At 70.0% G+C, this 47,147-nt stretch carries 37 protein-coding genes; 33 read left to right on the top strand and 4 right to left on the bottom strand.

Annotated elements, in window-relative coordinates; all coding sequences use genetic code 11:
- Positions 1-135: 135 nt before the first annotated feature.
- Entirely contained in the window at positions 136-1,128 is a 993-nt protein-coding gene (locus ACZ7LS_RS03200) for a flagellar basal body-associated FliL family protein (protein WP_385136447.1), read from the bottom strand.
- A gap of 136 nt (positions 1,129-1,264) precedes the next feature.
- Here ACZ7LS_RS03200 and ACZ7LS_RS03195 point away from each other — a divergent pair, with 136 nt between their 5' ends.
- The 24 genes from ACZ7LS_RS03195 (at position 1,265) to ACZ7LS_RS03080 (ending at position 34,560) form a co-directional block, all read left to right on the top strand.
- A complete protein-coding gene (locus ACZ7LS_RS03195; RefSeq protein ID WP_385136444.1) occupies positions 1,265-3,886 on the top strand; it encodes a valine--tRNA ligase in 2,622 nt (873 codons plus the stop codon).
- A 115-nt stretch (positions 3,887-4,001) separates the two neighbouring features.
- A complete protein-coding gene (gene folC, locus ACZ7LS_RS03190) occupies positions 4,002-5,516 on the top strand; it encodes a bifunctional tetrahydrofolate synthase/dihydrofolate synthase (protein ID WP_382881149.1) in 1,515 nt (504 codons plus the stop codon).
- Positions 5,517-5,521: 5 nt separating this feature from the next.
- The gene (locus tag ACZ7LS_RS03185) at positions 5,522-5,875 is read left to right on the top strand and encodes a DUF4233 domain-containing protein (protein ID WP_382529799.1); all 354 of its coding nucleotides are present in this window, start codon (positions 5,522-5,524) and stop codon (positions 5,873-5,875) included.
- Positions 5,876-5,940: 65 nt separating this feature from the next.
- Positions 5,941-6,354 carry a nucleoside-diphosphate kinase gene (gene ndk / locus ACZ7LS_RS03180; protein WP_030352376.1) on the top strand — a complete coding sequence of 138 codons (414 nt, stop codon included), beginning with the start codon at positions 5,941-5,943 and terminating at the stop codon, positions 6,352-6,354.
- A 248-nt stretch (positions 6,355-6,602) separates the two neighbouring features.
- Positions 6,603-7,622 carry a rod shape-determining protein gene (locus ACZ7LS_RS03175; protein WP_030352375.1) on the top strand — a complete coding sequence of 340 codons (1,020 nt, stop codon included), beginning with the start codon at positions 6,603-6,605 and terminating at the stop codon, positions 7,620-7,622.
- Between the two features lie 128 nt (positions 7,623-7,750).
- Positions 7,751-8,773 carry a rod shape-determining protein MreC gene (gene mreC / locus ACZ7LS_RS03170; RefSeq protein WP_382529802.1) on the top strand — a complete coding sequence of 341 codons (1,023 nt, stop codon included), beginning with the start codon at positions 7,751-7,753 and terminating at the stop codon, positions 8,771-8,773.
- Between the two features lie 11 nt (positions 8,774-8,784).
- On the top strand, positions 8,785-9,453 hold the full coding sequence (mreD, locus tag ACZ7LS_RS03165) for a rod shape-determining protein MreD (RefSeq protein ID WP_382529805.1): 669 nt from the start codon (positions 8,785-8,787) through the stop codon (positions 9,451-9,453).
- 97 nt (positions 9,454-9,550) lie between these two features.
- Positions 9,551-11,737 carry a penicillin-binding protein 2 gene (mrdA, locus tag ACZ7LS_RS03160; protein WP_385136439.1) on the top strand — a complete coding sequence of 729 codons (2,187 nt, stop codon included), beginning with the start codon at positions 9,551-9,553 and terminating at the stop codon, positions 11,735-11,737.
- Positions 11,738-11,740: 3 nt separating this feature from the next.
- Positions 11,741-12,940, top strand: coding sequence for a rod shape-determining protein RodA (rodA, locus tag ACZ7LS_RS03155; protein ID WP_382529811.1), 1,200 nt, complete (start codon positions 11,741-11,743; stop codon positions 12,938-12,940).
- Between the two features lie 61 nt (positions 12,941-13,001).
- The gene (locus ACZ7LS_RS03150) at positions 13,002-14,582 is read left to right on the top strand and encodes a CYTH and CHAD domain-containing protein (RefSeq protein WP_385136436.1); all 1,581 of its coding nucleotides are present in this window, start codon (positions 13,002-13,004) and stop codon (positions 14,580-14,582) included.
- Positions 14,583-14,635: 53 nt separating this feature from the next.
- Entirely contained in the window at positions 14,636-16,561 is a 1,926-nt protein-coding gene (locus ACZ7LS_RS03145) for a TIGR03960 family B12-binding radical SAM protein (protein WP_385136435.1), read from the top strand.
- A gap of 85 nt (positions 16,562-16,646) precedes the next feature.
- Positions 16,647-17,180: a GNAT family N-acetyltransferase gene (locus ACZ7LS_RS03140; protein WP_385136432.1), complete on the top strand. Its 534-nt coding sequence runs from the start codon at positions 16,647-16,649 to the stop codon at positions 17,178-17,180.
- A 267-nt stretch (positions 17,181-17,447) separates the two neighbouring features.
- A complete protein-coding gene (locus ACZ7LS_RS03135) occupies positions 17,448-18,254 on the top strand; it encodes a TIGR03936 family radical SAM-associated protein (RefSeq protein WP_382674249.1) in 807 nt (268 codons plus the stop codon).
- A gap of 232 nt (positions 18,255-18,486) precedes the next feature.
- Positions 18,487-22,584, top strand: coding sequence for an Rne/Rng family ribonuclease (locus ACZ7LS_RS03130; protein WP_385341734.1), 4,098 nt, complete (start codon positions 18,487-18,489; stop codon positions 22,582-22,584).
- Positions 22,585-22,841: 257 nt separating this feature from the next.
- Positions 22,842-23,162 (top strand): 50S ribosomal protein L21, encoded by a 321-nt coding sequence (rplU, locus tag ACZ7LS_RS03125; RefSeq protein ID WP_030352366.1) that lies wholly within the window; start codon positions 22,842-22,844, stop codon positions 23,160-23,162.
- A 14-nt stretch (positions 23,163-23,176) separates the two neighbouring features.
- Positions 23,177-23,431, top strand: a complete 255-nt coding sequence (gene rpmA / locus ACZ7LS_RS03120) for a 50S ribosomal protein L27 (protein ID WP_030352365.1) — start codon at positions 23,177-23,179, stop codon at positions 23,429-23,431.
- Positions 23,432-23,560: 129 nt separating this feature from the next.
- On the top strand, positions 23,561-24,997 hold the full coding sequence (gene obgE / locus ACZ7LS_RS03115; protein ID WP_382530646.1) for a GTPase ObgE: 1,437 nt from the start codon (positions 23,561-23,563) through the stop codon (positions 24,995-24,997).
- 310 nt (positions 24,998-25,307) lie between these two features.
- Positions 25,308-26,813: a D-ribitol-5-phosphate cytidylyltransferase gene (locus ACZ7LS_RS03110; protein ID WP_382879724.1), complete on the top strand. Its 1,506-nt coding sequence runs from the start codon at positions 25,308-25,310 to the stop codon at positions 26,811-26,813.
- 136 nt (positions 26,814-26,949) lie between these two features.
- Positions 26,950-29,055, top strand: a complete 2,106-nt coding sequence (locus ACZ7LS_RS03105) for a hypothetical protein (RefSeq protein WP_385137103.1) — start codon at positions 26,950-26,952, stop codon at positions 29,053-29,055.
- A 160-nt stretch (positions 29,056-29,215) separates the two neighbouring features.
- Entirely contained in the window at positions 29,216-30,475 is a 1,260-nt protein-coding gene (locus tag ACZ7LS_RS03100) for a glycosyltransferase family 2 protein (protein WP_385137105.1), read from the top strand.
- Between the two features lie 251 nt (positions 30,476-30,726).
- Positions 30,727-31,794, top strand: coding sequence for a glucose-1-phosphate thymidylyltransferase (locus ACZ7LS_RS03095; RefSeq protein WP_382530639.1), 1,068 nt, complete (start codon positions 30,727-30,729; stop codon positions 31,792-31,794).
- Positions 31,791-32,777, top strand: coding sequence for a dTDP-glucose 4,6-dehydratase (rfbB, locus tag ACZ7LS_RS03090; protein ID WP_382530637.1), 987 nt, complete (start codon positions 31,791-31,793; stop codon positions 32,775-32,777). Before ACZ7LS_RS03095 ends, rfbB begins: the two co-directional genes overlap by 4 nt.
- A complete protein-coding gene (gene rfbD / locus ACZ7LS_RS03085; RefSeq protein WP_382674232.1) occupies positions 32,774-33,655 on the top strand; it encodes a dTDP-4-dehydrorhamnose reductase in 882 nt (293 codons plus the stop codon). The genes rfbB and rfbD overlap by 4 nt, the downstream gene beginning before the upstream one ends.
- Positions 33,656-33,765: 110 nt before the next feature.
- Positions 33,766-34,560 (top strand): O-methyltransferase, encoded by a 795-nt coding sequence (locus ACZ7LS_RS03080; RefSeq protein ID WP_129771097.1) that lies wholly within the window; start codon positions 33,766-33,768, stop codon positions 34,558-34,560.
- A gap of 81 nt (positions 34,561-34,641) precedes the next feature.
- Here the strand turns inward: ACZ7LS_RS03080 and rfbC are convergent, their stop codons facing one another.
- Together rfbC and ACZ7LS_RS03070 are read right to left on the bottom strand one after the other, a co-directional pair.
- Positions 34,642-35,241 carry a dTDP-4-dehydrorhamnose 3,5-epimerase gene (gene rfbC / locus ACZ7LS_RS03075; RefSeq protein ID WP_385137107.1) on the bottom strand — a complete coding sequence of 200 codons (600 nt, stop codon included), beginning with the start codon at positions 35,239-35,241 and terminating at the stop codon, positions 34,642-34,644.
- A gap of 76 nt (positions 35,242-35,317) precedes the next feature.
- Entirely contained in the window at positions 35,318-37,333 is a 2,016-nt protein-coding gene (locus tag ACZ7LS_RS03070) for a glycosyltransferase family 2 protein (RefSeq protein WP_382674225.1), read from the bottom strand.
- Positions 37,334-37,748: 415 nt separating this feature from the next.
- On the opposite strand from ACZ7LS_RS03070, the gene proB reads away from it, so the two are divergent.
- The 5 genes from proB to ACZ7LS_RS03045 all read left to right on the top strand — a co-directional run bounded on the left by proB (position 37,749) and on the right by ACZ7LS_RS03045 (position 42,870).
- Positions 37,749-38,867 carry a glutamate 5-kinase gene (gene proB / locus ACZ7LS_RS03065; RefSeq protein ID WP_382530651.1) on the top strand — a complete coding sequence of 373 codons (1,119 nt, stop codon included), beginning with the start codon at positions 37,749-37,751 and terminating at the stop codon, positions 38,865-38,867.
- 143 nt (positions 38,868-39,010) lie between these two features.
- The gene (locus ACZ7LS_RS03060) at positions 39,011-39,526 is read left to right on the top strand and encodes a hypothetical protein (protein ID WP_356508270.1); all 516 of its coding nucleotides are present in this window, start codon (positions 39,011-39,013) and stop codon (positions 39,524-39,526) included.
- Positions 39,527-39,598: 72 nt separating this feature from the next.
- Positions 39,599-40,882 carry a glutamate-5-semialdehyde dehydrogenase gene (locus ACZ7LS_RS03055; RefSeq protein ID WP_382880992.1) on the top strand — a complete coding sequence of 428 codons (1,284 nt, stop codon included), beginning with the start codon at positions 39,599-39,601 and terminating at the stop codon, positions 40,880-40,882.
- 133 nt (positions 40,883-41,015) lie between these two features.
- Positions 41,016-41,606 (top strand): SCO2584 family spore wall biosynthesis protein, encoded by a 591-nt coding sequence (locus tag ACZ7LS_RS03050; protein WP_382530628.1) that lies wholly within the window; start codon positions 41,016-41,018, stop codon positions 41,604-41,606.
- 142 nt (positions 41,607-41,748) lie between these two features.
- Entirely contained in the window at positions 41,749-42,870 is a 1,122-nt protein-coding gene (locus ACZ7LS_RS03045; protein WP_382530626.1) for an SCO2583 family membrane protein, read from the top strand.
- Between the two features lie 36 nt (positions 42,871-42,906).
- Here the strand turns inward: ACZ7LS_RS03045 and ACZ7LS_RS03040 are convergent, their stop codons facing one another.
- Positions 42,907-44,001: a M48 family metallopeptidase gene (locus ACZ7LS_RS03040; protein WP_382530625.1), complete on the bottom strand. Its 1,095-nt coding sequence runs from the start codon at positions 43,999-44,001 to the stop codon at positions 42,907-42,909.
- A gap of 155 nt (positions 44,002-44,156) precedes the next feature.
- Between ACZ7LS_RS03040 and ACZ7LS_RS03035 the strand changes: the two genes are divergently transcribed.
- The 4 genes from ACZ7LS_RS03035 (at position 44,157) to ACZ7LS_RS03020 (ending at position 47,009) form a co-directional block, all read left to right on the top strand.
- Positions 44,157-44,309 (top strand): hypothetical protein, encoded by a 153-nt coding sequence (locus ACZ7LS_RS03035; protein WP_382530623.1) that lies wholly within the window; start codon positions 44,157-44,159, stop codon positions 44,307-44,309.
- An 84-nt stretch (positions 44,310-44,393) separates the two neighbouring features.
- Positions 44,394-44,555, top strand: a complete 162-nt coding sequence (locus ACZ7LS_RS03030; protein WP_165371967.1) for a hypothetical protein — start codon at positions 44,394-44,396, stop codon at positions 44,553-44,555.
- 38 nt (positions 44,556-44,593) lie between these two features.
- On the top strand, positions 44,594-45,229 hold the full coding sequence (gene nadD, locus ACZ7LS_RS03025; protein WP_129771089.1) for a nicotinate-nucleotide adenylyltransferase: 636 nt from the start codon (positions 44,594-44,596) through the stop codon (positions 45,227-45,229).
- 19 nt (positions 45,230-45,248) lie between these two features.
- Positions 45,249-47,009, top strand: a complete 1,761-nt coding sequence (locus tag ACZ7LS_RS03020) for an LCP family protein (RefSeq protein ID WP_385137110.1) — start codon at positions 45,249-45,251, stop codon at positions 47,007-47,009.
- The last annotated feature ends 138 nt before the right edge of the window (positions 47,010-47,147 follow it).

Below are 47,147 nucleotides of genomic sequence, written 5' to 3'. Positions count from 1 at the left end.
GGCTAGCAGATCAGGTCTCCGGAAGAGATGTACTCGCAAAGAGCTGCTTCGGGCGTGTGTGTTTGTCCGCGCTGGTGGGGCCCCCCCCCCCCCCCCCCCCCCCCCCCCGCCCCTGTGCCGTAGGCGTGGAGCCCGTTACTTGATCTCGACGCGGACGTCGTCGCGCAACTTGGCGGCCTGCGCGGCGGCCTCGTCCAGAGACAGGCTGCTCTTGCTGGTGACACCGGCCCCGGCGTCGGCCGATATGACGTAGCCCATGGTGCTCTGGTCGCCCCAGACGCACATCGGCATCGTGTAGCTGCCGGGACCGGAGCTGGTGCCGGCGGCCTGTCCCAAGGTGAACTTGCCTTCCTGGCACTTCATCACGCCGTTGTCGAAGCCGTCCGGCGTGAACTCCTGCGGCTCGCCGATGAATTCGAGGCTCGGGCCGCCGCTCTGCGCCTTGTCGGCTTTCTGCCGCGACTCGGCGAACACCGCGTCGACCACCTTCTCGGGGTCTTCGAGCTCGCCGTAGACGCCGCTGAAGTCGATCACCTTCTGTGTGGGGCCCTCTCCCGTGGAGTAGCTGCCGGCCACTTCCCGGGGGTTCCTGATTCCCCACCCCTCGGCTTCCTTGGCGTCGCTCTTGGTCAAGTTGCCGCCGTTGGAACCGGTATCCCCGGCCTTCTTGTACTCGCCGCTGAGCACCGACTCCGGCGTCGCCAGCTTGTACTTCTTGTCGTCGTCCGGGACCGAGCCACCGCCCACCAGGAAGTACGCGCCGCCCGCGATCACCGCGAGCGCCAGCACGGACGCGCCGACGATCAGGCCCGTCTTCTTCTTGGGCGCCTGGCCCGGCGGGGGCGGGTACTGGCCGCCGCCATAGGCGGGCTGCTGGCCGTACGGGGGCTGCTGGGGCGGCTGGCCGTACGGGCCCGGCTGCTGCGGCTGGCCATACGGTCCTGGCTGCTGCGGGTAGCCGTATCCCTGCGGCGGCTGCGGGGGGACACCCTGCGGGGGCTGCTGCGGGTAACCGTAACCGGGCCCCGGCGGCCCCTGCGGCGGCTGCTGGCCGTAAGGGTTCGGCTGGCCGTACGGACCGGGCTGCTGAGGCTGCCCGCCGTACGGTCCCGGCTGGTTGTCACTCATACGCTGTCCCCTGTTAGTTGCTTACGCGTTCCGGACATCCTGGCGGACGGGACAGTGACCGAGGCCACCCGGGGCCGCACCGTTACCGAACTATCCCGTTTCAGTACGGGGCGGTGACACCTCTAAACTGTGCCCCGTGACCGAGAACACTCAGCAGCAGCCAGCCAGCAACCCCGAACTGCCGACCCAGTACGTTCCGGCCGAGGTGGAGGGGAAGCTGTACGAGCGCTGGGTAGAGCGCGGTTACTTCGAGGCCGACGAGAAGAGCGAGAAGCCCCCGTTCACCGTCGTCATCCCGCCGCCGAACGTCACCGGCAGCCTCCACCTCGGGCACGCCTTCGAGCACACGCTCATCGACGCCGTCACCCGCCGCAAGCGCATGCAGGGTTACGAGACGCTGTGGCAGCCCGGCATGGACCACGCGGGCATCGCCACCCAGAACGTCGTCGAGCGCGAGCTGGCCAAGGAGGGCAAGTCCCGGCACGACCTGGGGCGTGAGGCGTTCGTCGAGCGCGTCTGGAAGTGGAAGGGCGAGTCCGGCGGGCAGATCTCCGGGCAGATGCGCCGGCTCGGCGACGGCGTTGCCTGGTCGCGCGAGCGGTTCACCATGGACGAGGGGCTGTCCAAGGCTGTCCAGACGATCTTCAAGAAGCTCTACGACGACGAGCTGATCTACCGCGCCGAGCGCATCATCAACTGGTGTCCGCGCTGTCTCACCGCGATCTCCGACATCGAGGTGGAGTACCAGGACGACGACGGCGAGCTGGTCTCGCTGAAGTACGGCGACGGCGAGGACTCCGTCGTCGTCGCGACCACCCGCGCCGAGACGATGCTCGGCGACACGGCCGTCGCCGTCCACCCCGACGACGAGCGGTACGCGCATCTCGTCGGCAAGCGCATCAAGCTGCCGCTCACCGACCGTACGATCCCGGTCGTCGCGGACACCCATGTCGACCCGGAGTTCGGTACGGGCGCCGTCAAGGTGACACCCGCGCACGACCCGAACGACTTCGAGATCGGCCGGCGGCACGATCTGCCGAACATCACGGTCATGGACGAGCGCGCCGTGATCACCGTCCCCGGCCCGTTCGAGGGGCTCGACCGGATGGAGGCGCGCAGCGCCATCGTCGCCGCGCTGCGGGCCGAGGGCCGGATCGTCGCCGAGAAGCGCCCGTACACGCACTCCGTCGGACACTGCTCACGCTGCAAGACGACCATCGAGCCGCGCCTCTCGCTCCAGTGGTGGGTCAAGGTCGGTCCGCTGGCCAAGGCCGCCGGTGACGCCGTCCGCGACGACCGCGTCACGATCCACCCGAAGGAGATGGAGTCCCGCTACTTCGGCTGGGTCGACAACCTCCACGACTGGTGCATCTCCCGGCAGCTGTGGTGGGGCCACCGGATCCCCGTCTGGTACGGGCCCAACGGCGAGACCGTCTGTGTCGGTCCCGACGACGAGGCGCCGGCCGGCGAGGGCTGGACGCAGGACACGGACGTCCTGGACACGTGGTTCTCGTCCGGTCTGTGGCCGTTCTCCACGCTGGGCTGGCCCGAACAGACCCCGAGCGTCGAGAAGTTCTATCCGAACTCGATCATGATCACCGGCTACGACATCCTCTTCTTCTGGGTCGCCCGGATGATGATGTTCGGTCTCTACGCGATGGACGGCACACCGCCGTTCAGCACGATCGTGCTGCACGGCATGGTCCGTGACCAGTTCGGCAAGAAGATGTCGAAGTCCTTCGGCAACGCGGTCAACCCGCTGGACTGGATGGACAAGTACGGCTCCGACGCTGTCCGGTTCACCCTCGCGCGCGGCGCCAACCCGGGCATCGACGTGCCGATCGGCGAGGACTGGGTCCAGGGCTCCCGGAACTTCGCCAACAAGGTCTGGAACGCCACGCGCTTCGCGATGATGAACGGCGCGACCGTCGAGGGCCCGCTGCCCGGCGCGGCCGACATGTCCGCCACCGACCGATGGATCCTGTCCCGGCTGAACGCCGTGGTCGCGGAGGTCGACGCGTACTACGAGGACTACCAGTTCGCGAAGTTGTCGGACTCCCTCTTCCACTTCGCCTGGGACGAGGTCTTCGACTGGTACGTGGAGCTGTCCAAGACCACGTTCATCGACGGCGGCGAGGCGGCGAAGGTCTCCGGACGGGTCCTCGGCGAGGTCCTCGACGTCACCCTGCGCCTGCTGCACCCGATCGTCCCGTTCGTCACCGAGACGCTCTGGACCACGCTCACCGGCAAGGAGTCGGTCGTCGTCGCCGACTGGCCGGCCGACAGCGGGTTCCGTGACGTGGCGGCCGAGCGGGAGATCGAGCACCTCCAGCAGGTGATCACCGAGGTCCGCCGGTTCCGTTCCGACCAGGGGCTCCAGCCCGGCCAGAAGGTCCCGGCGCGGCTGGATCTCACGGGTACGCCGCTGGCCGCGCACGAGGCGGCCATCCGGCAGCTGCTGCGCCTCCAGCCGGAGGGCGAGGGCTTCCACGCCACCGCGACGCTGCCGGTCGAGGGGGCGACGGTCGCGCTCGACCTGTCGGGCACGATCGACATCGAGGCGGAGCGCAAGCGTCTGACGAAGGACCTCGGCGCGGCGGAGAAGGAGAAGGCGCAGGCGACGGCGAAGCTCGGCAACGAGGCGTTCCTCGCCAAGGCCCCCGACAACGTGGTCGAGAAGATCCGCGGCCGGCTCACCAAGGCGGAGACGGACATCGAGCGGCTGACCGCACAGCTGGCGGGCCTGCCCCAGGGCTGACCCTCCCCGACGAGCACCCGGGAACGGGGCCCCTGCCACCCGGCCGGGGCCCCGCTCCCGTACGGAGCCGGGGCGCGGGGCGACCGGTGTCGGTGGCGCTCCGTAGACTGGTCGCGTGAGCGAGCACCGTCCTTCCGACCAGCCCGGCGAGTACGACGAATTCGATGAGATCGTCGACGCCGCGACCGACCGAGACCCCGACCTCGCGGTGATCGAGGCCGGGAGCCGCACACTGCGCGCCCAGGCAGGGCCCGCGCAGGGTGACGGCGCCCCGGCACGCCCCGAGGACCCGGAGGTGGACAAGGCGCTGCGCGCCGTCGAGCAGGAGCTGGCGGGCCGCTGGGGCGAGACGAAACTCGACCCGTCGGTCGCCAGGATCAAGGGTCTGATGGATGTGCTGGGCGATCCCCAGAGCGCCTATCCGTCGATCCACATCACCGGCACCAACGGCAAGACCTCCACGGCCCGCATGATCGAGGCGCTGCTCGGCGCGTTCGATCTGCGTACCGGCCGGTACACGAGCCCGCATGTCCAGTCCGTCACCGAGCGGATCAGTCTGGACGGCGCCCCGATCTCCGCCGAGCGGTTCATCGAGACGTACGAGGACATCAAGCCGTACGTCGAGATGGTCGACGGCTCGCAGGAGTACCGGCTCTCCTTCTTCGAGGTGCTGACCGGCATGGCCTACGCCGCCTTCGCGGACGCGCCGGTGGACGCCGCCGTGGTCGAGGTCGGCATGGGCGGCACCTGGGACGCGACGAATGTCATCGACGCCTCCGTCGCCGTCGTCATGCCGATCGATCTGGACCACACGGACCGGCTCGGCTCCACACCGGGCGAGATCGCCGTGGAGAAGTCCGGGATCATCAAGCCGGGCGCGACGGTCATCCTGGCCCAGCAGCCGGTGGACGCCGCGCAGGTGATGCTGAAGAAGGCCGTCGACGTGGACGCGACGGTCGCCCGCGCGGGCATGGAGTTCGGGGTGGTCGCCCGTGAGATCGCGGTCGGCGGCCAGCTGCTGACCCTGCGCGGGCTCGGCGGCGAGTACGAGCAGATCTTCCTCCCGCTGTACGGCGCGCATCAGGCGCAGAACGCGTCGGTGGCGCTGGCCGCCGTCGAGGCGTTCTTCGGGATCGGCGCGCAGCACGCCCGCCGCCTCGACATGGACACGGTCCGCAAGGCGTTCGCCGCGGTCTCCTCGCCGGGCCGGCTGGAGGTTGTACGGCGCTCGCCGACGGTCGTGCTGGACGCGGCGCACAACCCGGCCGGGGCGCGGGCCGCGGCCGAGGCCCTCACCGAGTCCTTCGGCTTCAGCAGGCTGATCGGTGTGGTGGGTTCCAGCGACGGCAAGGACGTCCGCGGCGTGCTGGAAGCCCTGGAGCCGATCTGCACGGAGATCGTGGTCACGCAGAACTCCAGTTTCCGCGCGATGGGCGCGGACGAGCTGGCGGCCGTCGCCGTCGAGGTCTTCGGGGAGGACCGGGTCCAGGTCGAGCCGCGGCTCGATGACGCGCTGGAGGCGGCGATCACGCTCGCCGAGGAGGAGTCCGAGTTCGCGGGCGCCGGGGTCCTGGTCACCGGCTCGGTGATCACGGTCGGCGAGGCCCGGCTGCTGCTGAGGAGGCGCTGAATCCCATGCGTACGCTCTGTGCGTCCACACTGATCGGTGAGTTCTTCGTGATCGGCTTCGCCGGTCTCGTCGCCATGAAGTCCGACGATCTGTCGGTGGGGACGGTATGGACGGTCTGCGGTATCGCGATGCTGCTGTCCGTGCTGCTCTGCGGGATGATCACCCGTCCAGGTGGCGTCCAGCTCGGCTGGGCGCTCCAGGTCGCGCTGGTCGCCAGCGGTTTCGTGGTGCCCGCGATGTTCGTCCTCGGCGCGATCTTCGCGGCCCTGTGGGGGGCCTCGGTCCACTTCGGACGGCAGATCGACGAGGCGAAGGCACGCTGGGCCGAGCAGGCATCGGCAGAGGCTGACGCTGTGTGATCGATGGTGTGGTATGCCCTGTAGCCTCTGAGGGCCCGCATCCCGTAGTAGAAGGAGCCCGCACAGTGAGCCAGCGCACGCTTGTCCTGCTCAAGCCCGATGCCGTACGCCGCGGCCTGGTCGGCGAGATCGTCGGCCGTATCGAGCGCAAGGCCGGCTGGACCATCAGCGCCATGGAGCTGCGCACGCTCGACCAGGACACGCTGGAGCAGCACTACGGCGAGCACAAGGGGAAGCCCTTCTACGAGCCGCTGGTCGAGTTCATGGCCTCAGGACCGGTCGTCGCTCTGGTCGTCGACGGTGAGCGGGTCATCGAGGGCGTCCGCGCGCTCGCCGGTCCGACTGACCCGATCGCCGCGGCGCCGGGGTCCATTCGGGGGGACTTCGGAACGATCGTCCGGGAGAACCTGATCCACGCTTCGGACTCCGAGGAGTCCGCCATTCGGGAACTTAAAATCTTCTTCCCAGGACTTTCCTGACCACATGTCAGCCGAACGGCGCTGATGCCCTGGGGCGACCGAAGGAATTCGGTCGCCTTTGGGCATATCTAAGCCACTTTCGGGAACGCATCGGACCGACACTTCGTCACCCTTACTGAGGTGGGCCACCGCGCCGTCGTCCTTGCGTCGGCACTACGATGGAAACCTCCAAGCCACAGCACCCACCTCGCCATCCTGAAAAGCCATCAACGCTTGGGAAGGCCAGACGCATCCTCATGGGGAACAACATGTCGTTCATCGGCCGTGACATGGCTGTCGACCTCGGGACCGCCAACACGCTGGTGTACGTCAGAGGCCGGGGGATCGTACTCAACGAGCCGTCCGTCGTCGCCATCAACACCAACACCGGCGGTATTCTCGCGGTCGGCGCCGAGGCTAAGAAGATGATCGGCCGGACGCCGGGCAACATCGTTGCCGTCCGGCCGCTGAAGGACGGTGTTATCGCCGACTTCGAAATCACCGAGCGCATGCTGCGCTACTTCATCCTGAAGATCCACAAGCGCCGCTATCTGGCGCGTCCGCGGGTCGTCGTCTGTGTGCCCTCCGGTATCACGGGCGTTGAGCGCCGTGCCGTCATCGAGGCGTCCACCCAGGCCGGCGCGCGCCAGGTCCACATCATCGAGGAGCCCATGGCCGCGGCCATCGGCTCAGGACTCCCCGTCCACGAGGCCACCGGCAACATGGTCGTGGACATCGGCGGCGGTACGACGGAGGTCGCCGTGATCTCGCTCGGCGGAATCGTCACAGCACAGTCCATCCGCGTCGCCGGTGACGAGCTGGACAACGCGATCATCCAGCACATCAAGAAGGAGTACTCCCTTCTCCTCGGCGAGCGGACCGCCGAGAGCATCAAGATCACCATCGGTTCCGCGTACGACCTCGACAAGGACGAGCACACCGAGATCCGCGGGCGTGACCTGGTCTCCGGGCTGCCGAAGACCGTCGTCATCTCCGCCGCCGAGGTGCGCAAGGCCATCGAGGAGCCGGTCAACGCGATCGTCGACGCGGTCAAGACCACGCTCGACAAGTGCCCGCCCGAGCTGTCCGGCGATGTGATGGACCGGGGGATCGTGCTCACCGGCGGCGGCGCCCTGCTGCGCGGTCTCGACGAGAGGCTGCGTCGCGAGACGGGGATGCCGATCCACATCGCCGAGGATCCGCTGGATTCCGTGGCACTCGGATCCGGCAAGTGTGTCGAGGAGTTCGAGGCGCTCCAGCAGGTGCTGGACGCCCAGCCCCGCCGGTGACGGAAGCGTCCCCGTCCCCCTGGCCCTCGGGTCCAGGGGGACCCCCGGCAGGGGTCTCGGCCTCCCGCGCGGCGGATCGTTGATATACCCGCAGAATCATTCCTACGAGGAAGGCACGGCCGCCGCACGTGAGGGACACACGAGAGAGCCGTTTGCTCCTGGTGCTGCTGATCGCCATCGCGTTCGCACTGATCACGGTGGATATCCGTGGTGGCGAGGATTCCCCGGTCGACGGCGCGCGGCACGCCGCCGCGACGGTCTTCGGCCCGGTGGAGAACGGTGTCGCGTCCGCGGTCAATCCGGTGGGCAATGCCATAGGAGCGGTACGGGATTCCGGCGCGCGGCACAATCGCATCGCCGTGCTCCAGAAGCAGAACACCGAGCTGAAACAGCGGCTCGGCAGTGACGACCGCAATCGCAGCCGGGTGCGCGAACTGGACAAGATGCTCGCGAAGGCCGGCGCCGGTCAGTACGGAATCAAGGGCGCCGAGGTCATCGCCATAGGAGCGGCCCAGGGATTCTCCTGGACGGTCACCATCGATATCGGTGCCAAAGACGGCATCACGCGCGATATGACCGTGCTCAATGGTGACGGACTTGTCGGGCGGGTCACGACCGTCGGCCCGGACACCGCGACCGTACTGCTCGCCAATGACCCGGACTTCACCGTCGGTACCCGGATGGAGGGCAACGACGAACTGGGCTTCGCCACCGGCCAGGGCGACCGTCCGCTCTCCGTCCAGCTGCTCAACGGCAAGGCCAAGATCAAGAAGGGCGACCGGCTGGTCACCTTCGGATCCAGCAAGGACCGGCCGTTCGTGCCCGGCGTCCCCGTCGGCGAGGTGGTCCGGGTCGACCCGTCGGGCGGCGATCTGACCCGGACCCTGTACGTACGCCCCTTCGTCGGGTTCACCAAGCTCGACCTCGTCGGTGTCGTGGTCGTGGCTCCCCGGCAGGACCCGCGCGACACGGTCCTGCCGCCCAAGTCGCAGCCCGCCCCGACGCCCACCGTCACCGTCACGGTCACCCCGTCGCCCAATGCCGAGACGGAGGCGAACGGCGAGGCGGACACCGGCAATCCGGACCCCAACGCCAGCAGCAACGCCGATCCGGTTCCCAACGCCGACGGCCAAGCAGACGACCAGGAGTAGGGCTGATCCCCATGCGCTTCAACCGGATTCTGCTCTCGACCACGCTGGTCGTGGTCGCCCTCGTCATCCAGGTGTCCGTACTCGCCAGACTCCAGCTCCCCGGCGCGGTCCCCGATCTGATGCTCCTCGTCGTCCTCGCCCTGGCCTTCGTGTACGGCCATGTGGGCGGCGCGCTCATCGGCTTCGGCGCCGGACTGCTGTCCGACCTGGCGCCGCCCGCCGACCACGCGGCCGGCCGCTACGCCCTGGTGCTCTGCGTGATCGGCTATCTGGCCGGACTCGCCCGCCCCGAGAAGGGCCAGATGAGATCGGCGTTCGCGCCGATGGCCGTGGTCGTCGCGGCGGCGCTCGGCTCGACGCTGCTGTACGCCGGGGTCGGGGCACTCGTCGGTGACACCGCCGCCCGCCATGTCGGTCTCACCGGCCTGCTGTTCACCGCCGCTGTCTACGATCTGCTGCTGGCGCCGTTCACCGTCCCGCTGATCATGTTCCTGGCCAGACGCGCCGAGAACGATCCGCTCGCCGAGACCCAGAGCAGTGGCGGCGCCGATGTCGCGGCCGGCTGGTCCGCCACCGGCACCGGCCTGCGGATCGGCAGCCAGCGTGGCGTCCTGCGGCTCAGGGCCGCCCGTAACCGCGCCGCGCGGGCCGGACGTATCAAGGGGGTCAAGCGACTGTGACACCGCATCACCCGGCGGCCGTCGCGCGGACGCCCGCGCGTACGGCCGGCCGCGCACCGTCCGGCCGTACCGCCCGTAGCGTCCGTGGGGGATCGCAGTGAGCAATATTCCGGAGACCGGACGGACACCGCGGGTCCAGATCCGGCTCATCATCATTCAAGTCCTCGTCTTCTCGCTTCTCCTCACCCTCGGCGGCCGGCTCTGGTACCTCCAGGTCCGCAACGGCCAGGAGTACACGGACGAGGCCAAGAACAACCACGTACAGCAGGTCGTCCAGCCGGCCGTCCGCGGCTCGATCCTCGACTCCCGCGGGATTCCGCTCGCCGACAACGAGACCCGGCTCGTCGTCTCCACCAGCCGTACCGAGCTGATGAAGATGCCGGACAAGGGCGTGGCCGTCCTGACCCGGCTCGCCGACGTCCTCGACATGAAGCCCAAGGACGTCATCGACAAGGTCAGGCTCTGCGACTCGAAGACCCCCAAGCCCTGCTGGAACGGTTCGCCGTATCAGCCGATCCCGGTCACCGACGAGGCCACCACACAGCAGGCCCTCCAGATCCGTGAGCGCGCCGAGGACTTCCCCGGCGTCACCGCCGAGCCCACCGCCGTACGCCGCTACGCCGCGCCGGGGCTCGCCAACACCGCTCAGGTACTCGGCTATCTCTCGCCCGTCACCGACGAGGAGATCACCAAGGCCCAGAACAGCGAGTCGCCGTACCTCCGCTCCGACCAGGTCGGCAGGTCCGGCCTGGAGCGCACCTACGACAAGCAGCTGCGCGGCAAGGCGGGAGTGACCCGGTACGAGGTCGACAACCTCGGCCGCGTCATCGGCCAGGCGCGCAACGACGAGGCCGAGCCCGGCGCTCATGTCGTCACCTCGATAGACGCGCGCGTGCAGGCCGTCACCGAGTACGAGCTGAACGAGGCGATGAAGGCCGCGCGCAAGGAGATGGACCGCAACACCGGCGAGCACTACAAGGCGGACTCCGGCGCCGCGGTGGTCATGGAGGCGAAGACCGGCCGGGTCGTCGCGATGGCCTCCCTGCCGACGTACGACCCCAACGCCTGGGTCGGCGGCATCTCGGCGAAGGAGTACGCCAGGCTCACCGGCAAGAAGTCCAACTTCCCGCTGCTGAACCGGGCCATCCAGGGCCAGGCCGCCCCCGGCTCCATCTTCAAGGTCATCTCGTCGACCGCCGCCGTCAACGCCGGATACAAGTTCAACGGCAACTACCCCTGCCCCAGTTCGTACAGCGTCGGCGGCCAGGTCTTCCAGAACTTCGAGTCCAGGGGCTACGGCAGCATCACCCTCGGCAAGGCCCTCGAAGTCTCCTGCGACACCGTCTTCTACGGCATCGCGCACAAGGAGTGGCAGAAAGACGGCGGCATGAAGCCGAAGCACCCCAACGACTGGTTTTACAAGACCGCGCACCAGTTCGGCCTCGGCAAGGAGACCGGTATCGACCTCCCCAACGAGGTCACCGGCCGCATCCCGGACCGGCAGTGGAAGCAGAGCTTCTGGGAGGCCAACAAGGTCAGCTGGTGCAAGCAGGGCAAGAAGGACGGCACGTACGTCGAGAAGATCGCCTACGAGGGATGTCTCGAAGGCAACCGCATGCGTGCCGGCGACTCCGTCAACTACTCGATCGGCCAGGGCGACACGCTCGTCACCCCGATCCAGATGGCCACCATCTACTCGGCCATCGCCAACGGCGGCACCCTCTACAACCCCGCGGTCGGCAAGGCGATCGTCAGCGCCGACGGCAAGCGGGTCGAGGAGATCGCGCCCACGTCGCACGGCAAGCTGCCGACGCGGGGCAAGACACTGGAGCAGATCAACGACGCCCTCGCGGCGGTCACCACCACCGGCTCCGCCGCCTGGCGATTCGGCGGCTGGCCGCAGGACAAGATCCCGATGCACGCCAAGACGGGTACGGCCGAGGTCTACGGCAAGCAGACGACCTCGTGGTTCGCCTCGTACACCGAGGACTACACGATCGTCATGACGATCTCCCAGGGTGGTACCGGCTCCGGGGCCTCGGGGCCCGCCGTGCGAAAGATCTACGAGGCGATGTACGGGCTGAACGCCAAGGGCGACCAGGACCTCGGCAAGGCGCTGATGCCCGAGCCGCGCAAGGAACTCCCGGCGATCCAGCCGGACGGTTCGATCGACGCGCCGAAGATCAGGCCGTACGAGCCGGTGAGGGAAGACCCGGACGCGCAGACGCTGGCGGGCCCGCCCGACGACCCCGACGAGTCCGACACGCCGATTGGGAGGGACTGAGCGATGGCCGGCACAAGTGGCTTCTCGGTCTCCGGATACGGTCCGGAGCGCGGGACATGGGCCAGGCTCGTGGCCCGTGACTCGATGGCGCGCCGGCTCGACTGGCCGCTGCTGTTCTCGGCGCTCGCCCTGTCGCTGGTCGGCTCGCTGCTGGTGTGGTCGGCGACCCGTAACCGCACCCAGCTGAACCAGGGCGATCCGTACTACTTCCTCGTGCGCCATCTGCTCAACACCGGCATCGGGTTCGCCCTGATGGTCGGCACGATCTGGCTCGGGCACCGCACCCTGCGCGGGGCGGTGCCGGCGCTCTACGGGCTCTCCGTCGTCCTGGTCCTGCTCGTCCTCACCCCGCTCGGCGCGACCATCAACGGCGCCCACGCCTGGATCGTGATCGGCGGCGGCTTCACCCTCCAGCCCTCCGAGTTCGTGAAGGTCACGATCATCCTGGGCATGGCGGTCATGCTGGCGGCCCGGGTGGACGCCGGGGACCAGATCCATCCGGACCATCGCACGGTCGCGAAGTCCCTCGTCCTCGCCGTCATCCCGATGGCCATCGTCATGCTGATGCCGGACCTCGGCTCGGTGATGGTCATGGCCGTCATCGTGCTCGGCGTACTGCTCGCCTCCGGCGCCTCCAACCGCTGGATCATCGGCCTGGTCGGCGCGGGCGTGGCGGGCGCCATCACGGTCGCGGCGCTCGGCGTGCTCGACGAGTACCAGATCAACCGCTTCGCGGCCTTCGCCAACCCGGAGCTCGACCCGGCGGGCGTCGGCTACAACACCAACCAGGCACGGATCGCGATCGGCTCCGGCGGCCTCACCGGCACCGGGCTCTTCCGCGGCTCCCAGACCACCGGCCAGTTCGTGCCCGAGCAGCAGACCGACTTCGTCTTCACGGTCGCGGGCGAGGAACTGGGCTTCGTCGGCGCGGGGCTGATACTGCTGCTCCTCGGCGTGGTCCTGTGGCGCGCCTGCCGGATCGCCCGGGAGACGACCGAGCTGTACGGCACGATCGTCGCCGCGGGAATCATCGCCTGGTTCGCGTTCCAGTCCTTCGAGAACATCGGGATGACGCTCGGGATCATGCCGGTGGCGGGTCTGCCGCTGCCGTTCGTGTCCTACGGAGGCACCGCCATGTTCGCGGCGTGGATCGCCGTCGGACTGCTCCAGTCGATCCGGGTGCAGCGGCCGATAACGGCATAGCCAGGTTCCCGAAAGGTCCCAGGGGCTGCCCAAGGGCGACCCCTGGGACTAAATTCGGTACATGGCGGACACAAAGCGAGAGATCGAGCGCAAGTACGAGCTTCCCGCGCCCTCCGACGGCTCTGAGCCCTCCGGGCTGCCGGATCTCACCGGGGTCAGGGGAGTCGCGACCGTCCGCGCCAGAGGCGTGGTGGAGCTGGACGCCGTCTACTACGACACCGCGGATCTGCGCCTCACCGGGGACCACATCACACTGCGGCGCCGCACGGGCGGCGGTGACGAGGGCTGGCATCTGAAGTTCCCCGTCTCCGCCGGTGTCCGCGACGAGATCCGGGCACCGCTCGCCGACACCCTTCCGGACGAACTCGCCGCGCTGGTCCGCTCGCGCGTACGCGGCGCCGGGCTCAGCCCCCTCGTACGGCTCACGACGTCGCGCGACGTCCTCCAGCTGCTCGACGCCGAGGGCACGCCGCTCGCCGAGGCGAGCGTGGACGCCGTACGCGCGCGACGCCTCGCCGGGGGCACCGGTGGAAAGGACGCGGGGACCGCCTCCTGGACCGAGGTCGAGGTGGAACTGTGCGACGACGCCGATCCCGCGATCCTCGACGCGGTGGAGAAGAAGCTCCGCAAGGCCGGACTGCGCCCGGCGTCCGCCGCGTCCAAGCTCGGCAGGGCACTGGCCGAGACGGCGCCCGACGACGGGACGGCGCGCGTCGAGCCGGGCAGGTCCGTGACACGGGCCGCGAAGGGCGGGCCGCGCAGCGCCGGGGACCACATCCTGGACTATCTGCGCGCCCAGGCCGACGCGATCATCGCCCAGGACCCGGCCGTGCGCCGCGATCTGCCGGACTCCGTGCACCAGCTGCGCGTCGCCACCCGCCGGATGCGCTCCGCCTTCCGCACGTACCGCAAGATCCTCGACCGGTCCGTCACCGACCCCGTCGCCGAGGAGCTCAAGTGGGTCGCGGCGGAGCTCGGCGTCGACCGCGACCACGAAGTCCTCGACGAGCGGCTGAGCGCCCGGATCGACGCGCTGCCCGTGACGCTGCTCCTCGGGCCGGTGCGCGCCCGGCTCCAGACCTGGGACGCCGCCCAGCGGGCCGGGTCACGGAGCAGGACCGTCGCCGTACTCGACAGCGAGCGCTATCTGACCCTGCTGGAGACGCTCGACACACTGCTCGCCTCGCCGCCGCTGCGGCCGGACGCCGCGCGGCCCGCCGAGAAGGCGCTGCCCTCCGCGATCCTCAAGAACTACGAGCGGCTGGCCGGCCGGGTCGGCCACGCGCTGGCGCTCGCCCACGGCGAGGAACGCGACCTGGCGATGCACGACGCCCGCAAGGCCGCCAAGCGCGCCCGCTACGCCGCCGAAGCGGCCCGCCCCGCCCTGGGCAAGCCGGCCAAGCGTTTCGCCACGCGCATGAAGGCCCTCCAGAGCGCGCTCGGCGACCACCAGGACAGCGTGGTGGCCCGTGAGGCCCTCCGCGATCTCGCGGTCAAGGCCCACGCGGCGGGCGAGTCCACGTTCACCTGGGGCCTGCTGTACGGCCAGGAGGAGGCCCAGGGCGACCGCAGGGAACAGGAGATGCCGGGCCTGTGGGAGGAGGCGTCCGACCCCCGACTGCGGGCGGATCTGACGGGCTGACCACCGGGGTAGGCTGAATGGTCACCCCTGTCAGTCCACGAAAGATCGCCGTGATGTCTGCAGAATCGGTCTTCCCGCAGCTCGAAGCCCTGCTCCCGCATGTGCAGAAGCCGATCCAATACGTCGGTGGTGAGCTCAACTCCACGGTCAAGCCGTGGGACTCCACCGACGTGCGCTGGGCGCTGATGTACCCGGACGCCTACGAGGTCGGACTGCCCAACCAGGGCGTCATGATCCTGTACGAGGTACTGAACGAGCGCGAGGGCGTACTCGCCGAGCGTACGTACAGCGTCTGGCCGGATCTCGAAGAGCTGATGCGCGAGCACAGGGTCCCGCAGTTCACGGTGGACAGCCACCGGCCGGTCGGTGCCTTCGACGTCTTCGGGCTGAGCTTCTCCACCGAGCTTGGCTACACGAACATGCTCACCGCCCTGGACCTCGCCGGCATCCCGCTGGCGGCCAGGGACCGTACCGTCGACCACCCCATCGTGCTCGCCGGCGGCCACGCCGCCTTCAACCCCGAGCCGATCGCGGAGTTCATCGACTGCGCGGTCATCGGCGACGGCGAGCAGGCCGTGCTGGAGATCACCGAGATCATCCGGGCCTGGAAGGCGGAGGGCCGCCCCGGCGGGCGCGAGGAGGTCCTCTTCCGGCTCGCGAAGACCGGCGGGGTGTACGTCCCCGGCTTCTACGACGTCGAGTACCTCCCGGACGGCCGTATCGCCCGCGTCGTACCCAACAAGTCCGGCGTCCCGTGGCGGGTGTCCAAGCACACCGTGATGGACCTCGACGAGTGGCCCTACCCGAAGCAGCCGCTCGTCCCGCTCGCCGAGACCGTGCACGAGCGCATGTCCGTGGAGATCTTCCGCGGCTGCACGCGCGGCTGCCGGTTCTGCCAGGCGGGCATGATCACCCGTCCGGTGCGCGAGCGCAGCATCACCGGGGTCGGCGAGATGGTCGAGAAGGGGCTGAAGGCGACCGGCTTCGAGGAGGTCGGTCTGCTCTCGCTCTCCTCCGCCGACCACAGCGAGATCGGCGACATCGCCAAGGGGCTCGCGGACCGCTACGAGGAGGACAAGATCGGCCTGTCCCTCCCGTCCACCCGCGTCGACGCGTTCAACGTCGACCTCGCCAACGAGCTGACCAGGAACGGCCGCAGGTCCGGGCTGACCTTCGCCCCCGAGGGCGGCTCCGAGCGGCTGCGCAAGGTCATCAACAAGATGGTCTCGGAGGAGGACCTGACCCGTACGGTCTCCACCGCGTACGGCAACGGCTGGCGGCAGGTGAAGCTGTACTTCATGTGCGGTCTGCCCACCGAGACCGACGAGGACGTCCTCCAGATCGGCGACATGGCGGTCAACGTCATCGCCGAGGGCCGCAAGGTGTCCGGGCAGAACGACATCCGCTGCACCGTCTCGATCGGCGGGTTCGTGCCCAAGCCGCACACCCCGTTCCAGTGGGCGCCCCAGCTCAGCGCCGAGGAGACAGACGCCCGGCTGGAGAAGCTCCGCGACAAGATCCGGGGCGACAAGAAGTACGGCCGCTCCATCGGCTTCCGCTACCACGACGGCAAGCCGGGCATCGTCGAGGGCCTGCTCTCGCGCGGCGACCGGCGCGTCGGCGCGGTCATCCGCGCGGTGTACGAGGACGGCGGCCGGTTCGACGGCTGGCGTGAGCACTTCTCGTACGACCGCTGGATGGCCTGCGCCGAGAAGACGCTGCCGGACTTCGGCGTGGACGTCGACTGGTACACGACGCGCGAGCGTACGTACGAGGAGGTCCTGCCCTGGGACCACCTGGACTCCGGTCTCGACAAGGACTGGCTCTGGGAGGACTGGCAGGACGCGCTCGACGAGACCGAGGTCGAGGACTGCCGCTGGACGCCGTGCTTCGACTGCGGTGTCTGCCCGCAGATGGACACCGAGATCCAGATCGGCCCCACGGGCAAGAAGCTGCTGCCGCTCACCGTCGTCACGTAGAGGCGGGCGCGCGGGGAGCCGGGGCGCGTCCGGTCACGGGTCGGCCGTGGCCGGGTTTCGCCCCGCTCGCCTGCACAATGGGCTGATGCCGCGGTTCATCGCCCCTGACATCAGGATCCATGCCTCCTTCCTGGACGCCATGAAGGAGTTCGTCGAAGAGGGCGCGGACGAGCGCTCGTTGCTCCTGCACGAGATGGAGGAGTTCGGCGGGACCTGGCACCGGCCCGAGGTCTTCGCCGCGTATGTGGAGCGGCTCAACGCCGAGCCGCTGGAGGAGACCCCGCAGATCGAAGGGTGGGTGCCCAGCACCACCCTCTGGTACGTCGAGGGCGAGACCTTCCTGGGGCGTCTCGCCATCCGCCACCGGCTCAACCCGTTCCTGCGTGAGCTGGGCGGCCATATCGGCTACGCCGTACGTCCCACCGCGCGGCGGCAGGGCCACGCCACCGCGATGCTCGCCGCGTCCCTGCCCGTCGCCCGTGCCATCGGCCTCGCATCGGTGCTGGTCACCTGCGACACCACGAACGTACCGTCGCGGAAGGTGATCGAGGCGGCCGGCGGGGTGCTGGAGGACCAGCGCGGCGGGAAGCTCCGCTACTGGGTCGGGACGGACGGCTGAGGCGCCCGGGGCCCACGGGCACCGGTGGGCGGACCCGGCCCGCCCCAGGGCGGGGAACCGCGGGAGGGCCGTGCGCGTACTCTGGGTAGTACAACGATCGTCCCCGGCGCGGACCCCGCACCCGAGATCTCCCCGCGAAAGCGGGATGGAACCGGGACCCGGGGCCACCCCCACGTCCGAGGGCGGCGCGTCACCGCGTACCGCCCGCACCGAGGAGAAGAACCACTGGGCAAGCGACAGCCCGAAGGCCCGCCGCCCGCACCGGCGGTGCAGCGCATCCGACTGCGCTACACCAAGCGCGGCCGCCTCCGGTTCACCAGCCACCGTGACTTCCAGCGCGCCTTCGAGCGGGCACTGCGCCGCGCCGAGGTGCCCATGGCGTACTCGGCGGGGTTCACCCCGCACCCGAAGGTGTCGTACGCCAATGCCGCACCCACCGGCACGGGCAGCGAGGCCGAGTTCCTGGAGATCGCCCTGGTGGAGGTGTGCGACCCGGACAAGCTGCGTGAGCTGCTCGACGAGTCGCTGCCGGCCGGCCTGGACATCATCGACGCCGTCGAGGTACGTACGACGGGGTTCGCCGACCGGCTGACCGCTTCCGTATGGGAGCTGCGGCTGGACGGCGTCGAGCCGCGCGCGGCAGAAGAGGCCGTGGCCGCCTTCCTGGCGGCCGAGTCGGTCGAGGTCGAACGCCGTACGAAGAACGGTCTGCGGACCTTCGACGCACGGGCGGCCGTGGCCGGCCTGGAAGCGGTCCTGGAGACGGGTACGGAGGGGGCTCGGTTCCGGCCTGATAGGCCGGGGGACGGGCCCTGTGCGATACTGCGGCTGGTTGTTCGGCACGTGACACCTGCCGTGCGACCCGACGACGTCCTGTCCGGTCTCCGAGCTGTGGCCGACCTGGCGCCGCCGGTCCCCGCAGCGGTGACCAGGCTGGCGCAGGGGCTCTTCGACGAGGAGTCCGGAACGGTGACCGATCCGCTCGCGCCCGACCGCGAGGCAGTCCGGCCCGCCCCACCCAAGGCCGCCGGACCCGCCGCCGCGAAGGCGCCGGAAGGTGCGGGTACCGCGTAGGGCGGTCGTTGTAGCGCAGCCCTGGGACTCGGGAGCCACCTGGGTCGGGCGGCGCACTGACCAGAAGACTTTCGCCAGGCCGTACGTACATCGCGTAGGGAACCGGCGAGCCAGACATAACAGCTCCCGTGCGGCGCCCGCGCCCCGGACGGCGGCAATCGCGCAGCGCGCGAGCCGCGGCCGGACCGGAATCAGGCGTGGCGCCCGGGAGCGTGACGGGAGAACCGCCCGCATGCTTGAGCCCACTGAACCCGGCACCCCCGGGGACACCAACGAAGACAACAACTCACCCAGCGATACGCTGCCGCCGCGCCGCAGGCGCCGCGCCGCGTCCCGCCCGGCGGGGCCGCCCGCCGGTGCCGCCGGAACCGAGGACGCCACGAGCGTCACGGAGACCGTCGCGCAGGCACAGGCCGTACCCGCCGCCGAGGCCGCGGGGGCGGCCGCGAGCGACGGGACGGGTGTGACGGAGGAGCCGGTGGCCGCGCCGCGTGCGCGCCGTCGTGCGACCCGTAAGACCGCCGCTCCCGCCCCCGAGGTGACGGTCGAGCCGGTGGAGGCCGCCGCGGCGGCCGAGGCCGTGGAGCCCGCCGCGTCGGAGGAGCCGGAGCCGGTGGCCGCGCCGCGTGCGCGCCGTCGTGCCACCCGTAAGACCGCTGCCCCCGCTCCTGAGGTGACCGTCGAGGCGGCTGAGACGCCCGAGTCCGCTGTGCCGGCAGTGTCGGAGGAGCCGGAGCCGGTGGCCGCGCCGCGTGCGCGCCGTCGTGCCACCCGTAAGACCGCCGCTCCCGCGCCCGTCGCCGCCGAGGCCCCTGAGGTCACGGTTCCCGAGGTCCCCGAGGTCACCGAGGCCCCTGAGGTCACGGCTCCCGAGACCGTTGCCGCTGAGGCCGTGGCGCCCGGGGAGAGCCCCGCCGAGGAGACCGCTCCGGCCGGCCGTACGCGCCGCCGCGCCAGCCGCAGGGCCACCGCCCCCGCCGGCACGCCCGCGCCCGAGGCGACCGCGAACGTGAGCGCACCGAACGACAACGGCAACGGCAACGGAGCCTCGGCGGGCGAGAGCCTGCCGCAGGGCACCGTCACGCAGATCAGCGCCGACGAGACCGAGGTCGAGGCCGCCGAGAAGGCCGCCACGCGCGGCCGCACGCGCCGCCGCGCCTCCGCTCCGGAGACCACCGCGGAGGAGAAGCCCGCGCCGAAGGCCGCGCAGAGCGAGACCGAGGCGCCCGAGCGCTCGCGTCGCCGCGCCACCCGGCCCGCCGTGGCCGTCTTCCGCGCGCCCGTCTTCACCGAGCCGATGTTCCAGACCCCGGAGACGGCCGCCGCCATGGCCGCCGCCGTCCCCCCGGTGGACGACGCCGAGGACCTCGACGAGACCGAGGAAGAGACACAGACCGCGGCCGTGCCCGAGCCCGTCGCCGCCCCGGAGCCCTCGGGCCGCCGCCGGCGCCGCCGTCGCGGCGAGCCCGCCGAGCCCGTGGAGGCACCCCGGGCCGCCGCGGAGCCGTCGCAGGAGTACGCCGCCGAGGAGCCCGCGGCCGAGCCCGACACGGAGCAGTCCGCCGAGGGCGACGACTCCGACGAGTACGAGGACCGTCCCTCCCGGCGCCGCCGCCGGGGCGGCCGGCGCCGCCGCCGCGGCGAGTCCGCGGACGCCGAGGACACCACGGACGAGCAGGACGAGTCCGGGGCCCACGCCGAGGACGAGGACACGGCCGAGCACGACGAGGCGGACGAGGACCACGACGAGTCCGAGGCCCCCTCGGGCGGCGGCTCCTCCAGCAGCCGGCGCCGCCGCCGCAGGCGCCGTCGCAGTGGTGACGGCGGTTCCGAGGCGGAGTCCGGCGGGGACGACCCGGAGCGTACGGTCGTCAAGGTCCGCGAGCCGCGCAAGAAGGAAGAGCGCGAGCCGGGCACCGGCTCCGACGAGGTGCAGTCCATCAAGGGCTCGACCCGTCTGGAGGCCAAGAAGCAGCGCCGCCGCGAGGGCCGCGAGCAGGGCCGCCGCAGGGTGCCGATCATCACCGAGGCGGAGTTCCTGGCGCGCCGTGAGGCCGTCGAGCGCGTGATGGTCGTCCGCCAGAACGGCGAGCGCACCCAGATCGGCGTTCTTGAGGACAACGTGCTCGTCGAGCACTACGTCAACAAGGAGCAGGCCACCAGCTACGTCGGCAATGTGTATCTGGGCAAGGTCCAGAACGTACTGCCGTCGATGGAGGCCGCCTTCGTCGACATCGGCAAGGGACGCAACGCCGTCCTCTACGCCGGTGAGGTCAACTTCGAGGCGCTGGGCATGGCCAACGGGCCGCGCCGGATCGAGACCGCCCTCAAGTCCGGCCAGTCGGTGCTCGTGCAGGTGACGAAGGACCCGATCGGCCACAAGGGCGCGCGTCTGACCAGCCAGGTGTCGCTGCCCGGCCGCTATCTGGTCTATGTGCCCGAGGGCTCGATGACCGGCATCAGCCGCAAGCTGCCCGACACCGAGCGGTCCCGGCTGAAGACCATCCTCAAGAAGATCGTCCCCGAGGACGCGGGCGTCATCGTCCGTACGGCCGCGGAGGGCGCCAGCGAGGACGAGCTGCGCCGCGACGTCGAGCGGCTCCAGTCGCAGTGGGAGGACATCAAGAAGAAGTCGAAGAGCGGCAACGCCCCGACGCTTCTCTACGGTGAGCCCGACATGACCGTCCGGGTCGTCCGCGACATCTTCAACGAGGACTTCTCGAAGGTCATCGTCAGCGGCGACGAGGCGTGGCAGACCATCCACGGCTATGTCGAGCATGTCGCGCCCGACCTCTCCGACCGGCTGTCGCGCTGGACGAGTGAGGTCGACGTCTTCGCGACGTACCGCATCGACGAACAGCTGATGAAGGCGCTGGACCGCAAGGTCTGGCTGCCCAGCGGTGGTTCGCTGGTGATCGACAAGACCGAGGCCATGATCGTGGTCGACGTCAACACCGGGAAGTTCACCGGCCAGGGCGGCAACCTCGAAGAGACCGTCACCAGGAACAACCTGGAGGCGGCCGAGGAGATCGTGCGCCAGCTGCGGCTGCGCGACCTGGGCGGCATCGTCGTCATCGACTTCATCGACATGGTGCTCGAATCCAACCGGGACCTGGTGCTGCGGCGCCTGCTGGAGTGCCTGGGCCGGGACCGTACGAAGCACCAGGTCGCCGAGGTCACCTCGCTGGGTCTGGTGCAGATGACCCGTAAGCGGGTCGGCCAGGGGCTGCTGGAGTCCTTCTCCGAGACCTGTGTCCACTGCAACGGGCGCGGTGTGATCGTGCACATGGAGCAGCCCACGGCGGCCGGTGGCGGTGGCAACGGCAAGCGCTCCAAGAAGCGCGGTCGCGGTGGCGCCGCCGGTACGGAGCACGAGCACGAGCATGAGCACGTCGAGATCGCGGAGACGGAGACCGAGACGGAGGCCGAGGTAGCGGCGGAGGTGGCGGCTCCGGTCGCGCTGGCCGAGCCGCTGTCCGACACGTTCGCGCCGGACGAGGAACTGTTCAGCAGCGTGGCGGAGGCCGAGGCGTCCGTACGCGGCCGTTCGCGTCGCCGGGCGTCCCGCAAGGCGTCCGCCCCGGCGGGTTCGCCGAGGACCGCCGAGTCGGTGCCGGAGGCGGCGCCGGCGGCCGGGACCGAGGCCCCGGCCGCCGGGACGCGTGTCGAGACGCCGGTGGAGGCACCGGCCCCGGTCGCGGCCCAGGCAGCGGACGTGGCTCCGGCCGCCGGGCCCGAGGCACCCGCCGAGGAGACGGCTCCCAAGGGGCGTACGCGCCGCCGGGCCACGCGCAAGGCGACGGCCCCGGCCGGTTCGCCGAAGGCCGCCGACGCGGAGGCCGAAGCCGAGGTGGTCCTGCCCGTGTCCGCCGAGCCCGAGACCGTACCGGAGCCGGTGGTCCCGGTGGTGGCGGAGGCGCCCGTCGCCGAAGAGGCGCCGGTCGCGGCTCCGCCCAGGGCGCGCCGCAGGGCGACCCGCAAGGTCACCGCTCCGGCCGGTTCGCCCTCGGGCGCCGAGGACGCGGCGATCGTCGTGGTGGAGTCCGCCAGGGCCGAGGAGCCGGTCGCGGCCGAGCAGCCCGCCGAGGCCGGGGAACCGGCCGCGGAGGAGCCCGCGGCGGCCCCGGCCAAGAAGGCGGCCCGCAAGACCGCCAAGACCGCCAAGAAGGCCACGACGGCCAAGAAGACGGCCGCGAAGAAGACCACGGCGGCGAAGAAGACCGCGGCGAAGAAGACGACGGCCAAGAAGACGGTCAAGTCGACGACGAAGAAGACCGCGGCGGCCGAGCGTACGACGCCCTCAGGCGTCACCGCCTCCACGGAGGACTGACGCCGTCGTCCCCGGTCGCCGTACGGCCCGCGCGTGCGGCTCGTACGGCGACCGGGGACGCGGGGAGCTGGTTTGACCCCCTGTACAGGGGCCCCGTACTCTAAACCTTCGGTGTGTTCCTATGCGCGCCCACCTCTGAGCACCCACCTCCCGGATTTCCGGGGGAGGCCGCTCGTCCTGTCAGGAATCGTCACGGGCCCCGGCCCGTGCGAGCGGCTGGCATCAGAGGTTCCGTTCCGAGCGAGAGTGAGATCCGCGTGTACGCCATCGTGCGCAGCGGTGGTCGCCAGCACAAGGTTGCTGTCGGCGACATCGTTGAGGTTGACAAGATTCCCACGGCCAAGGTTGGCGACACGGTCGAGCTCTCGACCCTGCTCGTGGTCGACGGCGAGGCCGTCACCAGCGACCCGTGGGTGCTGGACGGCATCAAGGTCACGGCCGAGATCGTGGACCACCACAAGGGTGCGAAGATCGACATCCTTCGCTACAAGAACAAGACGGGCTACCGCCGTCGCCAGGGTCACCGCCAGCAGTACACGGCGATCAAGGTCACCGGTATCCCCGCGGCTGCGAAGTAAGGGACTGAGGAGACATGGCACACAAGAAGGGCGCATCGTCCACTCGGAACGGGCGCGATTCCAATGCTCAGCGGCTCGGCGTGAAGCGCTTCGGCGGTCAGGTCGTCAACGCCGGTGAGATCCTGGTCCGCCAGCGCGGCACGCACTTCCACCCGGGCTCCGGCGTCGGCCGTGGCGGCGACGACACGCTGTTCGCGCTGAACGCGGGCGCGGTGGAGTTCGGCACCAGCCGCGGCCGCAAGGTCGTGAACATCGTTCCGGTCGCCTGAGCACTGAGCATCAGGCGCCTGTAGCACGGTTCTTCGCGAGGGCGGACCTCACTTCCCGGTGACGGGAAGCGGGTCCGCCCTTCGCGTGTTGCACGTATGACATTTCCGTATGTACTGGAGGCAATCCCCATGACCACCTTCGTGGACCGCGTCGAGCTGCATGTCGCCGCGGGTAACGGAGGCCACGGCTGCGCCTCCGTACACCGTGAGAAGTTCAAGCCGCTGGGCGGACCCGACGGCGGCAACGGCGGCCGTGGCGGCGATGTCATCCTCGTCGTCGACCAGTCGGTGACGACGCTGCTCGACTACCACCACTCCCCGCACCGCAAGGCCACCAACGGCAAGCCCGGCGAGGGCGGCAACCGCTCCGGCAAGGACGGCCAGGACCTGGTACTGCCGGTGCCCGACGGTACGGTCGTCCTCGACCGCAGGGGCAATGTCCTGGCCGACCTGGTCGGCGAGGGCACCACGTACGTCGCGGCCGACGGCGGCCGGGGCGGACTCGGCAACGCGGCGCTGGCCTCGGCCCGCCGCAAGGCCCCCGGCTTCGCGCTGCTCGGTGAGCCGGGCCGCAGCGGCGATGTCGTGCTGGAGCTGAAGACGGTCGCCGATGTGGCGCTCGTCGGCTACCCGAGCGCGGGCAAGTCCTCGCTGATCTCCGTGCTCTCCGCGGCCAAGCCGAAGATCGCGGACTACCCGTTCACCACGCTCGTCCCCAACCTGGGTGTGGTGACGGCGGGTTCCACCGTCTACACCATCGCGGACGTCCCCGGTCTGATCCCCGGCGCCAGCCAGGGCCGCGGTCTGGGCCTGGAGTTCCTGCGCCATGTCGAGCGCTGCTCCGTTCTCGTGCATGTGCTGGACACGGCCACGCTGGAGTCCGACCGCGACCCGGTGACCGACCTCGATGTGATCGAGGAGGAGCTGTCCCAGTACGGCGGTCTGGACAACCGGCCGCGGATCGTCGTCCTCAACAAGATCGACATCCCGGACGGCAAGGACCTCGCCGAGATGATCCGTCCCGACCTGGAGAAGCGCGGCTACCGCGTCTTCGAGGCCTCGGCCGTGGCCCACCTGGGCCTCAAGGAACTGTCCTTCGCGCTCGCCGGGATCATCGCCAAGTCCCGCGCGGACAAGCCCAAGGAGGAGGCGACCCGGATCGTCATCCGCCCGAAGGCCGTCGACGACGCGGGCTTCACCGTCTCCCTGGAGGAGGACGGGCTCTACCGGGTGCGCGGCGACAAGCCCGAACGCTGGGTCCGCCAGACGGACTTCAGCAACGACGAGGCCGTCGGCTATCTCGCGGACCGGCTGAGCCGGCTCGGGGTCGAGGAGCAGCTGATGAAGGCCGGCGCGCGGTCGGGCGACGGGGTGGCCATCGGGCCCGAGGACGACGCGGTCGTCTTCGACTGGGAGCCGACGATGATGGCGGGCGCGGAGATGCTCGGCCGCCGCGGTGAGGACCACCGCCTTGAGGCACCCCGCCCGGCGGCGCAGCGGCGCAGGGACCGGGACGCCGAACGCGACGAGGCGCAGCGCGCGTACGACGAGTTCGACCCTTTCTAGACGAGCGCGGCCCTGTCGCCGGCCCGGGTGATCACGGCTCTTCCCCGTGGTCACCCGGGCCGGCGTCGCTTTGGGTGACCGCGGGGGTGCGTCGCGTAGGCTCTCATATGGGAGCCGCGGTGCTCCGACGTGAAACTTGTGTGGTGTCCTTCACGTACGACTCCCGGCGCCGAACCACTGGCGCATCGGTCTTCGCAGGTGAATCAGGGGTTGCGTGCCGGTGTCGCGGGGTTGTGGTCCACCTTGCACGAGGATTGCCGCGGGTGGGACCATCGCTACATCCTCTGAGCCCGCAAGGTAGGTCAGTCCTGTGTCTGCAACATCCGCGTCGCCCACGAAGTCCCGCACCACCGCTGTCGTCCTGGCGGGCGGAACCGGCCAGCGTGTGGGCCTGTCGATCCCGAAGCAGTTGCTGAAGATCGCGGGGAAGGCGGTCATCGAGCACACGCTGTCGATCTTCGAGCGCAGTGACTCGATCGACGATGTGATCGTGCTGATGGCACCGGGCTATGTGCCCGACGTGGAGAAGATCGTCGCGAAGGCCGGACTGGCCAAGGTCACCCGGATCATCGAGGGCGGCACGACCCGGAACGAGACCACCGAGCGTGCCATCGCCGCCCTGGGCGAGGGCCTGGCGGCGGACGAGGACCGCAACGTCCTGTTCCACGACGCCGTGCGCCCGCTGCTGTCGCACCGCGTGATCAAGGACTGTGTGGACGCGCTGGAGCGCTACCAGGCCGTGGACGTCGCCATCCCGTCCGCGGACACGATCATCGTGACCCGTACGCACGGCGGCGACGGCGAGTTCATCACGGACGTCCCCGACCGCTCACGGCTCCGGCGCGGCCAGACCCCGCAGGCGTTCAAGCTCTCCACCATCCGCAGGGCGTACGAGATCGCCGGCGGCGACCCCAACTTCCAGGCCACCGACGACTGTTCCGTGGTGCTGAAGTACCTGCCGGACGTGCCGATCTACGTCGTCGCGGGCGACGAGTACAACATGAAGGTCACGCAGCCGGTCGACGTGTTCATCGCCGACAAGCTCTTCCAGCTGGCCTCCGCCGCCGCTCCGCAGCAGTCCTCCGACGACTCCTACCGTGAGCTGCTGGCCGGCAAGACCCTGGTCGTCTTCGGCGGCTCGTACGGCATCGGCGCGGACATCGCGCAGCTCGCCGAGTCCTTCGGCGCCACGGTGTACGCGCTGGGCCGCTCCACCACCGGTACGCATGTCGAGAACCCCGAGCACGTCGACGACGCGCTGTCGCGTGCCTACGCCGAGACCGGCCGTATCGACTACGTGATCAACACCGCGGGCGTCCTGCGCATCGGCAAGCTGGCCGAGACGGACAACACCACCATCCAGGAAGCGCTGAACGTCAACTACCTGGCGCCGGTGCAGATCGCGCGCGCCTCGTACAAGTACCTCGTGGAGACGAAGGGCCAGCTGCTGCTCTACACCTCCAGCAGCTACACCAGGGGCCGCGCGGAGTACAGCCTCTACTCGTCCACGAAGGCGGCCATGGTGAATCTCACCCAGGCGCTCTCCGACGAATGGGCCGGCGAGGGAATCCGCGTGAATTGCGTGAATCCGGAGCGCACCGCGACCCCGATGCGCACCAAGGCGTTCGGCCAGGAGCCGGAGGGCTCGCTGCTCTCCTCCGAGGCGGTCGCCAGGACCTCCCTCGATGTACTGCTCTCCGAGCTGACCGGCCATGTCATCGACGTACGGCAGCAGGACCCGACCCGCGGCGCCTCCGAGGCCTCGGACTTCGAGCAGGCCCTGGCCGCTGTCCTGGACCGTCAGGAAGATGTGTAATAATTCTTGACAATCTTTGACACGGGCCTCTGTGGTCGCCGACGCGCGAATCACGGAGGCCCGAGTTCGTGAAGTTCTCTCTTCACATTTTCGTCGCAAGGTCCTATTGGCCGGCACGGTCTGGAGCAGGTATTCCGTGATTTCGACAGCTATTCGCCTGGCCCGGGTGGGCAGCGGATCAGAGCTGGCAGCCGCACTTCTTCTGGTTCTGAGTTTCCCGTGCGTCATGCTCGCCGCGATAATTCCCCATATCTGGTTCTTCGCCGCGGCCGCGGCGGTGACCTATCTCGCGGACACGTATCTGCACCAGCGCGGCAGCTATCTGGTGAACCGGCTCGCCAAAGTACGGGCCGGTCTGTCGATCCGCTTCCTGATCCGGCAGATGCTGCTGGTGCTCCTGGTCGCGCGCTCGGGCCTCGGTGAGGACCGGATCTTCTATGTGACCGTCGTCGCCGTGCTCGTGTTCTACGGGCTCCAGGCGCCGCACGGCGCGATCGTCACCCTGCTCAGGCTGCGCCGCAGGCTGCCCGTGGTCACCCGCAACCTCGATCTCGGCGCCATCCGGATCCCCGACGCCCCGCCGCGCTGGCTGCTCAGCCGCTCCGCCGAGAAGATGCTCCACCTGGACCTCTTCGCCATGGCCGGTGTGATCATCACGCTCCAGACCCGCGACAACCTCTACGGCTTCGCGGGGCTCGGCCTCAGCGTGCTCCTCGCCGTCGGCTACATCCTCGCGCTGCTGCCGTATCTGCGGCCGAGCCGTCTCGTGCCCAACGCCGAGAAGGTGCTCAAGGCGGTGGACGGCTGGCTGGCCGACTACCGGCCGACCGTGATGCTGTACTTCTCCGGCTCCAAGGAGTCCGCGTACCAGGTCAACATGTGGCTGGAGACGATGGGGCAGCTCGACGGGCGGCCGCTGATCGTCCTGCGCGAGCGTGTCATCGCACAGCAGCTGGGCCCGACGGCCGTGCCGGTGCTCTGCGTCCCCGGCGGCGTGCATCTGATGAATCTGGATCTCTCGACGGTCCGGGTCGCGCTCTACGCGGCCAACGTCGGCAAGAACATCCATATGCTGCGCGTCCCGACCATGAAGCATGTCTTCATCGGGCACGGCGACAGCGACAAGCTGGCCAGCGTCAACCCATACAGCAAGGCGTACGACGAGGTGTGGACCGCGGGCCGGGCCGGACGCGACCGTTACGCGCTGGCCGATGTCGGGGTGCGGGACGAGGACATCGTCGAGGTGGGCCGCCCGCAGCTGGCCCCGATCGAGCCGGCGAGCGGCTCGACCAGGAACCCCGTCCCCACGGTGCTGTACGCGCCCACCTGGGAGGGCTGGGACGACAGCCCTGGCAACACCTCGCTCCTGCTGGCCGGCGAGAACATCGTCAAGCGGCTGCTGAAGGCCGAGCGCCCCGTCCGCGTGCTCTACAAGCCGCACCCCTTCACCGGTACGCGCAGCGCCAAGGCGAAGGCCGTGCACGAGCGGATCATCGCGCTGGTCGAGAAGGCCGCCGCCGAGCGCGCCACCGACGCCCGCTGGGCCGAGGACGCGGCAGGACTCCGCGAGGAGCAGAGGGCGGCGCGGGCCGAGCTGGCCCGGATCGGCGCCCGGCTGGCCGAGCTGTCCGGCGGGGCCGACGCGAGCAGGGACGAGGCGGAGGAGTCGCGCGACTCCAAGGCCGACCCGGCCAGGCAGGCGGAGCTGACGCGGCTGCGGCGCGAGTGGAACGGCGCGTACTGGCGCTCCTTCGGCTGGTGGGAGCACCGGGTCATCGCCGGCTCCGAGCCCGCCCTGTACGACTGCTTCAACGAGTCGGACGCCATGGTCTCCGACATCTCCAGCGTCGTGTCGGACTTCATCGCGAGCGGCAAGCCGTACGCGGTCACCGACTCGGCGGAGCTGGGCGCGGAGGAGTTCAAGCGGCAGAACACCGCGGTACGGGCCGCCGTGATCCTCTCCAACAGCGCGAAGGAGCTGGACCAGTTGCTCGCGGCGGTCGCGGACCCGTCCGCCGACCCGCTCGCCGAGGCCCGTCGTGAGCTGAAGCGCTATCTGCTGGGTCCTGACGAGCCGACCTCGATCGAGCAGTTCGACGCGGCGACCCGGGCCCTGGCGGCGAAGTCGCTGGCCCGCAACGTGGGGGTCGAGCAGCGGCTCGCGGAGCCGGAGGCGGCACCCGCGCCGGACGACTCCGCGCCGTCCGAGCCCCGGGCCGAGGATTCGCCCGTAGGGGGCTGAGGACAGGCCGTAGAGGCTATCGGGCCCGGCAGGGCGCCTACGGGCGTACTGCCGGGCCTTTGCCATGGCCCAGCCCGGAACACCGGTCGTGACGGGCATCACATATGCCGGTCATCGCGACGAGACAACCAACGTTCGATGTCTCTTGTCTTGAATTGCGATGAACATTATGTCTGTTCCTGACGTCAGTGTGATCGTCGGCGCGTATGAGGCGATGCCTTATCTGGTCCGCTGCCTGGAGTCGGTCGAGGCCCAGACGCTGGGCGCCGACCGCATCGAGATCGTCGCCATCGACGACGGCTCGACCGACGGCACGGGTGAGTATCTGGAGGAGTTCGCCGCGCGGACGGCGATCCCGACCAGAGTGGTGCGCCAGGCCAACTCGGGCGGCCCCAGCGGGCCGCGCAACGTCGGCATCGGCATGGCCCGGGGGCGCTACGTCTTCTTCCTCGACGCCGACGACTACTTCGGCGCCGAGTCGCTGGAGCGTCTGGTCGCCATGGCCGACCGCGCCGGTACCGACGTGGTGCTCGGCAGGGTCGAGGGGGTGAACCGAGGCGCTCCCGGTTCGATGTGGAGCCGTACGGCCGAGCGCGTCGACGTCTACGGCTCACAGGTCATCTACACGCTGAGCGCGCAGAAGCTCTTCCGCCGCGAACTGATCGAGCGGCTGGGGCTGCGGTTCGACGAGAGCCTGAAGACCGGTGAGGACGCCCTGTTCACGATGGAGGCGTACGTACGCGGCAACGGCGTCTCGGTGATCGCCGACTACACCTGCTACTACCTGGTCGGCCGCGACGACGGCAAGCACGCGACCAAGTCCGGTGACTACACGCTCCGCTTCGAGGCCACGGGCGCCCTCATGGCGCTCATCACCGCGCTGGTGCCGGCCGGCCCCAAGCGCGACCGGCTCATGGTCAGACCCTTCACGGTCGGACTGATCCAGCAATTCGGCCACGGGATGCTCAAGCAGCCGGAGCGGATCCGACAGCACAGGCTGGAGCTGGCGGCGCCGCTGATGGAGCGGTACTGGACGCCCGGCGTGGCCGCGCGCATCAAGGTCAACGAACGACTGCGGCTGGAGTGCGTCGCGCTCGGCCGGCTCGATCTGCTGGCGGACATGCTGGCCTTCATCCGGGCGGAGACCGTGCCCGAGGTGGTCCACCGGGGCCGGGCCCGTACGCCCTATCTCGTCTTCCCGCACTTCGGCGACAGGGGGAGCGGCCTGAGGGACGCCTCGTACGAGGTGACCGTGCCCGACTGGCTCGGCAAGCCGGGGCTGCGGCGCATAGAGGCACCCAAGGCCGTACGCCGGCGCAAGTCGCTGGCGCGCAGAGTGGCGCGCCGGGTGCGTACGCAGGTCCGGGCCCTGGCCGTGCAGCGGTCGCACGGTTCCCTGCCAACCAGGCTCGGATCATGAGGAGTTGGGGGGCCCGCGGGTAGTGCGGGGGAGTCGTGCCCGGGTGGTACGGCGGCACGAGCCCGCGCGCCCGCCCGCGCGGGGCCCGCGAGCGCACCTCCGCGCACGCCTGAGCGCCCTTCCGCACACCCCGTATGCACCGGTTCACTCTCCTGAGGTGACGGGCGGCGGGCCGCACAGGAAATCGTAGGTAAAATCGGACTGTCGGGCGACGCCCGGACAGCATCGGAATCTCAGCAGGGATAGGGATAGTGAAGGCTCTCGTACTGTCCGGCGGGGCGGGTACCCGTCTGCGCCCCATCACACACACCTCCGCGAAACAGCTCGTCCCCGTGGCGAACAAGCCCGTGCTCTTCTACGGGCTGGAGGCCATCGCCGAAGCGGGGATCACCGAGGTCGGCGTGATCGTCGGCGACACCGCGGCGGAGATCCGCGAGGCGGTCGGCGACGGCTCGCAGTTCGGCATAAAGGTCACCTACCTCCAGCAGGACGCCCCCCTCGGGCTGGCGCACGCCGTCCTGATCGCCCGGGAGTTCCTGGGCGACGAGGACTTCGTGATGTACCTCGGTGACAACTTCATCGTCGGTGGCATCACGGGCCTGGTCGACGGCTTCCGCGAGGACCGCCCCGAGGCGCAGATCCTGCTCACGAAGGTCCCCAACCCCACCTCCTTCGGTGTGGCCGAACTCGACGGCGCGGGCAGGGTGGTGGCCCTGGAGGAGAAGCCCAAGGAGCCGAAGAGCGATCTCGCGCTCGTCGGCGTCTATCTCTTCACCCCGGCCATCCACGAGGCCGTGCGCTCGATCGAGCCCTCCTGGCGCGGTGAGCTGGAGATCACACACGCCATCCAGTGGCTGATCGACCAGAAGCGCGACGTCCGCTCCACGACCATCTCCGGTTACTGGAAGGACACCGGCAATGTCGCCGACATGCTGGAGGTCAACCGCTCGGTGCTGGAGACCGTCGAGCCCTGCCGCGACGGCAGCGTCGACGAGGCGACGGAGATCATAGGGCGGGTCAGGATCGAGAAGGGCGCGCGGGTCACCGGCAGCCGGATCGTCGGCCCCGCGATCATCGGCGCGGACACGGTGGTCAGCGACGCCTACATCGGTCCCTTCACCTCCGTCTCCGAAGGGTGCAGGATCGAGGACAGCGAGATCGAGTACTCCATCGTCCTGCGGGGTTCCTCGCTCACCGGCGTGCGCCGGGTGGAGGCGTCGCTGATCGGCCGCGACGTCGAGATCACCCCCGCGCCCCGCAACCCGTCCGCCCACCGGCTCGTCCTCGGTGACCACAGCAAGGTGCAGATCTCTTCATGACCGACAGGATTCTCGTCACCGGCGGTGCCGGTTTCATCGGCTCGCACTACGTCCGTACGGTCCTGGGCCCCCAGGGCCCCGGCGATGTCGCGCTGACCGTGCTCGACAAGCTCACCTACGCGGGCAACCCGGCCAACCTCGACGAGGTGCGCGACCACCCCGGGTTCTCCTTCGTCCAGGGCGACATCTGCGACCCCGAGCTGGTCGCCAAGCTGATGGCCGAGCACGACCAGGTGGTGCACTTCGCCGCGGAGTCGCACGTGGACCGCTCGATCGACGGCGGCGCGGAGTTCGTCCGTACGAACGTCGTGGGCACGCACACGCTGATCGACGCCGCGCACCGCGCCGGTGTGAAGACCTTCGTGCACATCTCCACCGACGAGGTCTACGGCTCGATCGACGAGGGATCCTGGCCGGAGACCCACCCGCTGGAGCCCAACTCGCCGTACTCCTCGGCGAAGGCGTCCAGCGACCTGATCGCGCTCTCGTACCACCGCACGCACGGCCTCGATGTGCGGGTGACCCGCTGCTCCAACAACTACGGGCACCACCACTTCCCCGAGAAGGTCATCCCGCTGTTCATCACGAACCTGCTGGACGGCAAGAAGGTCCCGCTGTACGGCGACGGCGGCAACATCCGCGACTGGCTGCACATCGACGACCATGTGCAGGGCATCGAGCTGGTCCGTACGAAGGGCCGTGCCGGTGAGGTCTACAACATCGGCGGCGGCACGGAGCTGTCCAACAAGGAGCTGACCGGGCTCCTGCTGGAGGCGTGCGGAGCGGACTGGGACACCAGCGTCGAGTACGTCACCGACCGCAAGGGCCACGACCGCCGCTACTCCGTGGACTGCTCCAAGATCCGTACGGAGCTGGGGTACGAGCCGCGCAAGGACTTCGCCACGGGCCTCGCGGAGACCGTGGAGTGGTACCGCGAGAACCGCGCCTGGTGGGAGCCGCTGAAGGGGCGGGCCGCCCTGTGAGCCGCTGGCTCGTCACCGGCGCCGGCGGCATGCTCGGCCAGGATCTGCTGGCCCGGCTCGCCGGGGCCGGGGAGAGCGCGGCCGGCCTGGACCGTACCGCGCTGGACATCACGGACCCCGCTGCGGTGCGTACCGCCCTGGCGGCCCACACGCCGGACGTCGTGGTCAACTGCGCCGCCTGGACGGCCGTGGACGACGCCGAGGCCAAGGAGGCCGAGGCGCTCGCCGTCAACGGCACAGGACCCCGGGTCCTCGCCGAGGCGTGCGCGGCGTCCGGCGCCGTCCTGGTCCAGGTCTCCACGGACTACGTCTTCGGCGGGGACGCCCGCACCCCGTACGGCGAGGACGACCCCACGGCCCCCCGCAGCGCCTACGGCCGCACCAAGCTGGCCGGGGAGCGCGCGGTCCTGGACACCCTCCCGGAGACCGGTTTCGTGGTCCGTACGGCCTGGCTGTACGGCGCGGGCGGCGGCAACTTCGTCCGGACGATGATCAAGCTGGAGGGGATCAAGGACACCCTGGACGTGGTCGACGACCAGCTCGGCCAGCCCACCTGGACCGGCGACCTCGCGGACCGGCTCGTCCTGCTGGGCCTTGGCGCCCTCGCGGGGACGGCTCCGGCCGGGGTCTACCACGGCACCAGCGGCGGCGAGACGACCTGGTTCGGGTTCACCAGGGAGATCTTCCGGCTGCTCGGCGCCGACCCGGAGCGGGTCCGTCCGACCACCAGCGAGGCGTTCGTACGCCCCGCGCCCCGGCCCGCGTACAGCGTGCTGGGACACGAACGGTGGAAGGCCGCGGGGATCGAACCGATCCGTGACTGGCGTACGGCGCTCGGCGAGGCGTTCCCCGCACTGGTGCGCGCCGAGCGAGGCTGAGCGCCAAATGGGTGTTACTGGCCAGTAGATGTTTACGTACAACCAGGCGGCACACTAAGTTCACTGAGAATCAATCCCTGGTTGTTGATTCTCAGTGAAGGGCCCCTTACGTGGATCGCCACGGCTTCCTGCGCCAACTGCACCGTGTGTACAAACCCCGCACCTACTTGGAAATCGGGGTCAATGACGGCCGCAGCCTGGCTCTCTCCCGCGTTCCGTCGGTCGCGGTCGACCCGGCGTTCCGGGTCGTCACGGACATCAGCTGCGATGTCCATCTGGTCAAGGCCACCAGCGACGATTTCTTCGCCCGCAAGGATCCCCTGATCCATCTGCGCAACGGCCGCAACCCCTTCCGCGCGCTGGCCCGGCGTGACCCGGTCAACCTCTTCGGCGGTGATCCGAAGCTGGAGCTGTCGTTCATCGACGGCATGCATCTCTTCGAGTTCGCGCTGCGCGATTTCATGAACGTCGAGAAGCACTCCCGCTGGTCCAGCGTGATCGTCCTGGACGACATGCTGCCGCGCGACGTCGACGAGGCGGCGCGCGACCGGCACACCAAGTTCTGGGCCGGAGACGTCTACAAGGTGGCCACGGTCCTGCGGCGTTACCGCCCCGACCTGCTGGTCGTCGACGTCGACACCGAGCCGACCGGAGTGGTGGCCATCTTCGGCGCCAACCCCGAGAGCACGGTGCTGAAGGACGCGTACGACAAGATCATCGAGGAGTACGTCGTACCGGACCCGCAGGACGTGCCCGAAGAGGTGCTCGTCCGTAAGAACGCGGTACGGCCCGAGGCGCTGCTCGGGGCCGGGTTCTGGCCCGGTCTGGCCCGCGCCCGGAATCTGCGCCGCTCGCGCTCGGCCTTCGCGCCGCTGCGCCGGCAGATCGAGGCGGTCACCGGCTGACCCGGCGGACCGTACGGAAGGGGCCCGGGCGATGCGATCGCTCGGGCCCCTTCCGTAGGCGCCCGCGGGCGCCTGTGCGGCTCAGCCGCGGGCGGCCAGCTCGGCGTAGTACGCCGCGCAGTCCTCGTACGACGGGAGCAGGCCCTGGGCCTCGGCCTCCGCGAGGGTGGGCGCCGCCGCGTCCTTGTCGGAGAGCAGCGGGGTGATCCCCTCCGGCCACTCGATACCGAGCTTGGGGTCCAGCGGGGTGATGCCGTGCTCGCGCCCGGGGGCGTACCCCTCGGAGCACAGATAGACGACCGTCGCGTCGTCCGTCAGCGCCATGAACGCGTGGCCGAGCCCCTCGGCGAGGTAGACGGCGTGGTGATCCACATCGTCCAGCCGTACCGCCTCCCACTGCCGGTACGTGGGGGAGCCCACCCGGATGTCCACGATGACGTCGAGGACCGCGCCGCGCACACACTTCACATACTTGGCCTGGCTGGGCGGCACATCGGCGAAGTGGATCCCGCGCAGCGTGCCGCGGCTGGACACGGAGCAGTTCGCCTGGGCGAGACGCAGCGGGTGGCCGGCCGCCTCGGTGAAGTCCGGGGCCTTGAACCACTCGTGGAAGCTGCCACGGCTGTCCGGGAAGATCTTCGGCTCATGTACCCAGGCGCCTTCGACCGAGAGCTGCCGCATGTGATCACGTCCTTGTTCTGTTACTTGCCGTACTTGCCGTACTTGTCGCTCAGTGCCCGGGAGAGGGCGCGGCCGGTCAGAGACGGGCGGCGAGACGGCGCACCTTCTTGCGCGCCGAGGAGGGAAGCCGGCGCACGATCGGACCGCCGGCCGACCGGAGCACCCGGCGCAGCGTCGCCCGGCGGCGCTTCACCGTCACCTCACGGACGAGAAGCGGATCGACCGTCTCCAGACCGCTCTGGTCCAGCCGGATCCGGCCGCCCTGGCCCACGGGTACCTCGCAGAGCGACAGCACGGGGCCCTTCGGCCCGTCCAGCCGCACCGAGAGCTGCGCCGGTCCCGCCGGCAGGTCCGGCACCCGGGCGGGGATACCGAGGTGGGCCCGGCCCTGGTCGGGACGGAGCGTGGACGGCGCGGTCAGCGCGTTGCCGTCCGCCGGGGTCAGCACCAACTCGACGGCCCGCGAACCGGACTTGGTGCCGGTGAACACGTCGAGACGCAGCTCGGGGCGGTTGCCGGGCATCCGCCGCGCGGGCCGGTCCGCGAGATAGGTGGCCATCTTCTTGGCGCGGCCCGCGACATCGAGGGTGAGGTTGCCGTGCGGGTCGGTGAAGTACGGGATCACCGGCCGCGCGGGCGAACCGAGCAGCGCGGGAAGGCACTTGGCGTCGACCGACGCGGCGCGGTCCGCGCCCAGCCTGGCCTTCCGCACCAGCCCGAGCCCCCGCAGCGGCACCCAGATGTCCCAGAAGCCGCGGGAGACCCGGCCGCGGCCCTTGACCGCCTCGCTGGTGACCTCGCCTGTGCCGCGCAGGACGACCTCGTACGTGTCCTCGCCCAGCGACTCGATCTCGGCGGTGAACTCCGCGACGCACGGCCACTCGACGGCGGTCTCGCGGTTGCGCAGCGACATCTCGCCCTTGAAGCTGTCCATGTCGTCGGTGACATCGAAGAGTTCACCGTCCGGCAGCAGGCCCTCGGTGATGTCCGGGTGCAGGAAGTAGCGCTTGTCGCGGCGGACCAGCCGCAGCGGCTCCTTGTCCTCCCCGTGCACCAGACGGCCGGTCACGGTCACCGCGGCCTTGCCGTCCGGCTGCCAGTCGAAGTCCTCCAGCCGGGCCGCGCCCTTCACCGACTTGGCGAAGCGGGCGATCTTCAGCAGCCCCTGGCGGTCGTCGGCACGCAGCAGGGTGGAGCGGAGTCTGACCAGCGAGCCGAGGCCGTCGTGCACGCCGTCGTGCATGAACTCGTCGGCGAGCGGACGGATCGCGTCGCACATCTCGTCGAGGTACTCGGGCGTGTAGTTGAGCACGGACGGCTCGCTCAGCCGGCCGAGCATCTCGACCCGGTAGAAGCGCCGCAGCAGCCGGTCCCGGAATTCACCCGGTTCGGTGTTCTCCACGACGACCTTGAGGACCTCGCGCAGGTTGCCGTAGTAGCCGGCCGGCACGATCTTGGCGGAGCCGGCGTTCTGGCCGTCGTCCCGCTTCGAGTAGTAGTAGCAGGTGTAATTCCCCAGGATCGATACGACCTTGGCGGGGAAATACGCCTCCATCATGTAGAGCTGGTCCTCCAGGCGCCGCTTGCCCTCGGGGTACGCGATGCCGTTCTCGCGCAGGAACTCCGTACGGAACATCTTGTGCGGGGTGAGGCTGTCGTACAGCGGCGCATTGCTCAGATCGCACTTCTCGCGGTTCTTCTTGAACACGCCGTGCGGAACGCCGCGGAAATTGGACGCGACCTTGCCGATCACGATGTCGGACCCGTTGCGGTGACCCATCTCATAGAGTCGTCGCAGCGCGTCGGACGCCATGTGGTCGTCCTGGTCGACGAACTGGACGTACTCGCCCTTCGCCTCGGCGACGCCGATGTTCCTCGGCTTGCCGGGCCAGCCCGAGTTGGGGATGTGGATCACCCGGAAATGAGGATGCTCGGCCGCCAGCTTGTCGAGGCGGGCCGGGCTGTCGTCGGTCGACCCGTCGTCCACGAAGAGCACTTCGAAGTCCGCGGCCGGCAGCGTCTGGGCCAGCAGTGAATCGATGCAGGGGTCGATGTACTTACCCGGGTTGTACACCGGAATGACGACGCTCACTTTTACTGCCATTACTGATTGGCCCATCTCGTGTGTGGTTGCGCGGGGGGTACAAGTGGGGGGAGTCGCCGCCATCGGCGAGCGTGCGGGCGCCGTGGAGGCCAGCTTATCGCTGCGCGGGCGGGGATGTTTCCCGACTGTTGTTACACCTGACAGACTGCCTTCACCGGCATCCGGTTGTGCCGGAGGCGCGGATTTGACGTGAGGACCGGCCCGCCGGGCGCCGGCGACGGGCCCACCAGCGGCGTCCCACCCACTGAAATGCCTCGTCGGCCGGGAAGTCGTCCGCGTACGCTGAGCGACCGGCGGACGACCAGCCGGCGCGAGGTCGGCCGGTGAGGTGTGGCCGACAGTGAGAGCAGAGGCACAGCACGTGGCAGCGGCACGGCAGAGCGCGACGGTACGGCAGGACGCGGTGGCACAGGCCCGCAGGATCGTCGTGAAGGTCGGCTCCTCCTCGCTCACCACCGCGTCAGGCGGGCTCGACGCCGACCGGGTCGACGCCCTCGTCGATGTGCTCGCCCAGGTCAGACGTGGTGCCGAGAGCGGTGACGAGAAGGAGGTCCTGCTCGTCTCCAGCGGCGCCATCGCCGCCGGGCTCGCCCCCCTCGGGCTGGAGCGCCGCCCCCGGGACCTGGCCCGCCAGCAGGCCGCCGCCAGCGTCGGACAGGGGCTGCTGGTCGCCCGCTACACCGCCTCCTTCGCGCGCTACGGCGTACGCGTCGGACAGGTGCTCCTCACCACCGACGACACCAGCCGCCGCGCCCACTACCGCAACGCCTACCGCACCCTGGACCAGCTGCTCGGCATGGGCGCCGTCCCCGTCGTCAACGAGAACGACACCGTCGCCACGGACGAGATCCGCTTCGGCGACAACGACCGGCTCGCCGCCCTGGTCGCCCATCTCGTACGGGCCGATCTGCTCGTCCTGCTCTCCGACGTCGACGGGCTGTACGACGGCGACCCCCGCACCCCGGGCACCTCCCGGATCGCGGAGGTGCGCGGCCCCGCCGACCTGGCGGGCGTCTCCCTCGGCAGCGCGGGCAGGGCGGGGGTGGGCACCGGCGGCATGGTCACCAAGGTCGAGGCCGCCAGGATCGCCGCGGCGGCCGGGGTCCCGGTGGTGCTGACCTCCGCGAGCCACGCCGCGGACGGACTCGCGGGCAGGGACACCGGTACGTACTTCCACAGCACCGGACGGCGCTCCGCGGGCCGGCTGCTGTGGCTCGCCCACGCCTCCACCCCGCAGGGCGCGCTGACCCTGGACGACGGGGCGGTACGGGCCGTCGTCGAGCGGCGCACCTCACTGCTGCCGGCCGGGATCGCCGCCGTCGAGGGCGAGTTCAGCGCCGGTGACCCGGTGGAGCTGCGGGACACGGCGGGCCGCCCGGTCGCCCGCGGACTCGTCAACTTCGACGCCAAGGAGATCCCGCAGCTCCTGGGCCGCTCCACCCGGGAGCTGGCCCGCGAACTGGGCCCCGCCTACGAGCGTGAGGTCGTACACAGAGACGATTTGGTCATCCTCACTCCCTGACCCACCCCTGAATCGGCTGAAACTCAGGTCTTTGAACAGGGACCTTTACCAAAACCGCCCCATGCCCTGCCCGGGACTGGTCAACTTTGTCCCAGGGGTACAGACGGGGTACAGCACGACAACGCATCAACAGGAGGCCGCTGGTGAGACGAGCGCGCCCGGGGGCGGTGCCCCGAGGGACCGGGAGGAGCGCCCACGCCCGGAGGGCCGCGGGCGAGGAACGAGCCCTGACCAGCGTCGAAGCGGGGGACGACTTCGACGACGAGCAAGAGCGGGAGGCCGTATCGGGAACGGACGCGCGCGCGGAGGGCCGTGCGCTGTCGAAGCTCTGGCACATCACGCTCAGCGTCTCGGGCGCCGAGGCTCCGCTGCCGGAGGTCCGGCGCGGCCTCGAACAGCTGGCCCATGACCATCCCTTCCTCCTGACCAGCAGATACGCCGGCGATCACGCGGAGATCCGGTACTGGGAGGAGGCCCAGGACCTGCACGACGCCGCCGCCGTCGCGCTGCGTCTGTGGGGCGAGCACCGGTCGAGCGCCAAGCTGCCGCCGTGGAAGATCGTCGGGCTTGAGGTCATCGACCGTGAGACGTATCACCAGCGGATCGCCGAGGGCTACGGCCCGCCGCCGGCGGCCCCGGTGGGCGTTCATCCGTTCTGATCTCCCTCCGGAAGTGTCTCGGAGTCCGGAATACGTGCGGAATGCCCGCAGGACGCGCACTACCCTGCGGGCATGACCTCGCTCTCGCCGTACGACAACCTCTCCCCGGTCGCCAGGGCCGCCTACCGGTCCCGCGCCGCGGCCGCCGATATGGCACCGCTGCCGCGCGCGGCCAAGGACGACGCGCTGCTGGCGATCGCGGACGCGCTGGAAGTCCGTACCCACGAGATCGTCACGGCCAACGCCGAGGACATCGCGCGGGCCCGGGAGGCCGGGACCGGCGAGGCGATCATCGACCGTCTGACGCTGACCCCGGAGCGGGTGCGGGCCATCGCCGCGGACGTACGGGACGTGGCGGCGCTGCCCGACCCGGTCGGTGAGGTCGTCCGCGGTTCGACGCTGCCCAACGGCATCGACCTGCGCCAGGTGCGGGTGCCGCTCGGCGTGGTCGGGATCATCTACGAGGCCCGCCCCAATGTCACCGTGGACGCCGCCGCGCTCTGTCTGAAGTCGGGCAACGCGGTGCTCCTGCGCGGCTCCTCCTCGGCGATCTCCTCGAACACCGCCCTCGTACGGGTGCTGCGCGACGCCGTCGGCGGGGCCGGGCTGCCCGCCGACGCCGTACAGCTCGTGCCCGGCGAGGGCCGGGACGCCGTACAGGAGCTGATGCGCGCCCGCGGCCTGGTCGACGTGCTGATCCCGCGCGGCGGCGCCTCCCTGATCCGTACCGTCGTCGAGGGCTCCACCGTCCCCGTCATCGAGACCGGCACCGGCAACTGCCATGTCTATGTGGACGCCGAGACCGATCTCGACATGGCCGTCGAGATCCTGATCAACTCCAAGGCGCAGCGGCCCAGCGTCTGCAACGCCGCCGAGACGCTCCTCGTCCACCAGGACATCGCGGGCGTGTTCCTGCCGCGCGCGCTGGACGCGCTCGCCGACGCCGGGGTCACGGTCCACGCCGACGAGCGGGTGCTCGCGTACGGCGCCGGTTCGAAGGCGGAGATCGTGCCGGCCACCGCGGAGGACTGGGAGACCGAGTACCTCTCGTACGACATCGCCGCCGCGGTCGTCGACTCGCTGGACGCCGCCGTGGCCCATATCCGGCTCTGGTCGTCCGGCCACACGGAGGCGATCGTCACCACCTCGCAGGCCGCCGCCCGGCGATTCACCCAGTTGGTCGATTCCACGACAGTCGCTGTGAACGCGTCCACCCGCTTCACCGACGGGGGTCAGTTCGGCTTCGGCGCGGAGATCGGAATCTCCACGCAGAAGCTGCACGCGCGGGGGCCGATGGGGCTGCCGGAGCTGACGTCGACGAAGTACATCGTGATCGGCGACGGCCACACGCGATAGCGGTGGGGCCACTGATACGGGAGGGGCGCCCGCCGCGACGGACGGGCGCCGGAACCGCGATGTGACGAAGACGGAGCCGGGAGAGTTCGGACTCCGCCTGCCCAAAACGACCCGCCAGGTCTACCCTGAAGAGGTGCCGGACGACGTGGGGGGCAGGCCGTTCCCGGACGGCTGGGAGCCCGACGACGACCGCGGTGGCGCGGACAAGGACTTCGCCCCCGTGGTCTTCGACGAGGACTTCGTCAATGCCGCCACCATCCATGAACCCTCCGCCGTGGAACGGCTGCTGGCCGCCGCCCAGGCGCGCGCCGAGGCCGAGGCGGCCCGCGCGCGGTCCGGCGGGGGACGCCCCGAGGACGAGCTGTACGAAGAGGTGTACGGCCGGGACGGCGCGTACGGGCCCGAGCCGGGCTACAACGGCGAGTACGACCCCGATGACCCCGACGCGCTCTCCGGGCCCTACGGACGCCACGGCGGCTCGCTGCGGCCGTACCGCGGCACCGCCCGCTGGCACCGGCCCGTCGCCTGGCTGCTCGCCCTGCTGATGGGGATCGGGATGGTCGCGCTGGCGTTCTCGGCCGTCTACCGCGGGGCCTCCAACAGCCGCGACGGCAAGGTGCCGCAGCCCGCCACGACCGGGATCGACAAGCCGGCGCCTGGCATCCCCTCGGCGTCGGCGAACCAGTCGGCGCCGGCGGTCTCCGCCGTTCCGCGCACGCCCTGACCGCGCTGCGAACGCCGGCTGAACACCCCCTGAACAGCCCCCTGAACCGGCCGGTACGACCTGAACGGCCGATCGCGTGGCTCCCGGAACTTCACGGCTTGCCCAGCGTTTATGTTCGGCCCCGCCGACCTACTCTGAAGGTATGGCAGGGCGTGGAGACCCACCCGACGGGGAACCTGACGGGCTGCCCGGCGGCGATGACGACGAGTACCGCTCGGTCGTCTTCGACGAATCCTTCATCCGGGAGGCCCGCCTCAAGGAGTTCTCGGCGCGGGAGCGGATGACCGACCACGCCGACGCCGTACGGAGGGTTCCTCCGGCGCAGCCTCCGCCACCCGCCAAGGGACGGGGGAGCCACGGCTTCTTCCGGCGCGGATCGAGACAGCTTCTGCTGCTGGTACTGGTGGTGGTCCTGGCGTTCGGTACGGCGATCTATCTGGGCCTGCGCAATCCCTACCGGCCGGCCACCGGCCGTTCCGTGGACCAGGTGCGCATGTCGGTGATCCCGCTGGCTCCCGAGGGGCCCGTGCCGGGCGGCACCCCCGCGGATCTCTTCAGGCACAGTCCGGCCGCGCACTTCCGGGTGGGGGCGGCCGGGATCACGATGCCCGCCGTCCGGGAGACCGGGGGCTTCTCGGAGAGCCAGGTGATGGCCGCGCTGACCACCGTCAAGGACTATCTGGTGGCGTCGTCGCTCGACCCGGACGTCATCGAGGGCCGCTCGGAACGCCCGGTGCGGGTGCTGCTCGACCCCGACCAGCTCGACCAGTTCGACGCCGGGTTCGCCGCACCCTCCGACGACGGCCGGCACGCCCCGACCGGCTGGCTGGTCCGCTTCGACCCGGCGAAGGTGGCGCAGGCGGACGACGAGGTGCGGGTGCACGGCACCCTGCGCTACCAGGAGACCTCCCCCGGGACGCTGGAGGTGGTCTCGGACCATGTCTTCGTCTACGCGCTGCGCCCGGCCGGCTCCGACGCGCAGCCCGTACGGGACGCCTCGCTCTTCATCGTCCGGCGCGAGCTGCGCTTCCGCTTCGACCTGGACGCGCTGCCACGCCATACGGCGCGACTGCTGACCAGTGAGGTGCAGGCCGGGCCGCAGGCGTGCTCGGCGGAGCCGCCGAGGACGCTGCGGCCCCTGCTGGCGGGCCAGCGGGCGAAGGTCCGTGAACCGGCCGGCACGGACCCGTACGCGACGGGCCCGGCCAACACGGCGCTCTGCGGGACGCTCTCCCGCGCGGCGGAACCGAGCCCGGCCGCCTGAGCCGGCCCGCCGGGCCCGGACCGCTCTCCGTACGGGTCAGCTCTTGCCGGGGCCGCCGGAGCCCTCGTCCGAGGGACGGCCGCCGTTGCCGCCACCGCCGCCCGTGAACCTGTCGCGCAGCTTGCCGCCCAGGTCGCCCGCGCCGCCCGCGATGTCGCCGACCAGCTTCATCAGCGGGTCCTTGCTGCCGCGGACCGTGTCCGCGTAGTGCGCGGCGGAGTCGCGGAACGAGTCCGTGACCGATGTCTCCTTGTCGTCCTCGCGGCGCGGGTAGTGGCCGTCGATGATCCGCTGGTAGTCGCGGCTCTCCGCCCACTTCTTCAGCTCGGCCGCGCGCACCGTCGTGAAGGGATGCGTACGCGGCAGCACGTTGAGGATCTTGAGCACGGAGTCGCGCAGATCGCCGCCCGCCTCGTACTCGGCGGCCTGCTCCAGGAACGCGTCCACGTTCATCTCGTGCAGGTGATTGCCGCCGGCGATCTTCATCAGGCCGCGCATCGAGGCCTGGAGATCCTGACCCACCAGCAGTCCGGCCCGGTCCGCCGACAGCTCCGACTTGCGGAACCACTCCCGCAGCGCCGTCACGATCGCCATGATCGCGACATTGCCCAGCGGGATCCAGGCGACCTTGAGCGCCAGGTTGGTGAGGAAGAGAAGTATGGTCCGGTAGACGGAGTGACCGGAGAGCGCGTGGCCCACCTCATGGCCGACGACCGCCCGCATCTCCTCCTCGTCGAGCAGCTCCACCAGCCCGGTGGTGACCACGATGATCGGCTCGTCCAGACCGATGCACATCGCGTTCGGCTTCGGGTCCTGCGCCACGTACATCGCGGGAACCTTCTCCAGGTCCAGGATGTAGCAGGCGTCCCGCAGCATGGCGTGGAGATGGGCGAACTGCGCGTCGCTCACCCGTACGGAGTCGGAGAGGAAGAGGAGCCGCAGGCTGCGCTCGGGCAGCAGCCCGCTCATCGCCTTGAACACCGTGTCGAAGCCGCTGAGCTTGCGCAGGGCGACCAGTGCCGAGCGGTCGGCGGGGTGTTCGTACGCCCGCGAGGAGATGCCCGGGAAACGCTTGCGCTGCCTGCTCGGCACGTTCTCGTGAGCGGCTGCCTCGTGACTGTCTTCGGTCATATGGATATCCCCTGTTCATACGCGTCCAAAGCCCGTCCCCCTGACGGCCCCCACCCTAGGGGGTGGGTCTACCGTGTGACGGGGGCCTGTGGCCGTGCTTCCCGGGAGCCGTCACCCCGGGCGCCGGCCGGAAGAGACCGAGGAGCACACCCGACATGCCGGATACCTTCACACTGCTCACCGCCGCACCGGCCCAGCAGGGACCGGGCGATACGTTGCGGATCGTGCTGGTCGTCTCGATGGTCGGAGTCGTCCTGCTCGCCTGGTTCCTGTTGCGCGGATACCGCGACAACGATCACAACGACTGAGTCGGCGTGAGCGTGCCCGAGGCCCCCGCATACGATGTGCGCGAAGTCTCCGCTCACACCCGCGAAGAAAAGGGCCCGTAGAAGATGAGCCTCACCGGTACCGCCGCCCACCTGGTCACGCTCGCCGAGGGCGCCGAGCGCGGTGGCAACCACGAAAGCCTCAACCCCTACCTCGTCGGCGGCGGCGCCCTGTTCGCGCTGCTTCTGCTGCTGTGGATCACCACCCGCTTCAACCGCGACCGCTGACACCGGGGCGTCATCTTGTGCCAGTAGGCTCTGGACGCATGGGAGAGCAGCAGGCGGCCGGTGGTCGTGAACCCGGATCCGGTCGTGGCAAGCGCCGACTCGGCGTGATGGGCGGGACATTCGACCCGATCCACCATGGACACCTGGTGGCGGCCAGTGAAGTGGCCGCCCTGTTCCACCTCGACGAGGTGGTGTTCGTGCCGACGGGCCAGCCGTGGCAGAAGAGCCAGCGCGCGGTCTCCCCGGCCGAGGACCGCTATCTGATGACGGTCATCGCCACCGCGTCCAATCCGCAGTTCTCGGTCAGCCGCAGTGACATCGACCGCGGCGGCCCGACCTATACGATCGACACGCTGCGGGATCTGCGGGCCGTCCACGGCGACGCGGACCTCTTCTTCATCACCGGAGCCGACGCGCTCTCCCAGATCCTGAGCTGGCGGGACCACGAAGAGCTGTTCTCGCTCGCCCACTTCATCGGAGTGACCCGGCCGGGCCATGATCTGACGGACGACGGACTGCCCAAGGGCGGGGTCTCCCTGGTGGAGGTGCCCGCGCTGGCGATCTCGTCGACCGACTGCCGGGGGAGGGTCGCCAAGGGCGATCCGGTCTGGTACCTGGTGCCGGACGGTGTGGTGCGCTACATCGACAAACGGCAGTTGTACCGCGGCGCATGAGCCACGGAGAGGGGCACCGGTGAACGACCAGCAGCAGCCGTACGATCCGTACGACCCGTATGACACGCGGCCCAGGATCGTCGGGTACGACGAGTACGGGCAGCCGGTGTACCAACAGCCCCAGCCGCAGCAGCAGTACGACGCCTACGGGCAGCCGTCGCAGTACCAGCCGCCGCAGCAGCAGGCGTACGGATACGACCCGTGCGCCCAGCCCCAGCCCCAGCCCCAGTCCCAGGGCCGGCCCCAGCAGACCGCGCAGCCCCAGCAGCAGTACGACCCGTACGCCCAGCCGTCCCCGCAGCAGCAACAGCCCTCACAGCAGCAGGGGTACGGGTACGACGGCTACGGCTACGACACCGGGCAGCAGCAGCCCGTCGGCGTCGACACCACCCAGCAGTGGAACATCCCGCAGCAGCAGGGGCAGACCGAGGACCGGGCGCCCGAGCAGCCCGCCGCGTCCGCGCCCGCCCCGGCGCCCGCGTCCGCGCCCGTACCGGAGCAGCGGCGCCCCGACGGGCAGGACCGCGACTACCGGACCGAGCAGTTCTCGTTCATAGAGGAGCCGGACGAGGACTCCGAAGACGTCATCGACTGGCTGAAGTTCACCGAGAGCCGCTCCGAGCGGCGCGAGGAGGCAAAACGGCGCGGCCGCAGCCGGATCGTGGCGCTCGTCGTCGTTCTCGTCCTCGCGGTCACCGGCGGCGTCGGCTATCTCTGGTACGCGGGCAAGCTGCCGGGACTCGGTGGCACGGACGAGAAGAAGACCACCGCCACGGGGCCGCAGAAGCGCGATGTGATCGTGGTGCATCTGCACAACACCAAGGAGAAGGGCACCTCCACGGCGCTGCTGGTCAACAACGCCACGACCGGCCGGGGCACCACCGTCCTGCTGCCCAACACCCTCTCCGTCGCCGATGACGACGGCGTCTCCACCACGCTCGGCAAGTCCGTCGACGACGATGGCTCGGACGGAACGCGCGAGGCCATCGGCACGCTCCTCGGCACCAAGATCACCGGTACCTGGCGGCTCGACACCCCGTATCTGGAGAACCTCGTCGAACTCGTCGGCACGATCGACCTGACCACCGATGTCGAGGTGCCCGGGGCGAAGACGGGCGACGACCCGCTGGTCAAGAAGGGCGAGAACCAGACGCTCAACGGGAAGATGGCCGTCGCCTACGCCACGTACAGCGCGCCCGGCGAGTTGGAGGCCAAGCAGCTCCAGCGGTTCGGCCAGGTCCTCCAGGGCGTACTGCGGAAGATGTCGGACGACCCGCAGGCCGCCACCGTCACCGTCGAGACCCTGGCGCAGATCCTCGATCCCTCACTGCCCGAGAAGGACCTGGGCGCCTCCCTCGCCAAGCTGGCCGAGCACGCCAAGGTCGGCGACTACAAGACCGTGCTGCTGTCCACCCAGCAGAACGGCCTGCTCAGCGATCAGGCGGCGGAGAGTGTGGTGAAGGACATCCTCGGCGGTTCGGTCAGCGCTCCGGAGCAGGGTTCCGCGGTACGCGTCGGAGTGAAGAACGCCTCCGGCGACCAGGACGCGGCGGAGTCCTCCCGGATCTCGCTGGTCAACGGCGGCTACGCCTTCGTGGACGCCGGTACGGCGGACGCGGTGACATCCTCGCAGGTCACCTACGGCGACGAGGCCAGGAAGGCGGAGGCGGAAGAGGTCGCCAAGACACTCGGACTGCCGGCCGGCGCGGTGAAGAAGGGCAAGGCCGCCCCGAACGCGGACGTGACCGTCGTCCTCGGCCAGGACTACAAGGTCGACTGAGTCCGGCCGGGGACGGGGCCTGGGGGGGGGGGGGGGGGGGGGGGCCCCCCCCCCCCCCCCCCCCCCCCTTTCGTGGGTCTTGGGGGCCTCTCTTCCTCCCCGCACACCCACAGAAAAACCCCTTTTCCCCCTCCCTCC

It is taken from the genome of Streptomyces sp. NPDC039430 (genome assembly GCF_055639435.1).
The sequence above is the reverse complement of the archived record's forward strand: the minus strand, read 5'-3'. Positions and strand labels throughout refer to the sequence as shown.

Coding starts and splice junctions, on each gene's coding strand:
- ACZ7LS_RS03200 (WP_385136447.1), bottom strand. CDS start 1,128: ATGAGTGACAACCAGCCGGGACCGTACGGCGGGCAGCCTCAGCAGCCC.
- ACZ7LS_RS03185 (WP_382529799.1), top strand. CDS start 5,522: ATGCGTACGCTCTGTGCGTCCACACTGATCGGTGAGTTCTTCGTGATC.
- ACZ7LS_RS03175 (WP_030352375.1), top strand. CDS start 6,603: ATGTCGTTCATCGGCCGTGACATGGCTGTCGACCTCGGGACCGCCAAC.
- mreD (WP_382529805.1), top strand. CDS start 8,785: ATGCGCTTCAACCGGATTCTGCTCTCGACCACGCTGGTCGTGGTCGCC.
- rodA (WP_382529811.1), top strand. CDS start 11,741: ATGGCCGGCACAAGTGGCTTCTCGGTCTCCGGATACGGTCCGGAGCGC.
- ACZ7LS_RS03150 (WP_385136436.1), top strand. CDS start 13,002: ATGGCGGACACAAAGCGAGAGATCGAGCGCAAGTACGAGCTTCCCGCG.
- ACZ7LS_RS03145 (WP_385136435.1), top strand. CDS start 14,636: ATGTCTGCAGAATCGGTCTTCCCGCAGCTCGAAGCCCTGCTCCCGCAT.
- ACZ7LS_RS03140 (WP_385136432.1), top strand. CDS start 16,647: ATGCCGCGGTTCATCGCCCCTGACATCAGGATCCATGCCTCCTTCCTG.
- ACZ7LS_RS03130 (WP_385341734.1), top strand. CDS start 18,487: ATGCTTGAGCCCACTGAACCCGGCACCCCCGGGGACACCAACGAAGAC.
- rpmA (WP_030352365.1), top strand. CDS start 23,177: ATGGCACACAAGAAGGGCGCATCGTCCACTCGGAACGGGCGCGATTCC.
- obgE (WP_382530646.1), top strand. CDS start 23,561: ATGACCACCTTCGTGGACCGCGTCGAGCTGCATGTCGCCGCGGGTAAC.
- ACZ7LS_RS03100 (WP_385137105.1), top strand. CDS start 29,216: ATGAACATTATGTCTGTTCCTGACGTCAGTGTGATCGTCGGCGCGTAT.
- rfbB (WP_382530637.1), top strand. CDS start 31,791: ATGACCGACAGGATTCTCGTCACCGGCGGTGCCGGTTTCATCGGCTCG.
- rfbC (WP_385137107.1), bottom strand. CDS start 35,241: ATGCGGCAGCTCTCGGTCGAAGGCGCCTGGGTACATGAGCCGAAGATC.
- ACZ7LS_RS03055 (WP_382880992.1), top strand. CDS start 39,599: ATGACCTCGCTCTCGCCGTACGACAACCTCTCCCCGGTCGCCAGGGCC.
- ACZ7LS_RS03045 (WP_382530626.1), top strand. CDS start 41,749: ATGGCAGGGCGTGGAGACCCACCCGACGGGGAACCTGACGGGCTGCCC.
- ACZ7LS_RS03040 (WP_382530625.1), bottom strand. CDS start 44,001: ATGACCGAAGACAGTCACGAGGCAGCCGCTCACGAGAACGTGCCGAGC.
- ACZ7LS_RS03035 (WP_382530623.1), top strand. CDS start 44,157: ATGCCGGATACCTTCACACTGCTCACCGCCGCACCGGCCCAGCAGGGA.
- ACZ7LS_RS03030 (WP_165371967.1), top strand. CDS start 44,394: ATGAGCCTCACCGGTACCGCCGCCCACCTGGTCACGCTCGCCGAGGGC.
- nadD (WP_129771089.1), top strand. CDS start 44,594: ATGGGAGAGCAGCAGGCGGCCGGTGGTCGTGAACCCGGATCCGGTCGT.